Genomic DNA, 55946 nt, shown 5'->3' on the forward strand with positions numbered 1-55946 from the left:
GCCATGGCCTGCTCGCCGAGGCAGCGGATCTTGGCGTGGGTGGTGTTGTGGCGGCGCTTCCATCTCTTGAGGCGGCGGCCCCGGAACGGGACCCGGACGGGTCCGCCGGCGCCTTGGTACGCCTTGTCCGCCCAGCACCTGAGTCCTGCTTCGGTGAGGGCTTCGATGATCCCGTGATGTCGCGCGGCGGTCAGGTCGTGGGTCGAGCCGGGCAGCGCCGGTGAGGCCCAGAGCAGCCGTCCGAACGGATCGGTGAGGACCTGCACGTTCATGCCGTGGCGCTTGTGCTTCCCGGAGTAGTACGGGGTGTCGGCGGCGATGCGGTCGATCGGCAGGAGGGTGCCGTCGAGGATGACGAACGCCTTCTCCCGGATCGTCCGCATCGCCTCGTCCAGGGACGGGGCAAGGCCGGCCAGGGCCTCGACGACTTCGCGTATGTAGCGGTAGACGGTCGCGATCCCGACGCCGAACCCGGCGGCAAGCTGGGCGTAGGTGTCACCGCATCGCAGGTGGGCCAGGGCGAGCAGGGCCTGTCGCGAGGCGGGAAGGCGTCGCCAACGCGTCCCGATCTCCCGCCGCCTGGCCTCCAGCCGTCCGGTCAGGAACCGCAGGGTGCGGCTGGACAGATCAATCGCCGACGGGTAGACAAGCACATGAAGCTCCTGGCAGACACGGGTGATCTTGGTCGAGAACCCGTCTACCAGGGGCTTCGTCGTTGTGCAGACCCGTCCAACTCGCGGTCATCGTCACCAGCTTGGAAAGAGCTCACTGCTCGACGTACATCTCCTTCGGGATGCGTGCGGGGTAGGGGTAGCCGAGGAGTTCGCGGACTTGTCGCTTTATCGGCTTTATCTTGTACTCGCCGGTGCACTGCCTACGGGTCATCCCGGCCTTGCCGTCCTGGTTGAGGATGTAGAGCGGCATGGAGGCGAACCGGTGATCGGGGTCGAGGGCGTCGTCGCGGATGTTGCCGGTGGACACGCGCAGGACGGGGATGCCGGCCGGAGCGGCGATCTCGCGCTCCAGTCGGTCGAGGTGCGCGTATACCGAGCGGGGTTCCCATCCGGTGTCGGCGAAGATCGCGTAATCGACCTTGGGGAGGATGCCCTCGGCGGACAGGGCGAGCAGGGTGCTGGACTGGACGCCCGCGCCCAGGGACAGGGCGCGGAACTGAGGCTGTTCGGTGATGGTCGGTCCTGAGGGGTGTGAGGGCTGGGGGCGCTTCACCGCACTGGCGGGACGGGCGTGGCGGATGGCCGGGGCTGTTCCCATTGCGGGGAGAGGAGCCCGTCGAGCAGGTCGGCGGCGGAGGTGACGAACTGCTGCGGTGTGGGGCGCAGGAGCACGGGCGGAGAGGTCGTGGCGTCGCGTCGGCGGCGCTCGTTCTCGATGGCGCGGGCCAGTGCCGCGGTCAGTTCCGCCCCGGCGTCCTGGGCGGCCTTGGCGGCGCGGGCCAGCTGGTCGAGGCGGAGCAGATGCGCCTGGTCGCGCGCTGGTTCCCGCTCCAGATCGGGGAAGAGCTGGAGTGCGGCGGTGGCGAGCGCCTGTGCCTCGACGACCCGAGTCGTCAGCACCTGGGTGCAGTCGATGGGGCTGCTGCGCAGGCGCTGTTGTAGCGCGTATGCGTCTGCCGCGATCTGATCGAGAGCCTCGTGGAGGTCGGCGGTGTCAGGCATCGTGGGCCGTGCCGATGGAGGGCTGGAGGGCCTGGGCGAACGCGGCGGTCACTGCGGCAGCGGGGGCCGGATCCGAGAGCAGGGCCTGGACGATGGGCGTGCCGATGACGACGGCATCGGCCAGGGGCGCCACGCGGGCCGCGAGGTCGGGGCTGGAGATACCCACCCCCGAGACCACGGGGAGCGCGCTCGCGGTGCGCAGCCGCCGGGTGAAGGCTTCGAGGGCCGTCAGGTCGAGGGGGCCTTGGAAGCCGGTGAGGCCGTCGCTCGCGGGTGCGTAGAGCCAGCCGGACGCACCCTCGATTGCGGAGGGAAGGTCGGCGTCCGTGGTGGCGCGCGGGATGAGATGCGGAGTGCTCAGGCCGGCGTCGTGGGCAGCGTGATGCCAGCGGAGCGCTTCGCTGCGGGGCAGGTCGACGACCATGATCCCCGCAGCGCCCGCGTCCGCGAGCAGGCGGGCCAGACGCTCGGGGCCGTGGCGGCGGACGGGGCCCCAGTACGTCATGACCACCGTCGGGCGCAGCGACGCGGCGTGTGCGACGGCGCGGGCGGTGCGGTCCAGAACGTTCCCCTTGACCAGTACGCGCTGGTAGGCGGATCGGATGAGGCGGCCATCGAGGGCGGGGTTCGCGCAGGGCAGGCCGATCTCGAACAGGTCGGCCCCGGCGTGGGCGAGGTGGTCGAGTTGGCGGCGCTGGACGTCCGGCTCATGGACGCCGGCGGGAATGAACACTCCGAGCGCGCAGGAGGGTTGGGCGAGGCGGGTGTGGAGGGGGTTGGCGGTGGCCAGGGCGTGTCCTTCGAGGTGGAGAGGGGCCGGTCAGCGGCGACGGATGGCCTGTGCGGTGGGCGGTGCGGCGACGGTGCTTCGCGCTGTCCGGGGAGCAGTGGGCTGCGGTGGCGATGCGAGGGCCGGCGGATCGTCGGCGAAGGCGGGATGGACGGCGTCGAGGCCATCGGCGAGGTCGCGCGTGTGGTCGGTGGCGTCGCGCAGCCATTCCCACGCGGAGTCGGGGAGCCGGCGCCAGTGGGCGTGGTTGCGGGCCCATTCGAGGATCTCGGCGGCGTTGCGCAATTGTTCGGCGAGCTGCTGCAGCACTGCGGCCTGCTGATCCGGATCATCGGTGGCGTGCGCGGCTTGCAGCAGCCCACCGAGGTCGGCGGGCAGCGGCTCGTCGCCCAGGGGCAGCCCATAGAGCTGGGCGTGCAGGGCCTGGGCATAGACGGTCACGGGGCCGCCGCGGGAGCGGTAGCCGTGCTGGGCCGCGGCCTGGCGCCGGACGGCGAAGTTGACGGTGACGTCGCGGGGAGCGGCGCCGGGGATCTGGTCGGCGAGCGCACGAGCGAAGTCGTGCACGGTGGGGATATCGGAGGACGTGAGGCTCTCCTGGTTCAGCGGGCGCGGGTCGTGGAGGCGGTGGGCCGGTGAGAGGCGGGGCGCGTGGTGGCCAGGGCGGGGGGCCGGGGGTGTGCGAAGGAGGCTGCGAGATCGCGGCGCCCGGCCGGGCTCAGGTGCACACGCTCGTCCACCAGCCACAGCTGGCAGTCCTCGCGCGTGATCAGCCCCCGGGTTTCCAGGGCGCGGATGGTGCTGATGCTGAAGCGGACGCCCTCGCGGCGGTGGTATGGCCGGCCGTCGCTGATGGTCACGTCCCCGCGGGCGACGGCGTGCAGCGTGCTGCTCTGGGTGCGCGACAGCGCGGGCGGCTGGTGCTCGGGGAGGTAGCCGTAGTGACGGCGTTCGGCAACGTACTGTTCGGCGGTCGCCACGGCGTCAAAGGCGCCGAGAGCGGTGAGCTCGGCAACGAGGGTGAAGCGGTGGCCGATCTCCTGGCGGGCGTCCTGCTCGCTGGGGACGGCCAGGAAGCCGTCGCCCAGCTCCATGGGCAGTCCCGCTTGGGCGTGGATGAGGATGTCGTCGGCGTCGATGAGGTGGTCGGCTGCGTCCGTGGCCAGGTGAGCGAGTTGGCGGATCCGGGCGTACACGGCGCGGATGACGGGGCTGTGGTACATCGACTCCGTGTTGAGCGTGGTGACGATGTCCAGGGCCGAGTTGGCCAGGGCTTGGGCGCCGGCCGTCTGGGTGGCCAGGATGTCGGCGGGCCGGTTCCCGTTGACCGCATGTCGCAGATGCAGGTCGTGGAAGCGGGTGAAGTCGGCAGCCAGGGCGAGGAGTTGTTCGGCCGGTTCAAGGGAGGCGATCTTTTCGGGCAGGGGTGGCTCCGGGGCATGGGGCGGTCAGCGGCGGCGAGGGCGGGAGAGCTGCGCGAGAGCGTGATCGACATGGGGGTTGATCGCGGCTCCGCGAACCGGGGTGATCAGGTTGCTGTGCTCGTGCCGTGTGCTGAGGGGCACGTCGGCGAAAGCCCGCTCCACCGCTGCGTCAGTGGCCAGGTGGGTGAAGAAGTTCCGCACGAGTGCCTCGGGGGCGTCGCTGGTGAAGGTGGCCAGCGGCTGCTTCTCGAAGAAGGCGTGCCAGGCCCGCCAAGCGATGTCCTCGTCGGGCGTGTGGATGAGCTGGCAGTACCAGTCGGGTGAGGTGAGGGATCTGTCCTCGACGGACCAGTCGTTGAGTGCGGCGATCTGGTCCAAAGGCATCTGCGTGATCGGGATGCGCTCGGCGTGCCGGGTGTCGCCGAGCAGCTGGGGCAGAGCCTGGGTGACGGCGGCGACGGCCTCCAGGGGCGTCTGCCTGCTGAACTGCGCTTCCCAGTAAGGCTCGTGGTGTGTGATCGTCCACCACTGTCCGAGGGGGTGGATGGGGTCGAAGTCGACGAACACGCTGCCGTCGGGGCTGTCGATTTTGACGTGTCCGGTGGCGGCGTCATGTTGCGGAGTCCAGCCGAAGAGGTGGATCAGCGGGCCGATCGTGTCGGCGAGCCGGTTGCCGGATCCGGCCATGTACCGCGGGGAGACCATGACCCGGTCGTCGGGTCCGTACGCGGTCACCGACGGGCTCCCTGCGCGACCACGGTCTTGGGTCCGGCGGCCACTTGAGTCGCAAGCCGAGCGGCCGGGCGCGGCTGGGCCAGGGCTTGCTGCCCCTGCTCGGTGACGGAGATCTTCTGCCCTCCCGCCCACAGGGAAGTGCTGGTGTCGTGGGTGACGAGTCCGCGCTTTGCCAGAGCCCGATAGGTGGCGATGGAGACGCGGGTGCCGTCGTTGGTGGTGACGCGGGTTACGCCCAGTCCGCGCGTGGTGCTCTCGTACAGGTAGCCCCCGCCGTTCAGGGCGGTGAGGGCGTCGTGCTGGGTGGGAGTCAGCGTGGGGCCTGCCGTCTGCTGTGCGACCGCAGTCTTGTGTTCCTGCGCGGCGGTCAGGTCCTCGGTGATGCCGTGGGCGAGGTAGTGGCAGCCGGTGGCGCACAGGTCGAGCTGGTGGACGGCATCGTCGAGGTGGCTGTTCATCTGCGGGATGGCCTCGGCATGGCGGACGGTGCGCACCGCCTCGTTGTCGGCCGGGTATCCGGCGAACTGCGTGCCCTCGTAGGGGTTGGCGAGCACCACGTGGGCCAGGTCGGTGCCGGCGAGCGAAGACGAGGACACGACCGAGGCCATCAGCTCCAGGCTGGCCCGGCTGCCGGCGATGTTCGTGTACGTGCTGTTGTCGAGGGCGGTCAGGCGCACCAGGGCGGTGGCCGTGAGGTCCTGTGCCTGCAGGAGCAGGGGGCTGATGTGGCGCAGTGCGTCGGTGCCGGGGGTGTAGGAGATGTCGCGCACGCGCGCCTTGAGGGCTTCGAAGTCGGACGCCAACTGTCTGATCTGTCCGACCTGTTCGTGGAGGTCGAGTGGGGGCGTGTGGATGGGATGGCTCCTGTGCTGTTTCAGCGGCTTCGGGTGGTGGCCTGCGTGGCGGTGGGCAAGGGGCGGGGTGTGGTGCCGGGTGCGGTGCGCGGCCCGGCGGGAGGCGCGTCGATGACCGAGGCGAGGGCGGTTATGCCGGCCGAGGTGAGGTGTACGCGGTCCAGGGGTGGGCCGCCGACGTAGGCGGCGGGCGCCGTGTGGGCGGTTCGTTCGGCCAGGCCCTTGGTCTCCAGGGCGCGCAGGGTGCTCATCAGTACCTTGGGCTCGCGGGAGCGGGTGAACTCGCGGCCCAGTGAGCTGCTGGCCACGACGTGCCCGCCGGCGATCTCGGCCAGGGCCGTGCGGTGCAGGGAGGTCAGCCGGTCGTCGGGGGCCGGTGCGCTCGCCCCGCGGCGCCGCCGGGTCTCGCCGGCGAGCGTCACGGCGCAGCCGACAGCAGCTTCCGGGGCCAGTGCGGTCAGCTCGCGCGCGGCGCTGACGTGGAGGTCCACGCAGGCACCGGCCAGGAAGGCGAGCTGCCTCAGACGCATGACGGTCTCGTTCAACTCGACGCTCTCATAGAGCTTTTCGCCGTGGATCGCCTTGATGGCCGACTGGGTGTCGGTGGCCAGACGCTGCGCGGAGGCGGCGTGCGCATCGGCAGGCGGAGCGGCGCCGCGCAGAACAAGGTCGAGCGCGTCGTTGTGCTGGGTGTACTGGTCGGCCAGGTGAAGGAGCCGTTCGACGGGCGTGGGCGGTGGCGCCATGTCGAAGAGCAGGGAATCGGCAGGCGGCTCGGTCACACGCGCCGCCACGAGGTCGGGTGGGGGTGGATGGAACGTGCTCCCGTCAGGTGAGGTACGGCTGTCGGTCTCGGAGGTGCTCAGGCGGCCGGGCCGAAGTCGCTCTGCTTCGGGGCGGCCTTGGCGATGGCGCGGGCGGTGATGCCCTTGGAGGCGAGGGCGGAGGCGGCGGAGAGCGCGTCGGCGCCGGGCTCGAGATACCAGGGGCGCAGGTCGAGCATGGCCGCGCGCATGCCGGTGGCGAACGCGAGCGCGGTGCCCTTGGGCAGCGCGCGGATGGCGTCGGCGGCCAGGATGCGTTCCTGCCGCATGGACACCGAGGTGGACTTGCCGGACTCCGAGGTCGAGGTGGAGGTCGTCTCGACATCGTGGTCGCCGATCAGCCTGCTCAGCTTGTCGGCGAAGTCCGGGTCGTCGATACCGCTGCCGATGACCTTGATGGTGGAGGCTGACCACATGGCGTCCATGCCCGCGTCGCCCCACACTTTCTGGCCCTGCCGGTAGGACTGCAGGATGGTGATCGGGATGATGCCGCGCGAGCCCAAGTGGGAGTACAGGTCGGGAAGGTCTGAGATTTTGCAGACGTTGGCGGCCTCGTCGAGGATCGCGAGCATCGGCGGGTCCAGGCGTCCGCCGGCACGCTCGGCCTGCGCGGTCGCGGCCCGCATCACCGAGTCGGCGCACGCGGCGATGAGCGCAGAGGCTCCGCCGCCGCCGTCCTTGGACAACAGGTAGAGGGTGTCCGTCGAGGTGACGAACGTCCTCGGCGTGAACTCCGGGACGTCCTTCTGCGGGGTCACCCAGGCGGCGATCTCGGTGTTGAGGAGAGCGGCGGCGTACTGGCGGGCCGTCTCGTAGATGCCGTCCCTGGTTTCCGGCGGGCCTTCGACGGTGCCCTTGAGCTGGGATGCGACCGCGGCGAACTTGTGGTCGCGCAGGATGTCGAGCGGGGTGCGGTCGGCGGGGAAGGCGAGCCAGGCCATCACATCGGTGATCGGCCGCTCGTCGAGGGCCGCGGCCAGGAACAGCTGCGAGAGGATGTTGCTGCCGGCCTTGGACCAGAAGTCGCCCTGCTGGGACGCGTCCACGCTCGCGGCGAGGAAGTGCCCGGCCAGCCGCCCTGCGCCGTCGAGGGTCTTGGCATCGGCCAAGGGGTTCCACCACATGGCCCGCTCCGCGTGGGCGATCTGCTGCGGGTCCATCGACCAGGTCCGGCCGACGGCCGCCCGCGCATCCAAGGTCGCGGTGTAGGCATCGCCTGCGGCCTTGTTCGAGGTGAGCAGGACCGGGCCGGGCGCGTTGAGGATCGAGGGGATCGCCAGGCTGGTCGTCTTGCCGGATCGGGGTGCCATGATCGCGACGGCGACGTCCTCATACCCCATGCGCACCTCGTGCTTGGTGCCCTGGAGGTTGCCGAGGAGGATGCCGGTGTCGGCTGCGTCGAGCTGCTTGGCGTCCTTCAAACTCGGCCGAAGGGAACGTGCCTTGGCGGTGATCGCCTTGGACAGCAGTGGCTCGATGTCCTTCTGCTTGGCCATGCCGGCGACGCGCTTCTTACGGCCGTTGCCGCCGCCCCGGTGCCGCTTGTAGAGCACGGCAGCGGTGATGCCGAGGGCAATGAGCACCGCGCCCGGCAGGATCCGCGCGCCGAGGAGAAGGGACGTTTCTCCCAGGTCAGGCCATAGCTGATCGGGATGCAGCAGGGCTTGCACCGGCTGGTACGGGGCGCCGGGCCCTGCATGCGTGGCCCAGGAGGTGAGATTGCCTCCGAGCCAGGCGAGGTTGGCCAAGGGCACCGCGACGGCGAGGATGACGCCCAGGGCGCGGAAGGCAAGGTCGTAGCCGTCGGTAGACGTGGAGTTGGGCTGAGGCAAGGGCTGTTCCAGGTACGAGGTAGGAAGAGGGCCGGCCGCGACGGGCCGGTCAGCGGATGCGGCCTGGCGCCGGTCCGGGCGGCGCGGGGGCAACGCCGGTCACGCGGTGGTGCCGCTCGGCGAGGGCGCTGATGCGTCGCTCCAGAGCGAAGGCGACGTCCGTCGCGGGGACGTGGCGGGTGTCCACGGTCATGCGGTCGCGGGCCCAGCCCGGGATGCGGCGCGGGTCGCGCCTGATGGGCGCGGGTTCTGCGAGCGCCTGCGTCACGGCGGCGATCAGGTGTAGGGGCGTGGTGCCGGTGAACACGGCTCGCCAGATCGTGGGCTCCACGACGAATGGCGTGGTCTCGATCAGCCACAGGTCGCTGCCGGGAGTTCCGACCCGCTCGACGCGGGCGATGCCGTCGGGGGCCGCGAGCCCGCCGAAGTGCCGGGGCGTTTCCCACCCCGCGTCCTGCAACGCAGTGAAGGGGTCGGGCGGAGCCGTGGGCGGCCCGGACGGGTCGATCACCGCGTCGGTGAACGCGGCGATGATCTCGACGGGGGTGCGGCTCTGGAAGGTGGCCGCCCAGGCGGGCTGATCCGCGCTACGCGCATGGCGGACGGTCCACCAGTCCGGATCATCCGGATCTCCGGGCGCCAGACGCAGTTGCGTGAGCTGGTCCGGGCTGGTGAGCAGAACGCGCGGTATCAGCGGGTCGTGGCCGTAGCTCCAGCCCGTAACCCGGTGCAGAGGCTGGGTGATCCAGCCCGGATCGCCGATGCCCGCGAGGTAGCGCGGGGCGATGAACGCCTGCTCGACGGTCTCGCTCATCTCCGTCACCGCCGGACCCTGGACGGAGCGGCGGCGCCCTGGTGCGCGGGCGCGGTCGAGGGCAGGGCCGGCGCGGATGCGTTTGACTGCCGCTGTGCGAGGGCGTTGACGGCGAACAGGGCCTGCCCGTGGATGGCCCACTGGTCGAGGTAGGACCAGGCTTCCGCGTAGCTCTCGGCGAGCGGTTCCTCGTACGCCTTCGTACCGGGGCGTGCGCTGTCGGGAAGCGCGGCGCGTACGGCGAGCCAGTCGTCGTAGACCGCATAGAGGCGCTGTGTGGCATCCCGCAGTTCTCGGATCTGCCAGGCGTAGCGCCGGGTCCGCGCGGAGGGCGACAGCGCGGCGAGCTGCCGTTCGGCGACATCCACGAGTTCGTCCGCGTGGTAGTACACCCGGCCGAACGCGGACAGGGTGTCGGCGTCTCGTTTCTGCTGGCGACGGCCGTAGGCGTCCTCGTCGTGGGGCTGGGACGTCTCGGGGTCGGAGTGCCGGTCGGAGTAGTGGTCCCAGGCGGCGAGGATCTGCCGGCTGTGCCGAAGGTAGACGGCGAGCTGACTCAGATAGAGCCGGTGGGCCGGGCTGGGCGGTTCGAGTGAGATGGTCAAAGAGGGCCTTTGGGCGTGCAGTTGTGCGGGTTGGCGGGGTGCGGAGCGGCCGGAGCCGCTCCGCACGGTCAGCGGCTGCGCGAGGTGGACGTGGCCGCCTCGATGGCGGGGCCAGTCGACGGCTGGGTGGTGGGTGGGGCGCTGCGGCGGGCCTTGCGGGCGGCGGCCCGGCTGGTCTTCAGCCGCGCTTCGTGGGCGGCGGCGAGCTGCTCGCCCTGGGCGCCGCGTTCCACCTGCGTGACCAGATGGGCGTGGGGGACGTCGTAGCGGCCCCGGGAAACGGGAGCCGGATCGACCAGGGCGGCGGCGAAACCGGCGAGCAGGTGGCGAGGGGTGCGGTCGTCGAAGTGCGCCTGCCACAGCCGTTCGTGGCCGCCGAGCCCGGTGGGCAGCGCGACTTCGGCAGTCCAGGCGAAGTGATCGCTGGTCAGGTTGGCGCGCCGCTCCAGGGTGGTGATGCCGTCCGGATGGCGTGCTTGCTCGTTGCCTCGTTCGTCGCGCTCATAGGTCCAGTCGGCTGTTCGCAGCGTTGACCAGATGTCCGGTTCGTCCTCGGGCGGCGTGCGCACGAGCGCGTCAGTGAACCCGGCGATGATCTCGACGGGTGTGTTGCCGCCGAAGGACGCGTGCCATCCACCCCACGGTGTCGAGGCGATACGCCACCAGGGGCCGAAGGCGTTGGGTGTGGGTTCCAGGACGAACGAGTGCTGGTAGTCAGGGCTGACCAGGACGACATGGGGGAAGTCGGGGTCGTCGAAGTTCTTCCACCCGGCGGCCCGCAGAGCCTGGGTGATGTGGCGCGGGTCGCCGGGGCCGGCGAGGTGGCGGGGTGTGGTGTCGCACCACATGCGGGACCAGGGGTCGTGGGCCTGGCTGGGTATGTACGGGCGGGTCACGGCTCGCCTGCCGAAGCGCGGATGTCGGAGGGGAGAATCGAGTCGAACGGCAGCCCGCCCAGGCGGTGGATGTCCCAGTGAAGGTCGTGGCAGTCAGTCACTTCGGGGGCGGCTGCCCGCAGTCTGGCGATGATGTGCCGGACCTCGACGGGCCACGGGCCCAGTGCGTGCATCTCGATGAGATGGGCGGTGTTGCGCAGGAGGGCACCGAGGATCATGGGGACGCCCCACTCCTCGTTCAGTACCTTCGCCAGCAACGGCTGGGCGTCGGTGACGAGTATCGGTTTGCGCAGATACCAGGCGAGCCGGTCCAGAACGTCCAGGGCGTGGTCGATGTCGTCGGCGGTGGGCGGCACCGGGCGGGGGCTAGCGGGCGAGGACAGGTGGGGCTCCTGTGGCTGGTTCATTGGGTGGCCGACGCCTCGGTGGCCGGGGAGAAGTGAGCGTTCAGGCGCTGTACGTCCCAGTGCAGGACGTGCCAGTCGGTAGCCTCCTGGGCGGCTTCCCGAAGCCCGTCAACGATCAGCCGGACCTCGTCGTTGTCGGGCTTCGCCTCCTGGGCGACGAGGCGTGCGGCATTACGAAGGATGTCGCCGAGCAGGATGGGTACGCCGGTGTCCGCGTCGAGGAGGACGGAGAGCAGCGGCAGCACGTCGGCCACAGGCGGATCGGTGTGCAGGTAGTTCTGGACCTTCGCCAGGGCGGCTGTCGCCTGCGCGATGTCGTCGGCGCTGGGAGTGGAGGGATGGGGCATCAATGTCCTTGGGCGAGGGAGAGGGGAGGCCGTACTGGCGCCGGTCAGCGGTGTCGCTTGTGGCGCGCCGGGCCGGGTGGTGGTGCTGGCGTGCCCGTGCGCTGCACGGCCTCGAGGCGCCGCAGATGCTGCAGGCGGTGCTGCTCCGGTGTGATGGGGCTGCGGCGTGAGTCGAGGAAGCCAAAGGTGTGCTGAGGTGTCTGCCCTTCCGAGCGCAGCAGCGGGGCGGGGTCGGTGAGCGCGTCGATGAACCCGGTGAGGGCTGCCGACGGGGCGGCTTCGTCGATGGAGGCGTTCCAGATCCACCGCTGCCGTCCTTCGCCGAGCGGTACGGAGACCTGAACTGACCAGCGCGATATGGGGTTCTCGGCGAGTGAGGATTCGCGGAACAGGGAGGCGGTCTTGTCCGGGGACAGGGCGGCACGCTGTCTGCCGGCCAGTTGCATGGTCCATCCGCGGCTGGCCGCGAGGCGCCACAGCTCGGTCTCTTCGGGCCGTGGCCCCGTGCTGTGCAGCGCGCCGGTGAACCCCGCGATCATCTCCACCGGGGTGTGGATGCCGAACTGGGCCGACCACGCGTGCCCCTGGGCCGGGTGGACGCGCCAGGAGGACAGGAACTCGTCCGCTTCGGGTTCCAGCGTGAGGTGCAACCGTCGGTCTCGGCTCTCCAGCAGAACATGCGGATAGCCCGGAACCGAGTGGTTGCTCCAGCCGGACGCGAGCAGATGTTCCGTCACATGCCGTGGGTCGCCCCCGCCGGCCAGGTGGCGCGGCGCCACCTCGTCCAGCCAGCGGACGGCGTTCACGCGGTGCAGGGTGGGTCCGTTGACCCGGGAGTAGAAGCGCTCGTGGCTCACCGCATCCGCCCGGCCTTGGCGTACGGCCGGGCCCCGGGACCCTGAGGACGTGCCCGGTTGCTGGCGAAGGTGTTGCTGGCCCAGGTGGCGGCGCGGGCGGCGGTGATCCGGGCCTGCTGCCATGCGCTGAGCTGTGAGGGCAGCACGGACACCGAGGTCGTGCGGATTCGCTGGGAGGGCGGGACGTGGCCGAGGGGCCGCATCACCGGCTGCGGGTCGGCGAGTGCGGTGCTGAATGCCTGCACCAGGTGCATGGGCGTGGTCGGCGTGAACGTCGCCTCCCATACCGTCCCGTGCTCGTTGCGGGCGCCGGCCCACCAGTGGGCCTGTCCGGGGGCGGACTGGTGGAAGCGGACGACGGCGTCGCCGTCCGGACTGCGGGCGGTGAAGTGCTGTCCGCGCTCGGTTTCCCAGCCTTGTGCCTCCAGCGGCGCCCACACGTTGGGGGCGTGTGCGGAGCGCGGCCGGGTCAGTGCGTCGGTCATTCCGGCCACGATCTCGACGGGGACCTGCCGGCCGAGTGTGGCGTGCCACGCCCCTTCCGTCCGGCTCTGCTTCCCGCTGATCGTCCAGCCGCCGGGCTGGGTGTACGGGTCGTACCCGATGCGCACGGACTTGTCGGGGCTGTCGAAGACGACGGGCCCGCCGGTCTTGGACTTGTCCTTCCAGCCCGAGGCGCGCAGGTACTCGGTGACGAAGCGCAGGTCGCCGCCTCCGGCGAGGTGGCGGGGTTCGACGAGGTAGTGCTGCTGGGCCTGCTGACCGGTGGGGCCCCAGCCGGCCCACTGCTTGTTCTTCTTCACCGGCGCCGCCGGAGGACCATCGCCGAGGCGACCGGCACCGTGGCCGGTCTGCTGGACGGCGGGGTGGGCGCGGCGACCTGCTTGATGGTGCCGGTGTGCTCGTTGAGGTCGGCGCCCACGTCGTTGAGTTCGTTGGCGGCGCGGCCCAGGGCGAGCCAGACCTCGGGCGGCAGGACACCGCGCTCGGAATGGTCCCTCGCGAAGCGCGAGCCGGTTTCGACGAGGTGGGTGACCTCGCCGAGGAGCCCGGTGTCGTAGTCCAGGACGGTGGCGAGGATCTGGGCGGCTTCGTGCGACGGCGCCTGGGCGAGGTGGCGATGGAGCTGTCCCAGCTGGGCGGTGATGGCGCCCGCGAGCCGTATGGAGGGGAGGTTGGAGTCGGTCATGGGCCTCCTGAACAGGCCGGTTCGAGGTTCTAGTCGTGGTGGCGGATGCGGTGGCTGTCGATGAGGAGGAACATGTCGCGGCGGCGGGCTTCGTCGAGGGCAGCCTCGGGGCGCCCGCCGGCCAGCGGGATGGGGCGCTCCCGGCTGCCGACGGTCACGGCGCGCAAGTAGCGACGGAACAGGGCAGTGACCAGGCGGGGTTTGCGCCCGGTGGTGATGGGCGGGGGTGTGCGGTCGTGCTCGTGAGTGACGGCGGGCTCCTGGGGAGGGTGGGCCCGGCCCCGGTGGGGCCGGGCGGTCAGCGCGTACGGCGTACGTGCGCGGCGGGTGGCGGTGGCGGTCGGAGTGCTGCCTGATCGGCGAGCGCGGCGCGGTAGGCGGTGCCGCCGAAGAGGCCCGCGTCGATGTCGACCCGGTATCCGGCACGGGCCAGCAGAGGCACAGCCCGGTCGGCCATGGTCTTCATGACGACCTCGTCCGTCTCGTCCGGGATCTGGTGCCAGACGTCGTCCTCGACCTGGTGCCGGTCGAGGCCGAGGCCGTCAAGCAGGGCCAGGAGAGGCTCGGGGGCCGCGGCGCGAGTGTCGACGTAGATCGTTCCGTCGCTGTGGTACACGGTGACGTCGACGTCGCGCTCGTCAGCGAGGGTCATCGAACCGAGCCGCACAAGGCGGCTGCGGTGCGCAGGCGGGGCGGGGGCGCCGTGGTCGCGCAGGGCCATGGCCGCGTCCGTGTAGGCGGCGGCGTCCCACACGTCATCGTCGATACGGACCACATATCCGGCCTTGTGCAGCCAAGGCACCGCGTGGGTAGCGAGCTGATTCTTCGCGTCCTCGCCGAGGTGGGCGGGTGCTTCGTGCCAGACGTATGCGGGCCCGGGGGTGGGCAGGGTCCGGCGCTCGAACCCGAGGTCGTCGAGGAGGGTGAGCAGGCGCTCGGGCGCGCCGGTTCGGGTGTCGGCGTGCACGGTGTCGGTGAGGGCCTTGAAGTAGATCGTGACGTCGGTGCCTTCGTCGTCGGCACGGTTTCCCCCGGGCGGATACTCCTGTGCGGGTCGGGGCTATCGCCGTCGCGCGGACGGCACGGACGAGGTGCCTGGGGGTATGGCGGTCGGGCCTGGTCGCGGATGAGCGCGGTCCGTCGTGCGTGGTTGGACAGGCTGCTCGTCATCGCGGGGCGTCATCGGCCCCGGTACGGGGATACGACAGACGGGCTCGGCGGTGCGACGGGGGTGGTGCCCAAAGCGGGCCGCGTCTGCGGATGACGCAGCACCGTGTCGATGCCCAGAGCGGACAGCCGCTCACCGGTGGCTCGTACGGAGGCGGCCTGGCGGGCGGTGTCGTCGCCGGGCAGGACCAGGACGGATCGCGCCGTGTCGTGGACGAAGCCGTGGTCGGTCAGTACCCGGGTGATGTCGGCGCGGTCGGGTTCATCGACCACGAGTGCACCGTCCGACCAGGTCATGACCAGGCGTTCTTCAGTGGGTGCTTCCCGCGTGAGGTGCTCGGTGTTCTTGAAGACCTGGTGGGCCGCGACGTAGTAGCGGGGAAGGAGGTCGAAGGTGAGGTGTTCGGCCGCGCTGAACGGGTCGGCGTCGATTGCGATTCCGTCGGGCTCGCGTACGCCACGGAATGCCTCGGCCGGTGCGTCGGCGGGGGCCAGCGCGGCGATGAGGTAGCCCTCGGCGTGGCCGGGCTGTTCCGCGACGAACAGGCGTGTTCCGTCGCTCCGTTGCAGTACGGCGCAGTGGTCCACCGGATGCTTGGCCAGTGCTTCGGCGACCTCGTTCATGTCCCAGACCGCATCGGTGACGACGTCGAGGCCGCTTCGGTCGGGGTGGTACGTGCTGGTCCAGGTGCCCGGCAGTTCGCCGGCGAGGACGGTGGCGAACGAGCCGAGGCTGGTGTCGGGGGTGGGGTCGTGCATGGGCTCCTCGGAGGGGAAGGGGGCGTTCAGTGCCGCGGGTGTGCCGGTGCGGGCGGGACCGGCGCGGCGGCGGGGGTGGTGGTCAGGCGCGGCGGATGCGGCGGGCAGCCGCAGACGGCGGAGGCTTCGTACTCGTCCGGTCCGACCTCGGCGGCGCACACACGGCGCTGGGGATGGTCCTGGTGCCGGTCGGCGAGGTCGTTGCGGATGTGCGCGAGGTCGGACCACAGGACGGCGAGCCGGTGCTCGGCGAGGTAGTGCAGCCGCTCCGCGGTGTGCGGATCAGGCGGCTGGCCGAGGTCTTGATAGAAGGCGGCGGTGGCCGCGAGCACCTCGCCGAGGGCGATGAGCACGCCGTCGTGGGAGGCCGTGAGTTCGGTCAGGGCGTCGGCGACCTCGTCGCTGGTGGTGGCTTCGCGGATCCGCTCGGCGAGGTGTGCGACGGACGAGCCGAGCGGAAGGTAGTGCGCCTCGCGCGTCTCGGTGTCGAAGTCGTCGTCGGTGTCGACGCCGTACTTCACGGCACGCAGACGGGCGACGGCGCGGGTGGCGAGACGTTTCTCCTCGGCTGCGTCGAGGCCGACAGGCAGCCGGTGATAGGTCTCGTGGAGACGGACGACGGGGACGAAGCCGGATCGCTGGAGGATGCTGTGGGCTTCGGGATCGCCGCCGCGGGCGAGTACCTCTCCGGAGTGCACGTCGCGCCCCAGAGTCAGATAGCGGTCGGCAAGGGCCAAGAAGGTGTTCCTTCGGATGGTCAGCGGGCCAGCCGAGGGCTGGTCGGGATTGCCGGTGTGGCCGACTGAGCTGGCCATGCCGGGCTCGGTCGCGCGGCGACCGGCAGGGCGGCGGCCATGGACTCGAGACTCTGTTGGATGCCGTACAGGCGGCGAGCGACCATCTCCAGCTGGTGTGCACTGTCCGGGCCGTAGGCGTCCGGCAGGTCCTCAAGGCGGTGGGCCGCGTGTTCGACGAGGCCGCGGACGGTGGCCAGCGGGCCGGTGCGTTCGTCGGCGAGCTGTCGCAGCAGACCGGCGAGTTGAGATGTGGTGTCGGCGGTGTCGGCCTGTCGGGTGCGTCCCGCGAACCGGGCCTGCTGGACTGCTTGCTGCGGATCGGGGCCGCTCCGGGGCGAGATGAGGCCCAGCTCGGCTTCGATGCGCCGGCTCTCGGCGGCCAGAAGTGCGGGCAGCCGGTGCGGCTGCGTGGTCCAGGTGTCGTCGGGTCGGATGAGGTTGGCGATCAGATCGAGGCGGCCGGGCTGCGCCTGCACGGCGATCCAGCGGCAGCCGCAGTCGTCGCCGGGACGTTGGATGCCGGAGATGCGGGCGATTCGGTGAGCGATCTCGGTCCACTCGGGGCCGGTCAGTTCACGGTCGGCCGGGTGCAGGCGCACATCCGCATGCCAGATGGCGCGGTGGTCGCCATGCGGACTGACGGTGTCGGGGTGGCGCCAGTTGGGGTCGTCCAGGTGCCGGGCGAACTCGGCGGTCGTCCAGATCTGTCCCTCGTCGAAGGAGGCGTACACCTCCAGGTTGTTCGAGTGGGCGACCACCGTGTGGTCGGTCAGGCCCTCTTGGTCGCTGACCGGACGGCCGAGGGCTTCGGTAAGCGGCCCGACGGCGTTGATGTCGTGCGGCCCGATACGGATGATCACGGGGTGGGTTCCGGGCGGTGGGGGATGAGGAGCGCCAGATCGTGCGCCGTGGTGATCAGCGCCCGTTCGCGTACCAGGTCGGCGTGGACTGCCAGTTCGCCGGGCGGCAGCAGTTCCAGGGCGTGGTCGATGGCGGTGAGGGCCTCGGGATAGTGGCCCAGAGCTCGCCGTGCCGAGGCCATGCGGAACAGCGCGATCGGATCGTCGAGCCCGCCTTTGGGGAGCAGCCCCACCAGCATCAGCAGCAGGGGTGCTCGGCCGGGAAGAAAGGTGCCCAGCCACACGCCGTGCAGCAGGACGTGCAGGGTCTTGGGGTGGTCGGGTGCGGCCACGAGGACCCGGTGCAGTACGGCGAGGCCGTCGGAGCGAGACTGCCCCAACCGCGAGAAGGCGTACAGGGCTTCGCTGTAAGGGTCCTCGTTCAGCACGCTCACCGGCACCTTGTTCATAAGTGATTCGATGTCGCGGCAGCGGAAGTCATAGCGCAGACCGGTCAGGTACAGGTGCCGGTATGTCCGCCAGATCACGGGGTCGGGACTGGCGGCGGTGACGTGCTCGGGGGTGAGCGCGACCAGTGCGCTGTTGCCGGCGGCGCGGGCCTGCCAGGCGATGTCGGCGCATACCTCGGCCGACTCCTGCCACGTCGCCTCGATCTCGCGCAGAGCCTCGGCGAGCAGCGTCGGCCACTGGTTCCTGGTGATCGCCTCGATGGCCGCCGAGGCCGCACCGTTCAGGGCCGCGGCGCGCTCCGAGCTGAGTATCTGGGTCACCGGCCGCTCCGGGCGTCGGCGACGTGCACCACCTGGTTGAGGTGGGTGAGCGAGTACCAGCCGCAGTCGACGTCCTCGTCGGCGCCGGCCAGGCGCGGGACCAGGTAACTGCGCAGCGCCTGCTGGTAGATGAGGCAGTCCGGGCAGCGGCTGGAGAGGTGGACCAGGTAGCGCGGGTGCGCGGTGATGTAGGTGCGTTCGCCGCCGGCGGGGTCGTACAGGCGCCAGCCGTCCTCGTCGGTCGGGGTGTGCCACGAGGGGGTGACGACCTTGTAGGCGTCGCCCCACAGTTCGCTGCCGGAGGTGCCCTTGAGGATGACGACCTGGTCACCGGGCCGGAAGTGGGCGTGGGTGATGTCCCGGTCGGGGGTGACGATGTCACCGGGGGCATGCGGATGGCGGGATGGGGGCACAGCGGGTTCCTTCCACGAGGTGCGCGGGGAGGCGGTGGGAGGAACAAGGATCCGGACGATCCCCGGTTTCGGTAACCGGGGATCGTCGGGTATACAGCCCTGCGTCCTACCGGAACGGGTTCTCTGTTCCGATGTCGTTGGAGGCGGCGGCGTCCAGGAGTTCGGGCAGGTCAGAGCCCTCAGCGTCCCTCTGGTCGATCCACCATCCGGCGCGGGCGATGGTGCGGATCTTGTCTTCGAGGACGGCCCAGTCGGCCTCGTCCCAGGTGCCCTCGCTCACCAGTGCGCTGTACGCGGCGGTGACGAGCTGGTGGCGGGAGCGCTCTCCCCAGGCGAGGGCCTTCTCGGGTCCTTCGAGCGGCGGCATGTCGAACTGCTCGGCCCACTCGCGGGCGGCCTGCTGTTCCTCGGCGCGCTTGGCGGCGAGCCAGGCTTCCTTGGATTCCGTGTCGGAGTCGCGGGCAGCCTTCCAGCAGTCGGTGCAGTCGCGGCCTTCGAGCCAGCGGGCGTATCCGGCGCGCCGGTCGGCCGGTCGGTTGGACAGGTTGTGCGTCACTTCGTGTCCACAGCTGTGGATGATCTTGTAGGACGTGCGTACTGCCACGTTGTTGTTCCTGCTTTCTGTCTTCTGCGTTGTCTCAGCGTGTCCGGCGGATGGCGTCTGTGGCCGCCTTGGCGATGGCGACGGGGGCGCTGGAGGGCCGGGGCAGGTGCAGCAAAGTGGTCCCCGGCAAATGTTGAGACCTGGCGGTGAGGGTGAGTTGGAGTACGGCGCAGCCGGCGTTCGTGAGCTGCTTGACGCGGGTGACGGCTTGAGCGGTTTCGTCGCTGCTGTACTGGGCGTCGGTGACGATCACGAGGAGGCGGCCGGCGCCGGGGCGGCTGAGTTCGAGGCCGTGGTCGAGTGCGTTGATTGCGTCGCCGAGGTTGTGGGCGCCGCCGTTGGCGGCGAACGTCGTCACGCGTTCTGGTGCTCGGTGACCGGGGCGGGTCAGCGCGGTGAGGTGGTGGTCGTAGGCGATGGTGGCGGTACGGGAGTCGGGGTCGGTCAGGGCTGCTGCGCGTGCCACGATCCAGGCGGCGGAGGCGACGGGGGCGCAGGCGGCACGCATGGAGCCGGAGACGTCGACGGCGATCCCCACGCGCAGCGGTGGGGTGGGTGAGGTGCGGCGGCGGGTCTGGGTGAACGGCTCTGCTGTCGGTATCGATCCGGCGGCGCGCTGGGCGTCGCGGGCGAGGGCACGGCCCATGTTGAGGCGGCCGGGCGGGGTGGGGCTGGTGGTCTGTTCCTCGGTCCGTTCGCGGTAGGCGGCGGCACGCAGGGCGCGGCTCAGGCGCGCGGCGGCGCTCTTCTCGGCGGCGGTGGGCTTGCGGGTGCCGGTGACTGGGTTGCTGCGGGGCGCCGGTGTGCCGTCGGGGTTGACGGTGGTGCCACGGGTGTTGAAGACGCTCTTGGCGGTGGCGGCGGCTTTGCGTCGCTGGTTGGCCCGCTGGGCGCGGTCCTGAGCTTGCGCCTTGGACTGCGCGTCCACGGCGTTGGTCGCTGCTGCCTGTGCGGCGAGGTCGGCGGCGTCGGCGGCTGCCGCGCTGTCCATGACCACTCGCACGGCGCCGGACAGTAGGTCGGTGAGGTTCTCCGGCACGGACCGGGCGGGGGCCGCCGCGTCCAGAGCGTCACACCATTGTTGACCGTGCGCGAGCATGGTGGTGGAGTCGTGGTCGGCGCACTGGTGGGCTGCGGTCCAGATGCGGGTGAGGGTGGCCAGCAGGGGTGCACCCAGCACCTTCTCGCACAGATCGGAGACGGCCCGGGTCTCGCCGGCGTCCAGGATGCCGACGTCTCGGCGGCCGAGGATCAGGGCCGCCGCGCCGGCGGCCTGCTCGATGCCCTGGATGGTGGGGTGGGCGATGTCGGGCATGACCAGGGTGCGGGCACTGGTGCGCAGGTACGTGCGGTCCGTGGGCCGCGTGATCAGGTGTGCGCCTTCGACACGGCTCTCCTCCAGCAGGAGCGCGGCCTCGACGACACGGGGGTCCGCACCGTCCGGCTGTGTCCAGACGGAGTGGGCTGCGTGGGCGGCCTCGTGGACGAACACGCCCCAGGCGGCGGGGTAGCGGTCCTCGTCGCCCTCGATCCGCGGATGGATCTCGTGGTGCTGGAGTGGGGCGAACAGGTTGGCGTCGAATTCGACTTCGCCCAGGGTGGGGAAGTAGGCGGCGGGTGCGCCGCTGCGCGTGCCGGGGCGGCAGGTGACGAGGAGGTCCTGGCGGCCGGAGAGGGTGACCAGACGGTCGCCGAGTTCGGCTCCCACGCGCAGCCATGCGTCCGGGGAGGAACGGGGTTGCGCGGGCGGTGCGCCGTCGTCGTCCCAGCGCGCGAGGTCGGCGTCGTCGTCCCGGGTGGCGGCTGGGGACTGGACGTGGTGGTGGGCGCTCATCGCGAGCGGCCCCGGTGTGCGGAGCTGGTGCTCGGGGGCTGCCGGGCGGCTGAGGCGGGGAGCTGCTTGCCGAGGGTGAGGGGTGCGATCTTCTTGACGCCGACAGCCTTGATGACGGCATCGGCGACGGCGTCGCGATCCTCCGCAGGAGCGATGCCGACCAGGTTCGCGAGCGCGGCTTTGGTGCCCAGGACGGCCTCGGTCTTCTGGTAGGAGAGCAGCTCACGCAGCTGAGGGGCCCAGCCCAGTTCGCCGAGTTCGACCTGGCGGGCGAGGTGCTGGGCGACCCTGACTACCCGGGCATCGATCCGCAGCGCCTTGGCGAGGTCGTAGTCCGTGCCGATCTGGATCTGCACGCTGAACCGGGACGACAGCGCCTCGGTCAGGATCGCGCCGTGCACGCCCGGATTGTGGCCCGCCACCACGTAGAAGCCCGGCTCGGCCTTGATGGTCTCGCCCTTGTGGGCCTTGACCTGGATCTGCCGGCGCCCGTCCATCGCGGGATACAGCGCCGCCAACACTTTCGGGGAGATCAGGGTGGCGTCGTCGAGGAGCAGGGCGCGGCCCTCGGTCATCGCGGTGACCAGCGGACCGTACTGGAAGACGTAGCCCCCGCCATCGGCCTGCGTCCACTCGCCGATCAGGTCTCCGACCGTGGTGTCGCCGTCCCCGGCGACGGTGAGCAGGTCCGGGAACGCAGCCTCCACCAGCGATGTCTTGCCGGTGCCCGGAGGGCCGTAGAGCAGTACGGGCACGTCGGCGTCGCGCAGACGGTTCAGCGCCTCGACGTCCGGCAGATCGGCCAGCTCCCGGGGGTGGTAGAGCTGTCCCCCCGCGCGGCGGATCGGGCCAGTCTGCTTCGGCGCGGTGGCGGCGGTGATGGTCGGGCGGGCCGTGGTCGGCTGGGCGCGGGGAGAGTGGGTGCCTGGCGGGCTGATCACGGCAGACTGCGCGGCTGCGGCGGTTTTCGCGTTCGCTCGGAACGACGGTTGCCCGCTCCCGCTTTGGTCGGCCTCGCCGCGTGTGACCAGGGTGTGAGCTGCGTTGCGGACGGCGCCGTGGGAGTGGCCCAGCTGCCTGGCCATGTCCCCGATGGTGAGCGCGTCCGCCGGCCGGTCGGCCAGCAGCCGGGCAACCTTGGCTCGTAGTTCGCCGCCCTTGGTACGCGCTGGACTGGCAGGCGGTGCGGGTGTGGTCACAACGTAAGTCCTTCAACAGGTGCGGATGCGGGCGGGGTTGGAGATCTTCTGCAGAGGGTGGTTGCTCTCGGAGCGGTTCACGCACTGAATCGACATCGGCGACCGGGTCAACCGTGGTCTGCTGCCGGCGCTCGCCGGCCGACCGAGGGCTCGGTCCAGGGGCAGGGGGTGGCCGGCGACGTGCAGCTCTCGTGCTGCCGAGCAGGTCCGTGCGTGTGCTCCGTGCCGGGATTCGTCGCTCGGCAGGTGCAGACGGACGTCTCTTCGAAGCCGTCCTGGAGCAGGATCCGTCGGGCGGCGGCGTTGTAGCCGGTGGTGGTGATCTCACCAGTGGTGCTGTGCCGGATCGGTAGGAACGGCTCTGCTGGTGCTCCTTCGGGCAAGGTGGATCTCCTATCGGTGGGGAAGGGAAAGCGGTGGGGCTCAGCGACGCGCGGCGTGGGACGGCATGCGGCGGTGCCGGCCCCGGCGGTGTGCGGCGACAGATTCGGTGAGGCGGCGGCGGGCGCCGAGCAGCACCACCAGGCACGCCAGGGCGCCGACGGCCGGGAGCGCGGCGGATGAGGGGTGCGTGGAGAGGACGCCGGCCAGGGCGGTGCCCGCGGCCTGTCCGGTGCCGACCGCGGCGATCAGCCAGGCGTATGCCTCGGTGCGGGTGCCGGTCGGGGCGAGGGCATCCGCAGTGAGGAACGCGCTGGTGATCAGTACGGTGAGAAAGAGGCCCGGCAGTGCCGTGAGCGCGGTCGCGGCGACCGGGCCCGGGTGGGCGACGAGTGGAAGCCACGCGAGGGCGAACAGCGCTGCTGCGAGGCGGAGTTGGGTGCCCAGTCGGGCGGGTCGGCGAAGTCGGCCGTACAGGACGCCGCCGACGAGGCTGCCGAGGGACAGAGCGGCAGGGATTACGCCGGACAGCAGGGTCATGCCGTGTTGGTCGGCCATGGAGACCGCCCACACGTTCATCGAGCCCAAGGCGAAGCCGACCCCGCTGATGGCGAGGAACAGCAGCCGAAGCCCGCTGTGTTGCAGGGGTCCGAGGAACCCGCTCGTGCGGGTGCCTTCGGGATGCCACTGCCTGGACGGTGCGGCGCTGAGCACCGCGCTGGCTCCGAGCAGTCCGAGTACCGCGGTGAGCGTCATGGCGGTGCCGGGGCCCTGGAGGGCGGACAGCGCGGCGACCAGCGGTGGTCCGGCGACGTAGATCAGGCCCTGGGCGCCGGTGTCGAGCGCGAGCGCGGCGCGGCGCCGCTCCGGGTCCGGCAGCACGGCGCCCCACAGGGCTCGCAGGTTTGCCTCCAGCGGCGGCGTGCTCAGCCCCGCCAGGACGACCAGACCTGCCGCGAGCGCCGGCTGAGCGACGGCGTCGGTGTACGGCAGTAGCAGGAGGCAGGCCGTGGTGAGCAGGACGGCGGCCGTGGTGACCCGCGTTTGGCCGCGCCGGTCGACCATCCGCCCCAGCACCGGCTGACCGACGGCGCTGGCCAGGCCGTACAGCGCGCACAGCAGCCCGCCGGTCGCGAGCGATCCGCCCTGCGCGGCGATCAACAGGAGGATCGCGACGGGCGCCATGCCGTTGGGCAGTCGCCCGATCAGGGTGCCCAGCAACAGCCGGGCGACATGCCGCTCGGTGAGCAGTGGCCGGGAGATGGTGCGGTCCGGCGGGCAACCGGTGTCGGAGTTCAAACGCGGGGTGCTTTCCGTGGGCTTCTGGGGCGGATGGGAGGGGCTAGCGGGTGCGTCCTGTGGCGACCGCTGCCGGTGGCTTCGGCGGCGTGGTGGCGGTGATGGCCGGGCGGGCGGTCTCCTCGACGGGGCTGACGGTGGCGGTGCGGATCACGTCGAGCAGGTCCTCGCCGGCTTCGAGCCACAGCGCCAGGGCTTCGTCCAAGCCGTCCGCCTCGGATCCGCTTCGGGTGCTGGCACCGGCGGGGGCTCGTGCGAGGAGGGTCTCGAAGCGGGTGAGGACGGCCGTCTCGCCGGCGGCCAGCGGTTTGGTGCCGCTCCGGCGGGTGGCCGCCAGCAGGTAGGGCGCGTGGGTGAGGAACCGGTCCAGTGCCGCGTCCATCTCCACGGCGTCCACGGTGCCGGGCTCGGCACTCTGCACCCAGTCGAGGTCCTGCTGGACTTCGCGGAGCCGGGACAGATGCACCAGCTCCTCGAACTCGGGCAGCAGACGCGAGCGCACGTCGGCAGCTGCCTCGCGGGCGGTGGCAGCGACCACGGTGCGTGGCCCGGCCCCGATCACATTCAGGTGGTCCGGTGACGGGAGCAGGGTGCCGACCACATACCGGCCGTCCCAGGGGCGTTCGGCCAGCAGAAGTTCGGTGCCGGCACCGTCGCGGAGGATCGCCGCTCCGGGGACGCGGTACGTGCCCAGCGTGGACAACACGGGACTGGCCTCCCACACCCAGTCCAGAAGGTGAGAGGGGACGGCGCGGTCCGGGTAGTGCTCGATGCTCACGTCCCACTCGCCGGGCAGGGCCGCGGCGACGGCGTGTGCAGTGTCGCCGAAGTAGGGCCGCTCACTGGTGATGACCTTGGCCTGGCAGTCCTGAGCGGTCTGGTGCAGCCGGGTGAGGGCCTCGCGTGCGCTGGCATGGTCAGCGAGGGACAGCCGATGGGCATCGCCCTCGTGCGCCCGGGTGAAGCCGGCCAACTCCAGCGCGGTCGTGGCCCACTGGTGCCGCTCCCCGCTGGGGAGCGCGACGATCGTGTTGCCGGAGCTGAGGTGGAGGGAGACGGCGGCGGAGGAAGTCAGGGCAAAGGGCCTTTGGGTCGGATCGGCGGGTCAGCGCTGTCGCCGCCGCGGGGTGCCGGCGGGCGCGGACTGTGCGGTCATGGCGGTCTTGGTGCGGCGTGGCGCTACCGGGGCGGATGCGGCGGGCGGGACGGCACGCAGGCCGGGGTCGAGGTCGACGCTGTAGCGGGCAGCGGCGAGCATTTCGGCGGCCCAGGTGGCGTGTTCGTTCTCCCAGGTGCGGCCCAGGTCGAACGGCAGCCGGATCCAGACGCCGCGCAAGGTGGGGTAGGTGTCAAACCCGGCTCGCTGAAGGACGCTCGCGGCGAAGCCGTCGACCGGGCCCTCGACGTCGACTTCGCCGCCCTGGCCGCGGGTGATGCGGATCGGCTCGTCGCTCATCGACTCCGTCCCTTCCCGACCGTCTGGGTCTGACCGCCCACCGGCACGGAGCCGGGCTGGGGCAGGAACTCAGGGAGGGCGGTGGTCGGGGCGCCGCGCTGCTGCGGGGATCGGGTGGCGGCTGCCTGCGCGATGCGGTTGCGGCGCTCCATCAGCCCGTTGCGCACGGCCGGCTGGGGCGGCGGGGCGCTGCGGCCGGGGTCGAGGCTGTAGTCGGCGTGGACTTCATAGCCGTGGCGCCGAAGATCGTGAACGGCCTGGCGGGTGCGGCGGATCCCGTCCTGCTCGGGGTTGGTGAGCCGGTACAGGCCCGGTGTGTCAGGTACGGGCTCGAACTGCTCGCGTACGAGGAACCAGTCGGCGAGGTGGGCGGGGATGTTCGCTGTGGCGGCGGCCACGAATCCGTGGTCGGGGTGAGCGCCGAAGCGGAAGTGGTCAGACAGGGGCGGATTCCTTCTGTGAGCGGTCAGCGTCGTGACGCTGGAGCTGGGGAGGCCGGTGGGAGCGCCGGAAGCGGATTTACCGTGGGCGGGGTGGCTGCGGACAGCGTGTGCGTCCCGGCCGGCTGTGCCGCCCGGACCTGCCGCTCGAATACCGCGGAGTCGGCGAGCCATGTCTGGATGGCCGGCAGTGCGGACATGCCGTACTCGGCGCGGACGTGGTGGTACTCGTGAGAGCGCAGTAGCCGCGGTATCGCGTGCAGATGGCTGCTCAGGGTGGTCTCTTCCTGCCGTACTGCTGCGTTGTCGGAGAGGGCGGCGCGCAGTCGTGTTAGTGCTGCTGCGTCGTCGGGCCATTCCGTGGTGGCTGGACGGCACTGGGCGAGCAGCTGTGGCCCGTGTTCGAGCACGGTGCGGAAGGCGATCCAGGCGTGGTCGGCGAAGGCGCGTTCCATGCTGCCGATGAGGCGGCTGCTGAGCGGCACGCCGTCGGTGTAGCGGCCGGTCGCCTTGATGGTCTGGAGCGTGTTGTGCTCCTTGCGGATCCGGTCCAGGGCGAAGAGGACGGTGTTCAGGTCCCGGTGGTGCAGGGCGTGGCGCAAGGACGGCAGGAATGAGCTGGTGATGGTGGTCGCTGCGCGGTCCGGCTCAGCGGGAAGGACCATGGTCTTCGGCGTGGTGGGGTCATCGAGGACGTCTTCCTTCTCGTCGTCGGTGAGCGCGCCGATGAGGTAGCCGGCCGAGTGGTTGGGCCGTTCGATCAGCAGCAGCTCCGTGCCTTTTCCGTCCTTGAGTACGGACGCGAAGGGGATGCGGTGGTCCTGGAGGGCGCGATGGATTTCGCCGGCCTCCCAGAGCTGGTACCAGAGGTCGTCCTGCCACAGCGGGTAGCTGTAGAGCTCCAGCTGGGCGGTCCAGGTGCCGGGCAGCCGGGCGGCGATCTCGGTGCCGATGTCGCCGAGGTAGGGGCGGGTGCTGGTGACGAGGGCGACGCCGTGTTCGGTGGCGTGGGCCGCCAAGGCGCTGGCGGTGCGGCGGGCCGCCTGAGTATCGGCGAGCGAGACGGCGTACGCGCCACCGGTCTGGCGGCTGAACCCGGCAGCTTCGAGAACCTGGTTGGCCTGCTTGTAGTTCTCGCCGGCTGCCATGGCGACGAGGCCGAGCGTGCGGCTGGTGCTGAGGGTGATCTCGGTGGAGGGGGTGGGCATCAAGGTCCTGGAGGGTCGAGCCCGCGGGCGACGTCGTCGAGGAGGACGGGGCTCAGCGGGTCTTCGGGGTGCGCTTGGGCTCGAGGCTGCGGGCGGGTTCGGCGGGTGATGGCCGCGCTGCGGGAGGCCGAGGCGACGGGACGTGCTGGATGTTCACCAGCGGCACGACGGCTTTGGGAAACGGGAACGCCGTGGAGCGCAGGATGGGCCGCGGATCGAGGGTCTTGGCGACGACGGCATGCATGAGGAAGTCGGGCGCCTGCTGGGTGAACGAGATGTCCCACAGGTGACCGAGGTCGTCCGGGGAGGCGGCCACATGCCAGGCGATGGCAGCGTCGCCGTGGATAGGCGGTGCCGGGGAGTCCTGCGGTCGGCCGATCACTGCTGCCTGTCCGTCGCGTGAGATGAATCCGGAGAGTCCAGAGGCGTCGAAGGGACTCCAGGCGTCGATGTCGACCAGCAGCTCGAACGGGCCGGGCTCGGTGCCGATTCCGTAGACGACGTGATCCGGATCGGCTTCCAGCTCGGCTGCCAGGGTGCCCAGGAGCGTGGCGACGAACTCGACCGGCACGGCGCCGCTGACACTGGTGCGCCATCGCTCGGCTGCGTCCTCGTCGCTACGGGCCGAGATCACCAGGTGGGGGCGTAGCCCCGCGGCCGTCTCGTCGTGGCGGATGGTGACGCGCCGGCAGGGACTGGTAACGGTCAACGACGAGTTGTCCGTCGCCGCACTCCACCCCGTCTCCTCGGCGAAGATGTCCAGGAAGTGGTGGTGAGTGGTGGGGAGGCTGGCGGCCAGGTAGCGGGGAGAGATGAGGACCTTCTCCGGCGAGCGGTCTTGAGCGGGGGTGTCGGGCATAGGTGCCTTTGGTGGGTAGGAGCGGGGCGGGTCGAGGGGCTCACCTACACGGAGGGGGAAGCGGCATCGCGTAGTGATGAGGACGCGTCGCGCAGGCTGATGCCAAATCGGTGTGCGAAGGCCCGCGCCCTTGCCTCCAGCTGGTCGTATGAGTCCTGCGCTGTCATCTGCCCGGGATGCTTGCGGTAGCGGTAGACCGGCACGGGCAGCACGATGCCCGGGGCGAGGCAAGTGACGGCGAGAGTGCAGTAGTCCTCTCCCTGGACGAGCCCGCCCATCGGAGCCGCGCGCACCAGGTCGGTGCGGGCCAGGAGGGTGGTCGGGCCGAGCGGGATGGTGTCGGCCGGGTCGTTCCAGTACCGCCACACGTCCCCGGCCTCGTGCCGACCCGGCGGCGTCGGGGGCCGCCACAGGGTCGTGGCCCCGTCGGGGTGGAGGTCTTGGCTGTACCCGGCGCACCAGCCCACCCCGGTCGCCTCCAGGGCGCGCAGTCGCAGCGCCATGGCGTCGTCGCAGAACTCATCGTCATCATCGGCCCAGTTCAGATACTCGGTCCGCACTTCCGTGAGCGCGAAGTTCCTGGCGCAGGCCGCGCCGACCGGGCGCGGCAGGGTGAGGGTGCGCACGCGCGGGTCGGCGGTGAGAGCGGCGGGAAGGCGGGCAGGGTCGGCGCCATCGAGGGCGACGATGGCCTCCCACGGCGCGCTCTGGCGGCACAGGCTGGCGTGCATGGCGGTGAAGAACGCGAGGCGATCCGAGCGGAGTTGGGTGGCGATGACCACGGTGATCTTCGGGTGCGAGTGCGGGGACAGCATGTTCTCCGGGCGGTGCGGCGGGCGGGGACGGAGCGGGATGGGCCGGGGCTAGCGGCGGGTGGTCTTGCGGGGTGCTGGTGCTGGTACGGCGGTGGCCAGGCGTGGGGCCGTTCGCGGCGCAACGATCGGAGCGGGCGTGTCCGGGTGCCACGCACTCGGATTCGTCGTGACTCGGCTGCGTGGGTCGGTGTCCCACGCGACGACGGGACCGCGGTCGTACGCCTGCAGGGCGATCACCTCGATGCCGTGTGGGTGCAGGACATACGCCCACTCCTCGGCGCCGATGCCGTCCTGCGTGACCAGAGTTCGCTCGTCCGGCGGGCCGCCCACGCAGATCACGTTGGTCATGTCTATCTGCCGGCTGGGGAAGTCCTCGCCCCCGGTCAGGGACCGGCGCAGTGCGGCGGGGGCGCCGTCGAGGAGATCGGTGCCCAGCTCGTCCCAACCATGAGGCACGTCGTCGATCAGGTGGCGGGCCATGGCCTCCACGTCACCGGCGAACCGGTACTGGCAGGCGGCCAGGAGGAGCGGCAGCTTGTTGTCAGGGGTGCCGTCGAAGTGGACGTGCACCCCGGTGAATCCGTCGGGAGTGGGGCGGGCGATGGCCGCGTTGGTGGACAGATCGGTCTCCTAAGAAGCCGAGGCGGGGTCAGTGCGTGCGAGGGCGCGTTGTGGGGCGTTCGGCGGGCTGGGCCGGGGACGAGGTGCGTGGGGCGACTTGGGGTGGTGTCGTGGCCGGGATGGGAAGGCCGGACTTCCACAGGCAGGCGGTGTCGCGGAACCGCGCGCGGGGATCAGCGCTCCATGCGACGATCGGGCCGCGTTCTACGCCGGGCGTGCTGATCACTTCGATGCCTTGAGGGTGGAGGACGTAGCCCCAGTTCAATCGGGACGACGTCCGCTCCGTGTAGACCGGCGGCGGGTGGATCGGATGCGGCGGGTATGGACGGCCGGGGTCGTCGCGGCCAGCACTCAGGTGCTGGCGCAGGGCATCGGGAGCGCCGTCCAGGAGTTCGGTGCCGATGTAGGACCAGCCGTCAGGAGCGCTGTCGACGAGGTAGGCGGTCAGGGCCTCGGTGTTGCCGGCGAACCGGTACTGGTGTGCGGCGAGGAGCAGGGGCAGGTGATAGCTGGGCTCGCCGTTCCAGTGGACGTACGTGCCGGCGTAGCCGGTGGAGGTGGGGCGGGCGATGACAGAGCGATTGGACAGAGGAGCCTTCCGGTGGTGAGCGGGTCAGCGGGCGGCTCGGCGGACAGCGGTTGGGGCAGGAACCCTCGCGACGGTGGGCGGGGGCTGCGCGGGTGCCGACCGGTTCGTGCGCCGGTAGGTGCTGGCCAGGTGGTCCTCGCCGAGGTAGACGAGTTGATCACCGAGTGCGGACAGCTCCTCGGCGTGCTGGCGGTAGCGTGCCGCGATGCTCGGTTCCTGGTTGTGCTCGCACCATTCGGCTGCGGTCTCCAGGAATGTGTGCAGCTCGCTCAGGCCACTGCGTCCGTCGCCGAGGACGGCCTGTGCAACGGTGTTCAACTCGGCTGCTGTGCGGACCCGGTAGAGATGGCGGGTCCAGTCGCTGATGCTCTGACCAGGCTCGCCGTCGGGGAGCGCGGTGCTGAACTTCCGTGCGTCGTGGGCCGCCCAGCGATGCAGGTCGTCGGCGGTCGGCCGGTCGTCCCGATGGGCCGTGATCTGCTCGGTGGTGCGGCCGACGTTGTCGTACAGCTCGAAGTCGGGGTGCGGCAGGGACACGGTTCGCCTCCTCCCGGTTACGCGCGGTCCGTGGCTGCGGAGCCGACGGGCGGGCCGGAGGCGTCGGTGCGGGCACACGTGTAGCCGATCAGGCGAGACGGGGCGGCCTTCGCGGGCACGGTGGCGGCATCGGCGCAGACGAACGTGTACGTCACCGAGGTGCGCGGGATGCCGTGGAGCCAGGCGTTGTCGTCCTTGTCCGGGTTGATCTGCAGCCCGGAGTGCGCGACGGCATCGGTTTGCGTGTGGGTGTGGGCGAACAGGACCAGTGCACTGCCGTCGCTGGTCTTCAGCGCGTAGGCGTCCTTGAAACGGTTGGTACCGCCGGCGAAGACGGTGGTGCCCAACTTCCCGTACTTGCGGGTGGTTTTGTCGTGGACCTTGATCTGCTGCTTGCTGGCCTTGGTCGGGTCGAAGACCTTGGTGCCGGTGTTCGTCCCGCCGGTCGAGAAGTTGTCGATCACCGCAGTGCGCAGCACGTTGGCGTCGGCGGCGAGCTGCTTGTTGCCGGTGGCGGCGACCGCGGTGGCGTAGCCGTCCTTGTCGAGGGCAATGTGTGGCAGCGTCGTGCTGTCGAGGTCGACGACGGAGACCAGCTCCCACCGCTTGTCCTTCGGCTGCTCGGCGAAAAGGGCGATGCGGCTGGGGTCCTTGTCCTTGTCCTTGTCGCTGGAGAGCGCGGCGGCGAACCAGCGGCCCTGGCCGGCTGTGAAGCGCGGAATGTACAGCTTGGCGCTGGCGGTGTCGTACGACCAGGGCTTGTACGGCTTGCGGTCGGCCTTGGGCAGGCCCTCGGTCTCGGTGTAGTCGGAGACGGACATCGCGTACGTCGGCCCGTCCTCGACGGTGTCGAGCAGGGCGCGGTCGCGCTGTGCGTTGGCCTTGTTATTGATCTTCGAGTAGTTGCTGATAACGGCGTGAGCCTGGTTCGCGCTGAGCGCGGGCACCGGCTTCGGCGCGGCGGTTGGGGTGGCGTTCTTCTTCGCGGACGGTGCCTCGTCGCTGCTGCACGCGGTGACGGCCCCGGTGAGTAGGGCGGCACAGACGAGCAGGGGAAGGGCACGGCGGGCGGTGTGGATGGGTGTGCTCCAGGGACTTGGTCGGGAAAGGATCAGCGGCTGCGGGCGGTGGCTGGGCGGGGCGGGGTGACAGGGATGGTGCTGGTCGTACTGGGGCTGCGGTTCGGTGCCGGCGCTGCGGCGAGCCGATCGGCCTGCTGATGGAGTCGACCGCCGGCCTGGTTCAGCCGGTGGCGGGTGCTGTCGATCCGGGCGCACAGCCGGGAGCGGGCAGAGGCGATGGCCGTGGCGCGCTGCGCGGAGCGGGGAAGGGAGCCGAGCTGGTGGAGGGCGCCGGCGTGGGCCACGGCTTCCCCGAGGTCGGCCAGGGCGTACCCCAGGGCGCCCACCGTGAGCGTGAGCTGGGCGACCGTGCGGCGGGTGATGTCGGCTTCAGGGCCGCGACCACGTCGGACGGTGCGCGCTGCGAAAGCTGCCGCGGTCGTGAGGTGGGTGATCAGTCCGGCGACGTCGCGGACGCGGTCGTCGAGGTCGTCGAGGTTGTCGACGCCGGAGTGCACCGAGTCGGTGAGCGGCAGCTCGTCGGCCGCGTTGTGGATGCGTTCGGCCAGCGAATGCAGCTGACTGACCTGGTCGTACGGGAAGGACAGATGGACTCCTGGAATGGTTCGGCGGAAATACTTGGTCAGCGAGTTCGGGGGCCTGGACGGCCGGGCGCCGGTACGCCAGGAGCAGGTGTCCCTGGAGGCTGAGGCAACTGTGCTCTCGCGGCAGACGTTCCATGCGGTGGTGCGCGGCGGCAGGGAGCCTCGCGCGGGGGTGAGGTTCTCGGTCCAGCGTTGGGAGCGCTGGGGTGGGTGCCGCCGAGGAGGGAGGGGGTGCCGTCGAGTTCGTCGAGCCACTTGAGGAGCTTCGGCAGGTTCTTGTCGGGCCCGTACGCGAGGTAGGTGCCGTCGGCGCTGTCGCAGCCGAACCACTCGGCGATCCCAAGACGAGCCCGGGAATTGACGCGGCCCATGTGCACGCTCTTGCCGCGGGCCTTCGCCTCGCGGGCCAGCCGTTCGGCGACGGGGCCGAGTTTCCATTCGGTCGATCCGGCCAGGAACAGGACGTCGATGCTGTCCCAGGGCAGCAACTCGGGTTGATCGCAGCCGTCCTGTGCTGCGTAGGCCGCGGGGACGCCCAGTTCACGAATGCGGGCCAGCCACGGCAGCGACTCGGTGAGGGTGCCGGCGGCGTCGAACGGCTGGTCCGGGGCGAGCGCCCACAGGCAGCGATCCGGCCCGTACCTCTCGACGGTCCGCGACAGCCAGGCGAACCATGCCTCGGTGCCGGGCCAGTAGCGGCCCTTGCCGTCGCTGCCGAACTTGGAGTTGTCGCAGGCGTACAGGGCGCCTTCGGGGATGCGGCTGCCTTGCGCCGGGGTGGTCATACAGCCGAGGCGTCCCGCGCTCATCGCGGCCCGAATGTCAGGCCCCGAGGGGGTGCCGAGGTAGCGCAGGGTGCACCTCCCCGGAGCCGCCGCAGATCGTCATCTGGGCGTCGGGGTGGTCAGCGGTGATGGCTGCGGACGGCCGTGGGGAGCGTGGGCGGCAGCACGGGGGGCATGTCCGGTGCGGAGTGGCGCAGGTTTACCCCGATGCCTTGCGCGGCGAGCCGGTGGGCGACTGCCTGAATCCGTAGAGCGCGGCCGTCCTCGCCGTACGCAGCGGGCAGCAGGAAGGCCGCCTGGTGCGGGTGGTACTGGAATCCGTGCGCGTACAGCGTCATCCGTGCCTGCTCCGGGACGCTCCCATACGGCGCCCCGAGTGCCCCGTCGTCGTACCAGGTCAGCGTCACCACCTGGGCAACCTGCGGTGGAGCCGGGCGGTGCGGGGGCTCGGGCTGCTCGGCGGCGTTGCGGCGTACGGTCTGCAGCGCGCGCTCGTACTGGGGAAGGAGCCGACGTGCGATGCGGGTGGAGGCGCGTACGGGGTCGTTGGGGACGGCGATGCCGTTCGGTTCGTCGACGCCGACGAAGTGGTGGGGCTTGAGATGGGCGTCGTCCGGCTCGAGCGGGGCGACGACGAACTGGTGCGGGTGCAGAGGGCGGTCGGTGATGTAGAGGCGTCGGCCGTCGGGTCCGTGCAGGACGGCGTCGTGGGTGAGGACGAACTCGCTGACCACCCAGTTGACATGACCGTGGTCCCAGACCTGGTTGGCGAGGGGGAACTGGTCTTTGTAGGCGGCGTGGTGGTGGTACTCGCTGTTCCAGATACCCGGCAGGCGGAAGGCCAGGTCGGTGGCGAAGGCGTTCAGGTCGGTGCGGGCTGGGGGCATGGGTTCCCGGTGGTGGTGGCTGAAACATCGCAGGTGGCAGCCGATGTGGTCGGAAATCTTGAAGTCAGTGCATGCGGGCGTCGGTGTCGAAGAGTGCCAACTCGTGCGGGTGCAGGAGGTGTTGCACGATGAAGCTGCGCCCCGCGACCTTCCAGAGCCCGCGTCCGCGGTTGAGGTGGGAGATCGCGTCGGCTTCCACGGACGTGAGTCCCAGCAGGGCTGCGGCAGCGTGGAGCTGGTCGGTCTCCTGGCGGTAGATGATGCGGGTGGAGCAGTCGGCGAGCAGGCCCTCGGCGAGTGCCCGGCCGCGGGAGCCGGCGTCTCCCGCGGTGAGCAGGTCGCTGAGCCGGTGGATGACCATGAGGTTGGCGATGCCCAGGCCGCGGCTGAGCTTCCACTGGGACTGCATGCGCGCGAGGAGGCCGGGGTGGCGCATCAGGCGCCATGCCTCGTCGTAGACGATCCAGCGCCGACCGCCGTTCGGGTCGGAGAGCGCGGATTCCATCCACGCGGAGGCGCAGGTCATGGCGAGCACCAGAGCGGTGTCGTCGCCCGATCCGCCCAGGCGTGACAGGTCGATGGTCAGCATGGGCGAGTTGGGGTCGAAGGCCACGGTGCTGGGGGCGTCGAACATGCCGGCCAGGTCGCCGTGCACCAAGCGGCGCATGGCGTGGGCCAGGTCGCGCGAGGCGTCGCCGAGGCGGCCGGACATGACGCCGCCGACCCGGTCGAGTTCGTCGGGGTTGTTGAGGGTGGCGGCGATGTCGCCGAGCAACGGTGTGCGTCCGCTCGCGGTGGCGCGGGCGACGACGGCGTCCAGGGCGACATCGAGGCCGGTGTGCTCCATCGGCAGCAGGTCCCGCCCGAGGACGGTGCGGGCCAGCGAGCCGAGCAGCAGCAGACGGCGCTTGCGGATTTCGCCAGCCCAGTCGGCTTCGGAGACGCTGTTGGGGCGCGGTGCGGCGTCCAGCGGATTGAGCTTGCCGGGCAGCCCGGGGCCGAGGGCGATGGAGGTACCGCCCAACGCCTGTGCCACGGGCGTCCACTCGCCCTTCGGATCACACGGGACATAGACGCGGTAGCCGAAAGCGATCGACCGCAGCGCGAAGCTCTTGGCCAGCGCTGACTTGCCCTGCCCGATCACCCCGGCCAACAGCACGTTCGGGTTGGTGAAGCCTTCGATCTTGCCGTACAGCGCGAACGGATCGAAGCAGAAGGACGCTTCGGCGTGCACGTCGCGGCCGATGTAGATGCCCTCGGCGCCCAGCCCGCCCTCGGCGAGGAACGGGTACGCGCCGCTCGCGGTGGCGGTGGTCATGCGGTGGGCAGGCAGCTTGATCTTGTTGTTGCGGGAGGACGCGGGGCCGGGGCGTCCGGCCGGCGAGAAGAGCGGCGCCGGCATCTGGTTCTCGGCTGCGCCGGAGCCGCTGGCATGGGCGGCAGCTTCGGTGCGGGCCTTCGCGGCGGCCTCGGCGAGTTGGCGGCGGGCGGCCTTGCGCGAGGCGCGGTCGGTGCCGTGCGGGGTGAACAGCGGAGAGGCGGAGGCGCGGCGGGCACGACGCGAGGGCCGATGGCTCATGGTGGGGTGGCTTTCACGTGACGGAGGTCAGGACGCACGGGGCAGATCAGACGCGCGGGGAGGCGCTGAATAGGAGCGGCTTGTGGTAGCCCGCGCCGTCGCCGGACCAGTCCAGCTCGATGTAGCCGTCCGCGAGGTACTGGTACTGGCCGCTGGCCTTGGTCTTCAGCGTTCCGGTCTCGTAGCTCCCGTTGCCGTTGCCGCTGCTGTGTTCGAGGGCGTGCTCCAGGTACGTGTAGTTCGCGTACTTCACGACCGGGTCCTTGCCCGCGGTGGACCGCTTGGTCTGCAGGTGGAAGCGCGCCTTGTTGAAGGTGAGGCTGCTGTGCTGGTTGGCCGCGTACGGGCCGTCCCAGGTGACCTTGGCCGTGGTGTAGATGTAGCCGCCGCTCCGCTTGGCGCAGAGCTGGACGTCGAAGTCCCAGTTGTCGGAATCGGGGCCGGTGTACGACGGGTCGTCGACGGTGTAGCTGCTGGTCTTGCAGTGGTAGCTGGCGGCGGAGGCCGGCGCGGCAGTGGCCAGGGCGGCGGTACCGGCGAGCGTGGCGACGAGGACGGCGGTGGAGGTGGAGCGCTTGAGCTTGCGCATGCAGGGCCTTTCGGTGATGGGTTACTGGGCGCAGGTCGTGGTGCGACCGGGTGCGGGGGCGCTGAGATCGGCCGGGGTGGTCTTGCGGCGCACGACGTGGCTGGCGGCGAGGTGGCGTTGGCAGATGGTCAGGACGGGCGGCCCCTCGGGGAGGCGCTCGGGGTGGCATTCGGTGCCGGGCTCGTTCGCCACGGGCAGGAGGTGGAAGGCGTCGTGAACGGCGGCGGTGGCTTGCCACAGGCGGGTGTGAGCGGTGGCGAGCTGTCGCCCGGCAGCGGGGTGCGGGGGCCGGGTGGTCTCGGTGAGCTGGTCGAGCAGCTGGTGCAGCGAGGTCAGGTGGGAGTGCAGCACGTCGAGGTGCGCGCGGTCGGCGGCCGTGGCCGAGTGATCTGGGCGCGGGGTGAGGGTTCGGGAGTGGTGGCGGATGCCGGCGCTGGCGGCCCGCAGGTACGGGTACGCGTCTCCGACGGGAATGGCAGAGGTCAAAGGGGGAATGGTTCCTTCCTGCCGAGCGGCAGGACGTCGGCGGTCGGCCGGAGTGCGGGGTTTACAGGGCCGTGCGGGCGAGGGGCAGGGCGCCGAGCGTGAACGCGTCGGGCTGCTGGAAGTTGAGCCTGCGCAGGTCGACCTGGGCGGTGACCGCGGCGGTCTCGATCTGCGCGCAGGCGGCATCGAGGAGCGCGTCCGTCTCGGCGGACACGGTGAGCAGTCCGGTCAGGGCGACGTCGGCGTGCCCGGCGATCAGCTGACGCTCGCGGGTTTTGACGTCCGCGTACTCGACACTGTCGGCTTCGGAGTCGACCTGTCCGCGCCGCGACCTTTCGTTGGCGTCGGCGATGATCGCAGCCTTCTTGCGCTGCACATCGCGCATCGCGGACTCGAGCCCCTGCGGCACGTATATAAGGGAGAGGGTGCGCCGGACCCCTGCGGTGAACATGAGCCCGTGCAGGAAGCCGGGGCTCGTCTCGGTGCGCGGCCAGTCCTCGACCCAGTAGGTGGCGTGCCGGGCGGAGTCCGTGGCGAGCCGGTCATACTCCTCGACCTGCACCACCGGGCCGGCCGCAGCGGGGTCCGCCTCGGCCCGCCCGGACTCCGACCACTGCTGCAGCGCGGAGAGCGCCTTGGGGTCGTAGGCGGTACGGATGACGGCGGCGATCTCGCGCGCCGAGAGCCATCCGGTCACCATCAGTCCGGCACTGCGCGCGGCCTGCGCGATCGAGGATGTCGTCTGCTCCATCACGGTGAAGGCGCCAGGCAGCCCGCCACCGGCCTGGCTGATCAGGCGCTTGGCGGCCTTCAGGTCGAGGGAGATCGCGAGGTACGCCTCGTGCGGGGCGGCGGCCGGTCCGGCGGAGGCGACCAGTTCGCTGTAGACCTGCCCGGCGACCGGGGTCTCGGGATGGCCCTGCTGGCTCCAGTGCCGGGCGAGGGTGTCGCCGCTGTCGGGGACGGTGCGCTCCAGGACCTGCACAGTGGCCACGTGTCCGGTACGGGCGATGCCGGCCAGGGCCCGCCCCCATCCGCCGACGTTGTGGTTCTGTGTGGCGGGGTCCAGCAGGGCGAAGGCGCGGCTGGAGACGCGGGCGATGGCCGTCAAGGTCTGCTGGTGCGGATCGTGGACGGCGGCGGCGCCGTTGGCGGAGTCGCCGGGGGTGACGACCCGCAGCGAGGCGGCGGTGCCGGGCAGGTGCAGGACGCCGTCCTGGCGGGGGCGGGTGACGGGTCGGGCGAGCCACAGGGTCTGTCCGGTGCGGCGCCGCCGTGTGAAGCGCAGGACGATCGGCGCCCAGTCGATCAGCGAGCGGCCGTGCCGGCGGATGGCGACAAGGGCGGCGACGACGGCCCACAGCGGGGTCAGGGCGATGGCGCCGAGCAGCCCGGTGGACACCACCGTGCCCAGCAGGAGCGCCAACGCGCAGGACACGAGTACGAGTTGCGGCAGCGAAAGGCCGAGCAGGATGCCGCGCCGGGAGCGGTGGGGGAATTTGACGGTGAGCGGTTGGACGGTGAGATCAGACAAGGGCCGTTCCGAGGGTGCGCGGGCGGTGGCCGGGGCGGCACGCGGCGAAGTGACGCGGCGCGTGCCACCCCGGAGTCGGGCAGGGGCTACAGGCCGGTGGGCGGGGGCGGCGGAGCGCCGGTCCCGCTGGTGTCGGCCGAGTTCGGTGCCGGCGGGGCGCCCTGCGGCGGGGGCGTGGAGGCGCCGGCGCCGGGCTGTGACAGGAAGCCGCTGCCACCGGTGGGCGCTGATGCGGAACCGTCGCCGCCCCCGGGTGCGCCGCCGACCTGGCCGCTGGTGTCGTCGCTGGGACTGGTCGGGGGTGGCTGGACGGCCTTCTCCAGACCGTTCTTGAGGCCGTCGCCTCCGGAACCCGGGGAGCTTTGGCTCTCCTGCCCACCGCTTCCCCCGGTGGGGTTGGCGGCGATGTCGCCGGGGAATCCGCCGCCGGCGGCCTCCGGTCCTGCGGCGCCCGCTCCGGCTGCTGCTCCGCCGGTTCCTGCGGTGGCAGCTGCGGCGGCGGCCTTGCGGCCCGCCTTCTCGGCGTGCTGCCGGGCGAGCTGAGCACCTGCGCCACCGGCGCGGTGGATCGATTCTCCGTCCGTGCCCTCGGCCGCCCAGTGGACAAATTTGAAGGTGGCGTACGGGCAGAGCAGCACCAGAACCATGACCACGATGCCTGCCATGACGTCGGCGAGGGCGCCCAGGCCGTCCTTGGCCTCGGTCTTGCCCATGGCGGCGATACCGAGGACGAAGATCACGGTCATCAGGAGCTTGCTGACGACGAGGGTGGCGGTGGCTTCGATCCAGCCGCGCCGCCAGCGGCGGGCGACCTCCCAGCCTCCGCCGGCCCCGGCGAAGATCGCGAGCGTGACCATGACGAGGATGCCGACCTTGCGGACCATCATCACGCACCAGTACATGAACGCGCCGATTGCGGCGCCGAGCCCGGCGAACACGGCGACGAGCCAGCCCAGACCGGCCAGTGAGGGGATCTGGGAGACCTTCACGATGCGGCGCACGGCTGTTTCGATGGACAGGTGTGATGCTTTGAACAGACCGGCCGACAACGCGTCGACCACCTCGATGGCGACGGTGGTCAGGGCGATGGCGGCGAACGCGAAGATCACGCCGCTGGCGGTGCCGGTGAACGCCTGGCTGAGAGCCTGCCCGTCACGTTTGACGGCGGCCCGGATGAGCTGCGCACAGAATGTGCCGACGAGGATGACCAGGCCGATCGGCAGCAGCATCTCGTAGTTGTCGCGGAACCATCCGGCATTCAGGTCGACTTTGGTGGTGGCGTCGACTGCCTTGGCGGCCAGGTCGGCTGCGGCGGCGGCGAGTTCGCCGGCGCTCTTGGCCATCCAGTCGCCGATGGCCTTGCCGGGGTCGGAGGCGAAGTCGACGGCCTCGCCGACGGCGCAGAGTTTGTCCGCTACGGGAAAGTCGCAGAAACCCAAGGGGAGTTGACCTCCTTATCGGTCGGTGAGGTGGGTCACTGCGTGACGCTGGGAGCGATGGCGGCCAGGGTGCAGTCGTGGTTGGGTCGGCACTGCACGGCGAGGGTCACGGCGCGGTCCTCGGCTCCGCCGCCGCCCTTCTTCCACTCGATCTGCTGCTTGCCGTTGACGGTGACGACGTAGATGTACGCCTCGGTGATCGCGGACGGGTCCTCGGCGAGGGCTTGCTTGAACGCGCCGGGGTAGTGGCCTTCGGTGACCGTGGCGCTGGCGTGCTGGTCCTGGTCGGTCATGCGCGACCACAGCAGCGGGTCGGGGACCTGGCCGGATACGGAGGCCCAGTCGGTGTACTTGGTTTCCTTGGTCATCCACGCGCGCATGCCGGCGAGCTGCTGGTCGCGGCTGGTGTCGCGGGTGTCGTAGGACCAGAGCATCGCGGCTGCGGCCTTGGCGAAGGCGACGGGTTCGGCGATCTGCGGAGGTTTGGGAACCGACCCCGACCCGGCCGCGGGCTTCGGTGCGGCCTCGGAGGGTGAAGAGCTGCTGTTCTGTGAAGGTGGGTCGGCGCTCTGGTGGTCTTCGCCGCGGCCGGTGAACCAGGCGGCGGTCGCGGCGAGAGCGAGGAGCGCGGTGATGACCAGGGCGACGATCGCGACGCGCTTGTTGGCCGACCAGGTCACGCCGTACTCGGACAGGGAGGGGAATCGTTTCGGCATCAGTGGACCTGCGACCCCAGGCCGGAGAAGAACGCCACGATGCCGTTGGCGGCGCCGAGGCCGAGCGCGGCGCCGGCCGCGACGACCGCGCCCTTCTTTCCGTTGGCCTCGGCCTGGTGGCCACCGGTGTGGTGACCCCAGGCCCACACGCCGAGGGACACGGCGAGGGCGCCGACGACGGCGATGATCCCGAACATGTTGATGCTGTTGACGACGTTCCTCAGCACGGACAGGCCGGGGAGGCCGCCGCCCTTGGGGGAGATGCCTGGGTCGTAGGCGAGGAGGACGGCGGCGCGATCTGCGAGAGGTATGGGCATAGGTGTGGCGGGGCTCCTTGCGTGCGCGGGCCGTGCAGGGGCCGGCGAAAAGGGAAAGAGAGAGGGGAGGGGGCGCTCGCGACGCGAGAAGGGAGGCGTCGGGCGCGGCCGGGGAGGAGTCCGGGAGGCGCGCAGCGTCAGAGGACGCGGCGGACGGCCAGAATGTCCCAGTCCTTGATCGGCGTGATCCGGACCGGTTTCGATGTGCGCGGCGCCTCGATGACGAGGCCCTCGCCCATGTACATGCCGACGTGTTCGGGCCGGGCCGCGGTGCCGCGGCTGAAGATCAGGTCACCGGGCTTGAGGTTCTTCGCCGAGACGGCCTTGCCCTCGCCCACCTGCGTGTACGTGGTGCGGGTGAGTTTGACGTCGGCGTGCGCGTACGCCTGCTGCATGAGCGAGCTGCAGTCGCAGCGGCCCATCGGGTCGGGGCCGTGGGAGTCGGTGCACGAGCCGCCCCACTGGTACTGGGTGCCGAGCTGGTGCATGGCCCACTCGATGGCCTTGCGGGCCTTAGGGTCGGCATCCTTGGGGATCTTGTAGCCCTTCGGGACGCTGCCCTCGGGGATCCGCCCGAAGGACGTGCCGTCCTTGTCGGGTGCGCACCCTCCGGTAGTGGCCTCGGTGTCCTTGTCCTTGGTCGAGTCCTTGGCGGGTTCGTCCTTGTCGGCGTTCGGGAACGTCTTGGCGATGGCGGTCTGCAGCGCGGTGGCGAGGTCCTCCCACTGCGCGTAGGCGTCGGGGTAGCCGGACTTCTGGACGGCCTGTGCGGCTTGGGTGACCTTCATCTGCTGCCAGCCGTCGACCTTCAGCAGGCGCTTGTAGAACTGCTCGCTCGCATAGACGGGATCGCGGATCTGCTGCGCGGTTCCCCACCCCTGGCTGGGGCGCTGCTGGAACAAGCCCAGGGAGTCGCGGTCGCCCGAGTTGAGGTTGCGCAGCCGTGACTCCTGCATCGCGGTGGCAATCGCGATGACCTGGCCCTTCTTGGGTACGTCCAGGCTGATGCCGGTGGCCACGATGGTCTGCGCGTTGGGGATCTGCTCGGCCGGAAGGTCCAGGCCCTGGATGTGGACGTCCTTGCCGTCAGCGCCGTCGAGGAGCTTGGTGACCTCCTTGGTCACTTCGCCGGTGTCGATGTCGGTCAGGCATCCGCTGAAGGAGGCGGTGGTGGAGGCTTCGCTGGAGGACGCCATCATCATGGCGGTGCCGGCGAGCAGGAGCGGGGAGAGGACGACGACGCCGATGCCGGCGGCTATGCCCTTCAATCCGGTCCGCCTCCCGGAAGGCGGTCACGGGCCGGCGGACGGATCGCGGGCAGGGGAGGGTAGAGCGATGTCACAGCGTGGTCCTTGGTGAAGTCCCGGCGGCGCGTGCGTCGTTGAGGAAAGGGCGCGACGTCCGGGTGGTGGGTAATTCGGGTGGAGCCGGTGCTGGTGCGAGTTGCCGCTCGCACCAGCACGGGGCGTCGGGTCAGGTGTGCCAGGGCATGGGGGAATACCTCCACGAACACAGGGGCTGGGATGTGCCATCGGCGGTGTCCGCCGGGCAGTTCCAAAACAGTAAGGGCGGATCCCCGGTTGCCGAAATCGTTCGTGATCAAGGCTCTATTTCGGGGTTTTCGGCGGCGATAGGGCTCAACCGGGGATCGTGCCCTACAGTTTTGGCTCCTCCCCTCGCCCCCTCACGTCGCAGACCGCGGAGCCGTCCGCCCGCATTCGGTCCTGTGGGGTCGTCCAAGCGAGCTGGAGCGTCTCTCCCTCATCTCACCTGACCCGAATTGGGGTATCTCTTTGCCTTTTTCCCTGCACCAGGGCGACGCGCTCGGCGTCCTCGCCGAGCTGCCCGACAACTGTGTCGACTCCGTCATCACCGACCCGCCGTACAACAGCGGCGGGCGGACGGCGAAGGAGCGCACCTCCCGGTCCGCGAAGCAGAAGTACACCTCGGCCGACGCCGGCCACGAGCTGCCGGACTTCACCGGCGAGAACATGGATCAGCGCAGCTACGGCTTCTGGCTGACGCAGATCATGACCGAGGCGCACCGGCTCACCAAGGTCGGCGGCACCGCGTTGATCTTCACGGACTGGCGGCAGCTGCCGATCACCACGGACGCCATCCAGGCCGCCGGCTGGCTGTGGCGCGGCGTCCTCGCCTGGCACAAGCCGCAGGCGCGGCCCCAAAAGGGGCGTTTTACCCAGAATTGTGAATTCATCGTCTGGGCGTCCAACGGTCCGATCGACGCGGCCCGTAACCCGGTCTACCTGCCGGGTCTCTACAGCGCTTCGCAGCCCAGCGGCAAGGCGCGCCAGCACATCACGCAGAAGCCGGTCTCGGTCATGCGGGAGCTGGTACAGATCGCCCCGCCCGGCGGCACGGTGCTGGACTTCACCTGCGGATCCGGCTCGACCGGTGTCGCGGCGCTGCTGGAGGGCCGCGACTTCATCGGTGTCGAGAAGACCAAGCAGTACGCCGAGATTGCTGCCGACCGCCTCACCGAGACGATGCAACAGACCCTTACTCAGAATGACTTGACGCTGGTCGTCTGAGACGGATTCTGCCGTGCGGCGCGGGGTTCAGCATGTCCCGAGCGTGTTCGCGTCGCGCCGCACGGAGCGTTATAGCAGCGAATCCCCGGTTACGGAAACCGGGGATTCTCTGGATGGTTGGAGCCGCAATCGACGCTCTATGGCTGCGGCCCAAGGAGGCCCCTTTTCGTGTCTGAATCCATAAATCCCCCGGAAGATGCGGAGACGGACCCGGTCCGGATACCCGAAAGCCCTCGCCTATCGGATAGCGAAGAGATGGAGCCGGTCCGGGTCCCGGAGTCCCATCTGGCAAGCATGCAGGCGGACATGGCGAAGCTGATGGATCTGGCCGCGCAGCACGATCGGCAGATCGACGACCTCTCGGCCGCGCCACCGGCACCGGACTCGCCGTTCGCCGCCTACGGGCTGCCCAGCTTCGCGGGCCTGCCGCCCGCTTCGGCGCCACCCGAGCCGCGTCCGATTCTCGAGCTGGAGGACGAGGAGTACGAAGACGAACTCGACGCCCTGTCCGACTGGGTTGATGACTTCCTCATGCGCGTCTACGGGGCGGAGGTCACCACCGCCGCCCCGTGGTGCGAGCAATGGCAGGAGCACGACGACGTCGTCGCCTGGCTGCACGCGCTGTGGCTGGCCTACCAGCAGCACAAGGACGCCGAAGCCGGACTGTCCGGCTTGTTCGTGTGGCACCGCGACTTCCTCACCCACGCCATGGCCACCGTCCGCGCCGCTGGTGGACCACTGTCCGCGTGCATGACCGACCCGGACCGGCCCGCACACCGTCTGCTCCCCGGCCCTCGCCCCTCGAACCGGACCACCTCCGCGATCGAGGAGCCCGACGAGCCCGAGGACCGCGTGGACCATGAGGAGACCGGCGAGCCGGGTCAGGCAAGCGGATGACCGACCGAGAGGACCGGCCGGCATACGGCCTGTCCTTCGACCCCCGCGCCCTGACCGATCTCCTGCAAGCCCCCGTCGACATCCGCGACCTGGCACTCGCCCAGCTCCAGGACATCGTCAACGCCCGTCTCCACGGTGCCAAACTCACCCGCGATCTCGCCGGATGCCGCAAGGTCTACTTCGACCACCGGGCGCAGTGGCGCATCGTCTACGCCCAGCGGCCGGCGCCCGCGAACTCCACACACACCACTGAGATCCACGTCGTGGCCATCCGCCCGCGCGAAGCGCACGACGTGTACGACACCGCCCGCGCCCGCCTCGGTATTAGCCGACGCCCGCTGGGCGAGCGCACCCACGCGGCCCGCACCCGCTCGCCGCAGCTGGGCACCCGCCCGCCCGTCCCCAAGCCGGGACCACCGCGCTCCGCGATGCCCGGCCTTCCCCAACCCGCACAGCCCCCGACCCTGAAGGGCCCCGTTCGTTGACGCAGTTCCCCACCCTGATCGACCAGGTAGCCGCAGCCGTACTGGCGCCGGCCCAGGCCATTGAGAACCCGCACCACCGCGCCATCCTCGACACCTTCGTCGAGATCCAGGAACTCGACCGACAGCTCGCCGAGCTCGCGGAAGCCGAGCTTCCCGCCATCAGCCCCACTGAGCAGCTGAACACCCTGACCGACCTGCTGGTTGAACGGATGGCTGCCGGCGCCGCCCTGAGCGCACTGTTGTCCACTTCTTGCTGCTGCGCAGCCGCGTACTCGCCCGAGTACGAACCGCTGGACGACGAAGAGCCTCACTTCGACCCGGAATTCGAGGAGTTGTACGACTTCGAGGATCCGAACGGTCTCGACGACTTCCACGACGGTGCGTGCGAGGAGTTCCTGTCCTGCCCCAGTCGCCCGCAGACGATCGTCCACGCCTGCCTCGCTGTCTTCGACGACGAGGGCGCCCCGGAGTACGTGAGTACCGCGGAGCTGGTCGAGCGCCTGCGTGATCTGCCCGGCCAGGCCGAGGAGCGCTGGAGCTACGCCGACCTCACCCCGCTGCGGCTGGGCCTGCTGCTGCGCGGCTACGGAGTTCAGCCCTGCAAGCCGCGCGCGGCCGACGGCAGCCGCTACCGTGCCTACCGGCGCGCCGACCTGCTGGCCGCCCGCCCGAACTGCTCCTGCTGAGGCATCCCGCCCTCGCGCACACCCGGCGGGTGACGGAGGCGGACTGGGACCTGGTCGCGGCCCTGCACGCGCAGTGCTCCGAGCAGAACCTGCTGCGCCGCTGGGGCCGCACCCACCTGGCACCCCGCGACCTGTCCCGGCTCCTTGCCCAGGCGCAGTGCTGGATCGGGCTCGGCGCAGACGAGCGGCCGGTGGCCCTGGTCTGCGCCGGGCCCGTCACCCGGGAGCCGGGGGTCTTCGACCTCGGACTGCAGGTCGTCGACCACCACCAGCGCCAGGGCATCGGCATGGCATTGGCCCGGCAAGCCGCCTTCCTAGCCCGCGCGCACGGAGCCCACACCCTCTCCGCGTTCACCCAGGCATCCAATGCGCCCATGCTCCGGCTCCTCGACCGGCTCGGCCCGACGTCGCACACCCGCGACGGCCCGTACGTCGAGGTCCGCGTCGCCCTGGACGCGCTCGCCCCGGACCCAGAAACCGCTCCGTCATGACGCGACCCCCGCCCGACGGGTTGGTGCCCACCGCCCTCGACCAGCGCATCGAGGCCGCCGTCGGATACGGCATCGAGGAGCTGCACCGGCACCGCCACAGCGGACTCCTCGACGTACCGCACGCCACCCTGGCCGACGCGCACCGTGAACTGGCTGCGGCCGAGCGGGACGTCACCTTCCACCGCGCCCGTCTCGCCCGCCTCGCCGCCGGCGAACTCCCCGTTGACCAGGCGCTGTTCGCCTCGATTGACCGTGCCCTCGGCCAGCTCGCACAGGCCGCCGACGTACGCAATGCGAAGCAGGCCACCGCCGCCCAGGCGCTGTGGCCGATCGAGACCGCCGCTCCCCGGAAGGCGCCACCGCACCTCGCGACGAAGGATGTCGCGGCCCTGCTCGCCATCGCCCAGGGCGCCAAGTTGCACGAGCACCTCGTCACCCACCGCCTCGCCGTGGCGACCTCCACGCGCACCCGGATCTCCTACCCCCAGCTCCAGCGCCTGGAGGCCATGGGACTGGTGGTCCGCGACACCACGCACCCGGTGCAGGCAGGTCAGCCCGTCGCGCTCACCGATATCGGCCGCGCTGCGCTGACCGCACCCCGCCGCTCCGGCCCGCCCGGCACCACGCCCGCGCTCCACCCGCCGGCCTTTCCCGCCGTCTCCCGAACACGCCGCTGAACAGCGCATCCGTCCCACGCGCATGAAGTCGCAGGCGTCACGACCGAAAGCACCGATGCCCAACTACGAACCCGATTTCCGCCTCGACGGATACGAAGCCGTCAACGACCGTGTCGCCGACCAGTTCTGGATGCACATCGGCATCGAGCAGTCCGACATGACCCTCCTCGCCGAACATCACAGCGACGACGCCGAGCACAGCTTCTACGTGATGCACAACCGCGCCGTCACCTGGGGAATCCCCGGTGAACCGCAGCTGGTCGCCCTGCACCTCAAACGCGACCCGGCCGCCCGCACCTTCCAGTTCGACCACGCACAGCTGCCGCTGCCGTCCATGGCGCAGTCCTGGCTGATCGCCCGCGGGTGTCCGGAAGAGCGCATTCTCCTGCCCGAGGGCATGGGAACCGCTCCCGCGAACGACGCCACCCGCGCCTTGGAGAAGCGGCTGCGCAGCGACGGCGATCACTTCGCCCTGCTCACCAGCTACACCTACGACGACGAGCCGATGCAGACGACCGTGATGCTGCGTGCCATCGACGAGAAGGCGGCGCTGCCCTTCCGCGTGCTCCTCGAAGAGGTCGACACGACCGCATGGACGCACACCCTGCGCGAGGGCGGCTTTCCGACCTTCGACGCCGTCACCCAGTGGTGGGAAGCGCACTGGAGGGGCGACAAGCCGCAGCTGCCGACGGCCTCGCCGGCGACCCGGGCCGCCGCCGTCCCCGGCCTGCCGGCGCTCCCCGCTCCGCCCCGCGGGCCGAGCCGCTGAACTTCCGCTGCACTGGAGGGATTTCGCCTTCGCTCTGCGGCGAATTGACGTCAGTCGCGTGCGAGACGGTGCGGAACATAGCACGCAATCCCCGGTTACCGAAACCGGGGATTCTCCGGATTCTTGTTCTCAGCCCGCACGGCATTCGCCCGGGGCTACTTCCGCATTCCCTCATTCCTGCCATGGAGGCAACTTCCGTATGCGCACTGCCCGTTTCACCGTGACCGCCGCGATTCTCGGCGCCCTGGCGCTTCCTGTCCTGTCCGCTCCGAGCGCGGTGGCCGCGCCCGCCGAAGCGCCTGCCTCGGCCCCGACCAGCCGTCCGTGTGACCGGCTCGGCCCGTGGGTGATCGGCGCGAAGGCCGTCACGATCCGGTCCAAGGCCACCAGCAAGTCCACTGCCCGCGGCGTCCTCTACCGAGGCCACAAGTTCACCGTCCACAAGACCCAAGGCAATTGGCACTACATCACCGACAAGACAACCGGCGTAAAGGGCTGGGTGTCCGGCTCGTACGTCTACCGCGACGTCTACTTCTGCCTCGACTAGTCGACGCCGCCTTGCTTCGCATTCCCACGCCCGTATTTCCGAACTGAAGGGAGCTTCTTCGTGCTCGACGCCAGCGAAGACGTGATGGGCGTCATTACTGAGCGCATCGAGGACCGATTCCAGATGCCGCTCGCCGACCTGCGCCGGGCGGTGCAGGCGGCACCGCAGGCCAACCCGGAGGCCACCACCGTCGTGCACTGGTACGGCCTGCTCGACGAAACACAGCGGGCCCTCGACACGGCCGAGGACGCGCTCGTCGAGGCGCTGGGCACGCAGCCGGGCGACGTACTCGACGATCCGGTCATGGAGTTGGCCCACCAGGTCAACGCCGCGGTCGCCTCCCGCGACGGCCGCGCCATGGTCGTGAAGTACCTCCTCGACCCCAACGCTCCTGGCAAGCGGGGACCCGGGGTATGGCGCGGCGCAGCCCCGGCCGCCCGTCGCGCTCCAGCGCTGCCCACTTCCCCGCCCACGCTGCCCAGCGCGCAGAACACCGCGGTGCGCGGGGTGACGCGGTGAGCGTCATCGGCAAGCCCAGCAGCCGCGATGCGGCGCTGCAGGAAGCATTCGGCTCTGCGGTGGCCGAGCTGTACGCACAGGTCGCCCAAGGCGAGGCCAACGCCGCACTCCAGCGTGCGCTGGAACTGCGCAGCTTCCTCGCCATCGCCGAGGAGCAGGTGGCCCGCGTCCGTGACCGCGTCCATGCCATGACGGGACCCGACGGGGACATGAGCGACCTGTCCGCCGAGGACCTGCGGTGGGACGCGGACTGGCTGGATGCGGCGCTGGCCGCCCGCGACGGCTACACCGCCGCCCTCGACGAGCTGCTGCGCACCATGCCGGCGCCGAACCAAGCAGGCGCGGCACGCCCGGGGTTGAGCCCCAAGATCACCACCGCTGCTCCGCCCGCCCCGACAGCACCCCGCGCCGGGGCGGTGCGGACCCGACATCCCTGAAAGCCACCGATTGCCCCGACCCGACACCCCGTCCCACACCGAATCCGAACGCGTCGCCCAGCGCATCGAGGCGCTGTACGGACAGCCGCTCGCTGAACTCGAAGCCCTCGCCGACGCGACCCCCGAGACCACGCTGCTCGCCGCCCTGACCGGCACCCACAGCGACTTGGCCCTCGCCGAACGCAACATCGTCTTCCAGCTTCAGCGGTTGCGCGAACTCACCGCCCCTGACCGGGAGATCGGCCGGTTCGCCGCCGGTCACATCCTCGACTGCGCCCGCCGCATCGCCGAGTCCGTCGCCAGCCGCGACGCCTACGCCAAGAGCACCAGCGCGGTCCTGGGCGGCCTGCGCCGGGTGTCCGCCCCGGACACCCACCCGCCGGCTCCACCCCTACCTGCCGCCCCGACGGCTACCACCTCCCGCACCCGCTGATCCACCTGTACCGCTTGAGGAGCCCCCTTCTTGGCCACCAACGCGCCGTCGCCCGCCACACCGAACGATCTCTTGGGCGTCACCAAGACCCTGGACCTGCTCGCTCCGCGCTGGAGCGTGTGGGTGCTGATGACCGTCTCCTCCCAGCCGCTGCGCTACGCCGAGTTCAAGCCGAGGCTGCCCTGGCTGGCGGACGGCCAGCTCCACCCCCGGCTGCGGCACCTCACCAACGCCGGCGTCATCGAGCGCACGGAGTACGCCCCGCGCCACGTCACCTATGGCCTGACCAACCGCGGAGCCGCGCTGCTGCCCGTCCTGGCGGTGATCGCGTCCTGGGGCGACACGTATCTGGAGAAGGAGCTGGTCGCCAACAAGGACACCGGGGAGCTGGAACCCGAACGGATCGCGCCGGCCCAGAACATCGACGATGCCGTGGCACTGATCGTGCCCCGCCATGCCACCCCGATCCTGTTCTCCCTGCAGAGCCGGGGCACCGCGACCGCCAAGACGCTGGCGGCCGAGGCCATGCCCGGCTACGGGCTGACCGCCGTCTACAAGCCCCTGGAACGCCTGGTCGCCGACGGCCTCGTCACCGCCAGCGGCACCGGCGGCTACCAGCTGACCGGGAGCGGCCAGGCGCTCGCCCCCGTCTTCGAGGCGGTCTCCGCCTGGGCCACCGCGCCTGCCCCCGAGTCCGATGCCCGTCGGCCCCGGGGGCAGGGCGCCGCCCCGTCACAAACCCGTTCCGGCCCGTGGGCGACGACCCCGACCCGTCTTCCCGCACCGGCAGTGCCAGCCGCGCCGACAGCTCGTCCCGCCCTCACCACCACGCCCCCGGACGGCCCGGCCTGGAAGTCGGGCGACCTCTTCTCCCACCAGATACCCGCCCGCCCGATCTCCCCGGCAGGAGGCCCGCGCCGATGAACCACTCCCTGCCCCGGACACTTCTGCACGAGCGCCGCGCGATCAGGACCCTGACCCTTCCTGCCTTGATTCGCCTGGTCACCGAGATCGACGACAACGGCCCCATCAGCCACCAAAAGGGCAGCCTGCAGAGTGCCTTCGGCGACCTCACTCCCGGGCAACTGCGCCATGCCATCGACGTCGCCCGCGACCTCCGTCTCGTCGACGCCGACGAGCAGGCCCGCGACCGCTACCGGCTCACTGCCAGCGGTGAGGCCCTGGCTGAGGTGTACGACACCGCGGCCCGCTGGGCGCGCGAGCGTCAGTTCCCCGATGCCAGCAGCGACTTCGTCACCCGCGTTCAGCACACCCTCCAGCTGTCGAGCAGCCCGCAGACGACCGGCTTGAGCCTGGAGTCCTCGGCACCGCACCACGTCTTGGCCGAGTTTCTGCAGGCGTACCCCCGTGTCCGGCAGCACTCCGACGTCCGCTGCGCGCTTCCGCCGGCGGAAGCGGGGCGCGCTGCGTGAGATCCCGTGTCGGACCGCGGCATGCCCGCCGCCCGGTCCCCACCGTGCTGCGCGGCATCTACTTGCCGCGCGGCACGGACGCCGGAGCATTCGCCATGACCACCTACGGCATCCCGCTGCTGGTGTTGGCCACCACCAACTCCGCAGCCCTGACCGGTCTGGCGTTCGCGCTGGAGTGGATTCCGCGACTGGGTGCGTTCGCGTTCGCCGGGGCCCTGGTCGACCGCCATGGCACCACTGCGGTGCTCCGCTACGCATCCGTGGCCCGCGCGCTGGTCGTCCTGGCCGCCGCAGTCCTCCTGCCCCGGCAGGAGACGGGACTCGGGGCAACCGTCACGGTCATGGTGCTCGCCGCGTCCACCGGAATCCTCACCGAGTGCTCGTACATCGCGGCCGAGACCGCAGGCGGCGTGGCCAGCCGCGAGGCAGGCGCCGGCGCCCACCGGGTGCAGTCCGTGCTCCTCGGCATCGACCAGGTCGCCACCCTGGCTGGCCCCGCGCTGGCCGGCCTGCTGCTCCAGTGGACCGGCGCCACCGGCATGCTGATCGTGATCGCCGTCTTCTCGCTGCTCACCAGTGCCCTCGCCCCGCGCCAATACCGACAGTCCAAGCCCGCCGCGGCGCATCCGGTCGGCAAGGGACTGCGCACCGGCTGGTCGACCCTGCGCTCCCTGCCGGCCCTCGGCTGGCTGGTGGCAGGACTGACCGTGTCCAACCTGGCCGTCGGCCTGCTGCAGGCCGCCGCTCCGGTGATCATCGTCAAGCGCCTCGGCCACTCCACGGCCGACGTCGGATTCATCTGGTCGGTGGCCGCGGTCGGCACGCTCGGCGCGGTCGCCCTTTGCCGCCGGGCGATTGACCGTCTCGGCCTGTGGCCGGTCGGAGTCGTCTCCGCCACGATCGCCGCCACGGCCTGCCTGGCCGTCTCCTTCGCCGACTCCTACCACGCCTATCTCGCCCTGATCACCGTCCTCATGGCTGGCGAAGGCGGGATGACCGTCGTGCTGCGCACCCTGCGCTCCCGCCTCATCCCCGCGAACGTGTTCGGCGCCACCCTCTCCCTGACGATCTTGCTGTTGCTGTTGCCCTTCCCACTGGCCGGCGTCCTCGTCGCCGTCGTACCGCCCGCCCAGCTCGGCCACGTCATCACGCTCTGCGCCGTACTCCAGGCCACGGGCCTGTTCACCGCCTTCACCCGGCTGCGCACCGCCCCCGCCCTGCGCCCCTCCTCCGCCTGACCACCGGTCGCTTCCCTGCACCTAACGGAGCCCCGCCATGCCCACGTCCCCCGCCCCGGCCGACCAGATACTCCTGCCGGTACCCCGCCCGTCGCTTCGCGCGGGATCGCGGCCCACCCTGATGGATCGCTTCCTGGCCTTCGACGCCGAGCACCCGTACGTCTACCGCGCGCTGGAACGCCTGACCGCCGACCGGCTCGCCACCGGCGCCACCCGCGTCGGGCTGAAGGCCCTGTTCGAGGACCTGCGCTGGCAGTTGCCCGCAGGCGTGCGCGGGCTCAACAACAACTTCACCGCCCTGTACGCGCGAAAGCTGATCGAGGACCACCCCCACTGGGCGTCCGCCTTCGAGCTGCGCCGTCGCCGCACCCCCTAACGCCCGCCGCCTACATCAACTCCTATTGCCCTGCCACTGTTTGGAGCCTTGTTGTCCTCTCGCCCCGTCGTCCTGGTCGTCGCAGCCGCCGACATGGAGGCGCACGCGTATCGGGCCTATTGCCTTGAAAACGTCCGTGCCCACTACGACGTCGTCCTGATCTCCGGCGCCGAGCCGACCTGGGAGAAAGAGTTCGTCGTCGACTACACCGTCGCCGACCCCACCGACCAGGCGGCCCTGGCCGCGGCCGGGCACGCGCTCGCCGAGCGGCACGAGCTGGCCGGTGTGATGACGTGGACCGAGTGGTACCTCGTGCCCGTCGCCCGTCTCGCCCGCCAGCTCGGCCTGCCCACGACGACTCCAGAAGCCCTCCAAGGCTGCCGCAACAAGCACACCTCCCGCACGCTATTCGCCCGCCACGGGGTGCCCTCCGCCATCTCCGTGAGCGTGCGCACCGAGCAGGAGGCGGCCGACGCCGCCGCACTGATCGGCTACCCGGTCGTCCTCAAGCCTGCCGCCCACGCCGCGAGCATGGGCGTCATCCGCGTCGACAACGCCAGCGAACTGCCCGCCGCGTACGTCTTCGCCGCGCAGACCGCAGGCCACGGAGTGGAGAGCACCCAGGTCCTGGTCGAGGAGTACCTCGACGGGGAGGAGGTGAGTGTCGAGTGCGTCACCTTCCAGGGGCAGACCACCGTGGTCGCAGTCACCCGCAAGACCGTCGGGATGCCGCCCTTTTTCGAGGAGATGGCGCACGTAGTCGACGCGAGCGACCCGCTGCTCGCGACCGTGGCGCCGGTCGCCGTCGCGGCCCTCGACGCCGTCGGCGTCACCGACGGCGTCAGCCACGTCGAGATCCGCATCGTCGACGGCCGCCCGCGCCTGATCGAGGTCAACGCCCGCATCGCCGGCGACATGATCGGCCACCTCATCCATCTGGCCACCGGTGTCGACCTGGCCCGCGCCGCCGCCGACATCGCCTGCGGCGTGCTGCCCGACCTCACCCCAACACGCAGCCAGGCAGCGGCGATCCGGCTGATCTATCCCGCCTACTCCGGCACCCTCACCGAGCGCCGCCTGGACGCCGAGTTCACCGACCACGCCGACTGGCTCGAGCGCGTCACCTTCCACCGCGACGCCGGCGACCGGCTCGTGCTGCCGCCGGACGGCGACATGTTCAGCGCCCGCATCGGCTACCTCATCACCACCGGACCCAGCGCCAAGGTTGCGCAGGCCCGCTCCACCGAGGCGTACCGGCACCTGGCCGTCCAGGTCACCCCCGCTGAGATCGCCTGACGCGCCCACGCGCCTGACCTGTATCCGGATGCCTACTTGAACGATCCCGACGCCGACATAGACGGCGACGTCTACGTCTTCCCCCGCTATCTCGCCGGCAGCACCTACACCGGCGACCCCGCCCTTGAGCCCCTGCTGGTACTCGGCTGGGAACTGACCGACGACGATCTCGGAAACGTCTACGTCACGGCTCCCGACCGCAAGATCCGTCTCGGCTACCTGCCCGAGGGCGACGATGACGGTCTGTGGCGGGTCAATGCCTACGAGGACCGCTTCGGTCCGCCCACCTGGGGCGTCAGCTTCAACGACATGTGCCCCACTGAGTTCGTCACTGCGTTCACCACGGCCCTGGCGGCTGCGTACCAGGCCGGCCCCGAGCACTACCTCGCCCGCCCCGACCCCGCCGCCCCCGAACTCGACGCCTTCAATGCGATCGTCCCGCTGATCAACCGCGGCTGGAAGATCCAGCACCCGCGGTGGGGTGTCATGGAACTGCAGACCACCGACGGCATGGCCGGACTCGAATTCGCCACCGGACGCCTCGATCCGGAGAAGGAACTCACCACACTTCAGGCCCGCTGGTATCTGCAGGGAGGCCCGCCCAGCGGATACGCCCGGTGGTACGCCACCGCGTCCACGAACACGCCGATCCCACTGGTCACGGCCATCACCGAGAGCGTGTCCGACCCCAGGCCCCTGCCCCGCTGGAAGGAGCAGATGCTGCGTGGCCTGCGCGAGACCGCCCAGCTCGTACCCGTCACCCCTGCGCCGCCCCCGGTTCCCACACCGCTCGACGTCCGCCGTACCGCTCCTCGTCGGGCCCCCGCGCTGACCACGCGCAGCGTTCCGCGCTGGAGCACCACAACCACCCCGTCCGCAGCCCTGCCCGCCCGCCGGTCCGGCCTGCGCCGCTGACTGACCAGATGCCCTTCGTCCGAGAGAAGCTCTTTGGCCCTGCACGCCCAGCAGTTCTTCGATGACGTCCTCGAACTGCCCTTCCACCAGTACGCCGTCGTCGGCGACGCCCTGTACGCAGCCCCGCAGCCGAACTCGCCGCTGCGGCTGCGGATCGACTTCGCCCCGACCATCCGCCACGGCGAGTACGACGGACTGCGCCTGCGCGTCGTCCACCCCGAGCAGGGCGTCCTCGACACCGCGATCCTCCGCTTCGCCGACCACGGCACCTTCGCCCGCCGCGATGGGGCCCGCGACCTGGCGGCCGGCCGCGACGGCCACGCCGTCATCCGCGACTGGCACGCCCACAGCAGCCAGCCGCCGTGGCACGGCGCGGACGGCGCCGGCCTGCGCACCGCGATCGAGCAGTATGCCCATCTCTGGATCCCGGCACCTGCCGCGCCCCGTCCGGCAGCCCGCCCTGTTGCCCAGCCCACAGCCACCACCGGGTCCTCACTCCGCAGCCGCTGACCGCCCACCTCGTCACGGAGTTCCCCATTTCCCCACCTCTCTGGTTCCCCTCCCACCATCGGCCACAGCCACCGACGACCACGGTCCCCGACCCACCTCCGCCGCCGGGCCCGAACGGGTTCTGGATCACCGACCCGGACTTCCGCGACCGGCTGCACAGCGCGACGCTGACCCTCCTCGACATCGTTGAGAACTGCCTCAACGATGACGTCCCGCTCACCGAGATTCTCGACGGCGCCCGCGACCACGCCGAGCACCTGCTCGGAGTCCCCAGCACCTACGGCGTCCTCGTCGAAGCCGAAGCCGCCGCGCAGATCGTCCAGGCCGCCGGCCTGGACGCCGGATCGCCCTTCGGCCTGGCCGTCGCCCAGGGCCTGGCCGGCATCGCCCAGCTGCCCTTCGAGCAGCAACAGCAACTCGTCCGTGCCGCCGCCCGCCGCTACGCGATCACCGCACCCTCCCGGCCGACAACTGGACTGCCCGCTGCACCCCCGCGCCCGGCGTCGGGCCGCACCCGCTGAACAACGACCCGCTTGCCCGCCTTGCCCATTCCCCCTGTATCCCTTGGAGAGTTCCTTCTTGCGCATCCGTTCCGCTCGCATCCTCCCGGTCGCCGTTGCTGTCGCTGCCACGGTGACCGGTTCCCTGTCCTGGGCGCCGACCGCCTCGGCCCAGAGCCCCGGCCCCACGCCGTCCGCATCCACGTCCTCGACTCCGCGTAACGCGGCCGAGCCGGAGACCGGCGGCGTGGCCATCCTGAAGAAGGATCCCGGCGGCGACGTGCTCGCCGGCGCGGCCTTCGCCCTCTTCGACTCCGCGGGCAGGGAAGCCGCCAACGGCAAGACCGACGCCCAGGGCAAGCTCGCCTTCCAGGACCTCGCACCGGGCGTCTACCGGCTCAAGGAGGTGTCCAGCGGAAGCAATCTGCACGACACGGTCGACGACCAGGACGTCATCGTCGCCCCCGGCACGGACACCCCGCTCACGATCGTCGACCCGTTCAAGGACGCCTCGGTCCTGCTGAAGGCCAAGGATGACAAGACCGGCAAGCTCCTGGCCGGATCCACCGTCAACATCGGCAGCGGCGACAAGGCCCTCCTCACCCTGACCACCGGCTCCGACGGCACGGCCACCGGCAAGCTGCCCGTCAACTCCCGGACCGGCACGGACTTTTGGGTCAAGCAGGTGAAGGCACCCGAGGGCTACGACCTCTACAAGCCCTCGAAGACGTTCAAGGCCAAGCCGGGCGATCCGGTGACGGTGACCACGACCAACGCCAAGACCGCCACCACCCCCACGGAGAAGCCGACCGGAAAGCCCACCGACAAGCCGAGCCACAAGCCCACCCCGGATAAGCCCGGCAAGGACGAGCACACAGCGACACCGTCCGCCTCGCAGACGTCGGTCGCCGACGAGACGTCGAGCACCACCGCACCCGCCCCCGAGGGCGCGCTCGCGCACACCGGTGCTGACGCCACCCCGTGGCTGATCGGCGGCGCCGGAATCTTGATCGCTGCTGGCGGAGGCGCCCTCTTCGCCGTCCGACGGCGTCGCACGGACGATCCGACCGACGAGAGCTAGCTCCTCCCGCAACTCTGCCGAAGGCCCCCGGAATCCTGACTCCGGGGGCCTTCGCGTGCGATCGGGGAAAGGGCGGATCAGTAATGCCCAGTGCTTCACTCGGGCGCGCTGCCTCGACTCAGAAGTCGGCCGTGCAGCTAGCGCGCCCGAAGGAGTAGTGCCAGGAGCCGTTCAGCACGCTCCCTGACCGGCGGCTCCGGGTGCGCCAGAGCTACGGCGAACAGCACCGTCAAGAGCGCCAGGAACGAACT

At 70.7% G+C, this 55946-nt stretch carries 69 protein-coding genes and 1 pseudogene (1 of these 70 running past the window's edge); 19 read left to right on the forward strand and 51 right to left on the reverse strand.

Annotation, left to right across the window (positions count from 1 at the left end; genetic code table 11):
* The 50 genes and pseudogenes from G3I41_RS20370 to G3I41_RS20610 form a co-directional block, all read right to left on the reverse strand.
* Positions 1-653: transposase family protein (locus G3I41_RS20370; protein WP_164400706.1), on the reverse strand; the 653-nt coding region annotated here is incomplete at its 3' end.
* 115 nt (positions 654-768) lie between these two features.
* Positions 769-1128, reverse strand: a pseudogene (locus tag G3I41_RS20375) (hypothetical protein); the annotation flags it as partial.
* 95 nt (positions 1129-1223) lie between these two features.
* Positions 1224-1676 (reverse strand): hypothetical protein, encoded by a 453-nt coding sequence (locus G3I41_RS20380; RefSeq protein WP_164401822.1) that lies wholly within the window; start codon positions 1674-1676, stop codon positions 1224-1226.
* Positions 1669-2466, reverse strand: coding sequence for a tryptophan synthase subunit alpha (gene trpA / locus G3I41_RS20385; RefSeq protein ID WP_239081749.1), 798 nt, complete (start codon positions 2464-2466; stop codon positions 1669-1671). Before trpA ends, G3I41_RS20380 begins: the two co-directional genes overlap by 8 nt.
* 30 nt (positions 2467-2496) lie before the next feature.
* The gene (locus G3I41_RS20390; RefSeq protein ID WP_164401826.1) at positions 2497-3033 is read right to left on the reverse strand and encodes a hypothetical protein; all 537 of its coding nucleotides are present in this window, start codon (positions 3031-3033) and stop codon (positions 2497-2499) included.
* A gap of 35 nt (positions 3034-3068) precedes the next feature.
* A complete protein-coding gene (locus tag G3I41_RS20395) occupies positions 3069-3689 on the reverse strand; it encodes a hypothetical protein (protein ID WP_164401828.1) in 621 nt (206 codons plus the stop codon).
* Positions 3690-3914: 225 nt separating this feature from the next.
* A complete protein-coding gene (locus G3I41_RS20400) occupies positions 3915-4625 on the reverse strand; it encodes a DUF317 domain-containing protein (RefSeq protein ID WP_343242186.1) in 711 nt (236 codons plus the stop codon).
* Positions 4622-5428: a hypothetical protein gene (locus G3I41_RS20405; RefSeq protein WP_239081742.1), complete on the reverse strand. Its 807-nt coding sequence runs from the start codon at positions 5426-5428 to the stop codon at positions 4622-4624. The genes G3I41_RS20400 and G3I41_RS20405 overlap by 4 nt, the downstream gene beginning before the upstream one ends.
* A gap of 71 nt (positions 5429-5499) precedes the next feature.
* The gene (locus tag G3I41_RS20410) at positions 5500-6261 is read right to left on the reverse strand and encodes a hypothetical protein (protein ID WP_164401829.1); all 762 of its coding nucleotides are present in this window, start codon (positions 6259-6261) and stop codon (positions 5500-5502) included.
* An 80-nt stretch (positions 6262-6341) separates the two neighbouring features.
* Positions 6342-8135, reverse strand: a complete 1794-nt coding sequence (locus G3I41_RS20415) for a type IV secretory system conjugative DNA transfer family protein (RefSeq protein WP_164401830.1) — start codon at positions 8133-8135, stop codon at positions 6342-6344.
* A gap of 49 nt (positions 8136-8184) precedes the next feature.
* A complete protein-coding gene (locus G3I41_RS20420; RefSeq protein WP_203601396.1) occupies positions 8185-8949 on the reverse strand; it encodes a DUF317 domain-containing protein in 765 nt (254 codons plus the stop codon).
* Between the two features lie 5 nt (positions 8950-8954).
* Positions 8955-9554 (reverse strand): hypothetical protein, encoded by a 600-nt coding sequence (locus G3I41_RS20425; RefSeq protein WP_164401832.1) that lies wholly within the window; start codon positions 9552-9554, stop codon positions 8955-8957.
* A 68-nt stretch (positions 9555-9622) separates the two neighbouring features.
* Positions 9623-10450: a DUF317 domain-containing protein gene (locus tag G3I41_RS20430; protein ID WP_343242187.1), complete on the reverse strand. Its 828-nt coding sequence runs from the start codon at positions 10448-10450 to the stop codon at positions 9623-9625.
* Entirely contained in the window at positions 10447-10857 is a 411-nt protein-coding gene (locus G3I41_RS20435; protein ID WP_164401833.1) for a hypothetical protein, read from the reverse strand. Before G3I41_RS20435 ends, G3I41_RS20430 begins: the two co-directional genes overlap by 4 nt.
* Positions 10854-11204, reverse strand: a complete 351-nt coding sequence (locus tag G3I41_RS20440; RefSeq protein ID WP_164401834.1) for a hypothetical protein — start codon at positions 11202-11204, stop codon at positions 10854-10856. Before G3I41_RS20440 ends, G3I41_RS20435 begins: the two co-directional genes overlap by 4 nt.
* Before the next feature lie 44 nt (positions 11205-11248).
* On the reverse strand, positions 11249-12061 hold the full coding sequence (locus G3I41_RS20445; protein WP_164401835.1) for a DUF317 domain-containing protein: 813 nt from the start codon (positions 12059-12061) through the stop codon (positions 11249-11251).
* A complete protein-coding gene (locus G3I41_RS20450; protein ID WP_164401836.1) occupies positions 12058-12864 on the reverse strand; it encodes a DUF317 domain-containing protein in 807 nt (268 codons plus the stop codon). The genes G3I41_RS20445 and G3I41_RS20450 overlap by 4 nt, the downstream gene beginning before the upstream one ends.
* Entirely contained in the window at positions 12861-13250 is a 390-nt protein-coding gene (locus G3I41_RS20455) for a hypothetical protein (RefSeq protein ID WP_164401837.1), read from the reverse strand. The genes G3I41_RS20450 and G3I41_RS20455 overlap by 4 nt, the downstream gene beginning before the upstream one ends.
* 29 nt (positions 13251-13279) lie before the next feature.
* The gene (locus G3I41_RS37475) at positions 13280-13408 is read right to left on the reverse strand and encodes a hypothetical protein (protein ID WP_257786915.1); all 129 of its coding nucleotides are present in this window, start codon (positions 13406-13408) and stop codon (positions 13280-13282) included.
* Positions 13409-13548: 140 nt separating this feature from the next.
* A complete protein-coding gene (locus G3I41_RS36960; protein WP_239081743.1) occupies positions 13549-14217 on the reverse strand; it encodes a hypothetical protein in 669 nt (222 codons plus the stop codon).
* A 212-nt stretch (positions 14218-14429) separates the two neighbouring features.
* Positions 14430-15176, reverse strand: coding sequence for a hypothetical protein (locus G3I41_RS20470; protein ID WP_164401838.1), 747 nt, complete (start codon positions 15174-15176; stop codon positions 14430-14432).
* Between the two features lie 26 nt (positions 15177-15202).
* Entirely contained in the window at positions 15203-15913 is a 711-nt protein-coding gene (locus tag G3I41_RS20475) for a hypothetical protein (protein ID WP_164401839.1), read from the reverse strand.
* Between the two features lie 20 nt (positions 15914-15933).
* Positions 15934-16833: a hypothetical protein gene (locus G3I41_RS20480; protein WP_164401840.1), complete on the reverse strand. Its 900-nt coding sequence runs from the start codon at positions 16831-16833 to the stop codon at positions 15934-15936.
* Positions 16830-17603, reverse strand: a complete 774-nt coding sequence (locus tag G3I41_RS20485; RefSeq protein WP_343242188.1) for a hypothetical protein — start codon at positions 17601-17603, stop codon at positions 16830-16832. Before G3I41_RS20485 ends, G3I41_RS20480 begins: the two co-directional genes overlap by 4 nt.
* Positions 17600-18016 carry a hypothetical protein gene (locus G3I41_RS20490; RefSeq protein WP_164401841.1) on the reverse strand — a complete coding sequence of 139 codons (417 nt, stop codon included), beginning with the start codon at positions 18014-18016 and terminating at the stop codon, positions 17600-17602. Before G3I41_RS20490 ends, G3I41_RS20485 begins: the two co-directional genes overlap by 4 nt.
* Positions 18017-18122: 106 nt before the next feature.
* The gene (locus G3I41_RS20495) at positions 18123-18572 is read right to left on the reverse strand and encodes a hypothetical protein (RefSeq protein WP_164401891.1); all 450 of its coding nucleotides are present in this window, start codon (positions 18570-18572) and stop codon (positions 18123-18125) included.
* Between the two features lie 82 nt (positions 18573-18654).
* Positions 18655-20454 carry a hypothetical protein gene (locus tag G3I41_RS20500; RefSeq protein ID WP_164401842.1) on the reverse strand — a complete coding sequence of 600 codons (1800 nt, stop codon included), beginning with the start codon at positions 20452-20454 and terminating at the stop codon, positions 18655-18657.
* Complete coding sequence (locus G3I41_RS20505) at positions 20451-21539, reverse strand: AAA family ATPase (protein ID WP_203601400.1); 1089 nt, start codon at positions 21537-21539, stop codon at positions 20451-20453. Before G3I41_RS20505 ends, G3I41_RS20500 begins: the two co-directional genes overlap by 4 nt.
* 221 nt (positions 21540-21760) lie before the next feature.
* The gene (locus tag G3I41_RS36965; protein ID WP_239081744.1) at positions 21761-22036 is read right to left on the reverse strand and encodes a hypothetical protein; all 276 of its coding nucleotides are present in this window, start codon (positions 22034-22036) and stop codon (positions 21761-21763) included.
* Between the two features lie 40 nt (positions 22037-22076).
* Positions 22077-23333 (reverse strand): MFS transporter, encoded by a 1257-nt coding sequence (locus G3I41_RS20510; RefSeq protein WP_164401844.1) that lies wholly within the window; start codon positions 23331-23333, stop codon positions 22077-22079.
* Positions 23334-23376: 43 nt separating this feature from the next.
* A complete protein-coding gene (locus G3I41_RS20515) occupies positions 23377-24306 on the reverse strand; it encodes a hypothetical protein (RefSeq protein WP_164401845.1) in 930 nt (309 codons plus the stop codon).
* A gap of 132 nt (positions 24307-24438) precedes the next feature.
* Positions 24439-24789, reverse strand: coding sequence for a hypothetical protein (locus tag G3I41_RS20520; RefSeq protein WP_164401846.1), 351 nt, complete (start codon positions 24787-24789; stop codon positions 24439-24441).
* Positions 24786-25187, reverse strand: a complete 402-nt coding sequence (locus tag G3I41_RS20525) for a hypothetical protein (protein ID WP_164401847.1) — start codon at positions 25185-25187, stop codon at positions 24786-24788. Before G3I41_RS20525 ends, G3I41_RS20520 begins: the two co-directional genes overlap by 4 nt.
* 68 nt (positions 25188-25255) lie before the next feature.
* Positions 25256-26437: a hypothetical protein gene (locus G3I41_RS20530; RefSeq protein ID WP_203601388.1), complete on the reverse strand. Its 1182-nt coding sequence runs from the start codon at positions 26435-26437 to the stop codon at positions 25256-25258.
* A 52-nt stretch (positions 26438-26489) separates the two neighbouring features.
* Positions 26490-27296, reverse strand: coding sequence for a DUF317 domain-containing protein (locus G3I41_RS20535; protein ID WP_164401848.1), 807 nt, complete (start codon positions 27294-27296; stop codon positions 26490-26492).
* 44 nt (positions 27297-27340) lie between these two features.
* Complete coding sequence (locus G3I41_RS20540; RefSeq protein ID WP_343242189.1) at positions 27341-28111, reverse strand: glycosyltransferase; 771 nt, start codon at positions 28109-28111, stop codon at positions 27341-27343.
* Positions 28112-28159: 48 nt separating this feature from the next.
* Entirely contained in the window at positions 28160-28681 is a 522-nt protein-coding gene (locus tag G3I41_RS20545; RefSeq protein ID WP_164401849.1) for a hypothetical protein, read from the reverse strand.
* Positions 28682-29345: 664 nt separating this feature from the next.
* Entirely contained in the window at positions 29346-29858 is a 513-nt protein-coding gene (locus G3I41_RS20550) for a hypothetical protein (RefSeq protein ID WP_164401850.1), read from the reverse strand.
* A 17-nt stretch (positions 29859-29875) separates the two neighbouring features.
* On the reverse strand, positions 29876-30805 hold the full coding sequence (locus tag G3I41_RS20555) for a hypothetical protein (RefSeq protein ID WP_164401851.1): 930 nt from the start codon (positions 30803-30805) through the stop codon (positions 29876-29878).
* A gap of 164 nt (positions 30806-30969) precedes the next feature.
* Positions 30970-31437: a hypothetical protein gene (locus G3I41_RS20560; RefSeq protein ID WP_164401852.1), complete on the reverse strand. Its 468-nt coding sequence runs from the start codon at positions 31435-31437 to the stop codon at positions 30970-30972.
* Between the two features lie 125 nt (positions 31438-31562).
* Complete coding sequence (locus tag G3I41_RS20565; protein ID WP_164401853.1) at positions 31563-32309, reverse strand: hypothetical protein; 747 nt, start codon at positions 32307-32309, stop codon at positions 31563-31565.
* Positions 32310-32428: 119 nt separating this feature from the next.
* Positions 32429-33196 (reverse strand): hypothetical protein, encoded by a 768-nt coding sequence (locus tag G3I41_RS20570; protein WP_164401854.1) that lies wholly within the window; start codon positions 33194-33196, stop codon positions 32429-32431.
* A gap of 64 nt (positions 33197-33260) precedes the next feature.
* On the reverse strand, positions 33261-34775 hold the full coding sequence (locus G3I41_RS20575) for an ATP-binding protein (RefSeq protein WP_164401855.1): 1515 nt from the start codon (positions 34773-34775) through the stop codon (positions 33261-33263).
* Between the two features lie 46 nt (positions 34776-34821).
* Entirely contained in the window at positions 34822-35364 is a 543-nt protein-coding gene (locus G3I41_RS20580; RefSeq protein WP_164401856.1) for a hypothetical protein, read from the reverse strand.
* A gap of 21 nt (positions 35365-35385) precedes the next feature.
* Positions 35386-35850 (reverse strand): DUF6238 family protein, encoded by a 465-nt coding sequence (locus G3I41_RS20585; protein ID WP_164401857.1) that lies wholly within the window; start codon positions 35848-35850, stop codon positions 35386-35388.
* A 61-nt stretch (positions 35851-35911) separates the two neighbouring features.
* Positions 35912-37384: a PrgI family protein gene (locus tag G3I41_RS20590; RefSeq protein WP_164401858.1), complete on the reverse strand. Its 1473-nt coding sequence runs from the start codon at positions 37382-37384 to the stop codon at positions 35912-35914.
* Positions 37385-37470: 86 nt separating this feature from the next.
* Complete coding sequence (locus G3I41_RS20595; RefSeq protein ID WP_164401859.1) at positions 37471-38823, reverse strand: ATP-binding protein; 1353 nt, start codon at positions 38821-38823, stop codon at positions 37471-37473.
* Positions 38824-38858: 35 nt separating this feature from the next.
* Positions 38859-39539, reverse strand: a complete 681-nt coding sequence (locus G3I41_RS20600) for a hypothetical protein (RefSeq protein ID WP_164401860.1) — start codon at positions 39537-39539, stop codon at positions 38859-38861.
* Positions 39539-39856 carry a DUF6112 family protein gene (locus tag G3I41_RS20605; RefSeq protein ID WP_040247165.1) on the reverse strand — a complete coding sequence of 106 codons (318 nt, stop codon included), beginning with the start codon at positions 39854-39856 and terminating at the stop codon, positions 39539-39541. The genes G3I41_RS20600 and G3I41_RS20605 overlap by 1 nt, the downstream gene beginning before the upstream one ends.
* Before the next feature lie 137 nt (positions 39857-39993).
* Positions 39994-41124, reverse strand: a complete 1131-nt coding sequence (locus G3I41_RS20610) for a C40 family peptidase (protein ID WP_164401861.1) — start codon at positions 41122-41124, stop codon at positions 39994-39996.
* 525 nt (positions 41125-41649) lie between these two features.
* On the opposite strand from G3I41_RS20610, the gene G3I41_RS20615 reads away from it, so the two are divergent.
* The 19 genes from G3I41_RS20615 to G3I41_RS20705 all read left to right on the forward strand — a co-directional run bounded on the left by G3I41_RS20615 (position 41650) and on the right by G3I41_RS20705 (position 55695).
* The gene (locus G3I41_RS20615) at positions 41650-42405 is read left to right on the forward strand and encodes a site-specific DNA-methyltransferase (protein WP_164401862.1); all 756 of its coding nucleotides are present in this window, start codon (positions 41650-41652) and stop codon (positions 42403-42405) included.
* Positions 42406-42711: 306 nt separating this feature from the next.
* Positions 42712-43302, forward strand: a complete 591-nt coding sequence (locus G3I41_RS20620) for a DUF4913 domain-containing protein (RefSeq protein ID WP_239081745.1) — start codon at positions 42712-42714, stop codon at positions 43300-43302.
* Positions 43299-43787, forward strand: coding sequence for a hypothetical protein (locus G3I41_RS20625; RefSeq protein WP_164401863.1), 489 nt, complete (start codon positions 43299-43301; stop codon positions 43785-43787). Before G3I41_RS20620 ends, G3I41_RS20625 begins: the two co-directional genes overlap by 4 nt.
* Positions 43784-44473, forward strand: a complete 690-nt coding sequence (locus G3I41_RS20630; RefSeq protein WP_164401864.1) for a DUF3631 domain-containing protein — start codon at positions 43784-43786, stop codon at positions 44471-44473. The genes G3I41_RS20625 and G3I41_RS20630 overlap by 4 nt, the downstream gene beginning before the upstream one ends.
* 29 nt (positions 44474-44502) lie before the next feature.
* Complete coding sequence (locus G3I41_RS20635) at positions 44503-44964, forward strand: GNAT family N-acetyltransferase (protein WP_164401865.1); 462 nt, start codon at positions 44503-44505, stop codon at positions 44962-44964.
* Positions 44961-45641 carry a hypothetical protein gene (locus tag G3I41_RS20640; protein ID WP_203601391.1) on the forward strand — a complete coding sequence of 227 codons (681 nt, stop codon included), beginning with the start codon at positions 44961-44963 and terminating at the stop codon, positions 45639-45641. The genes G3I41_RS20635 and G3I41_RS20640 overlap by 4 nt, the downstream gene beginning before the upstream one ends.
* 55 nt (positions 45642-45696) lie before the next feature.
* Positions 45697-46410 (forward strand): hypothetical protein, encoded by a 714-nt coding sequence (locus G3I41_RS20645; RefSeq protein ID WP_239081746.1) that lies wholly within the window; start codon positions 45697-45699, stop codon positions 46408-46410.
* Positions 46411-46609: 199 nt separating this feature from the next.
* Positions 46610-46957 carry an SH3 domain-containing protein gene (locus G3I41_RS20650; protein WP_203601392.1) on the forward strand — a complete coding sequence of 116 codons (348 nt, stop codon included), beginning with the start codon at positions 46610-46612 and terminating at the stop codon, positions 46955-46957.
* 60 nt (positions 46958-47017) lie between these two features.
* Positions 47018-47476, forward strand: a complete 459-nt coding sequence (locus G3I41_RS20655) for a hypothetical protein (protein ID WP_164401866.1) — start codon at positions 47018-47020, stop codon at positions 47474-47476.
* Positions 47473-47913, forward strand: a complete 441-nt coding sequence (locus tag G3I41_RS20660; protein ID WP_164401867.1) for a hypothetical protein — start codon at positions 47473-47475, stop codon at positions 47911-47913. Before G3I41_RS20655 ends, G3I41_RS20660 begins: the two co-directional genes overlap by 4 nt.
* A 10-nt stretch (positions 47914-47923) precedes the next feature.
* Positions 47924-48346 carry a hypothetical protein gene (locus G3I41_RS20665; RefSeq protein ID WP_164401868.1) on the forward strand — a complete coding sequence of 141 codons (423 nt, stop codon included), beginning with the start codon at positions 47924-47926 and terminating at the stop codon, positions 48344-48346.
* Positions 48347-48376: 30 nt separating this feature from the next.
* Positions 48377-49270 (forward strand): winged helix-turn-helix transcriptional regulator, encoded by an 894-nt coding sequence (locus G3I41_RS20670; RefSeq protein WP_164401869.1) that lies wholly within the window; start codon positions 48377-48379, stop codon positions 49268-49270.
* On the forward strand, positions 49267-49779 hold the full coding sequence (locus G3I41_RS20675; RefSeq protein WP_164401870.1) for a hypothetical protein: 513 nt from the start codon (positions 49267-49269) through the stop codon (positions 49777-49779). The genes G3I41_RS20670 and G3I41_RS20675 overlap by 4 nt, the downstream gene beginning before the upstream one ends.
* Positions 49776-51017 (forward strand): MFS transporter, encoded by a 1242-nt coding sequence (locus G3I41_RS20680; protein WP_164401871.1) that lies wholly within the window; start codon positions 49776-49778, stop codon positions 51015-51017. The genes G3I41_RS20675 and G3I41_RS20680 overlap by 4 nt, the downstream gene beginning before the upstream one ends.
* A 37-nt stretch (positions 51018-51054) precedes the next feature.
* Positions 51055-51393, forward strand: coding sequence for a hypothetical protein (locus tag G3I41_RS20685; RefSeq protein WP_203601393.1), 339 nt, complete (start codon positions 51055-51057; stop codon positions 51391-51393).
* 93 nt (positions 51394-51486) lie between these two features.
* On the forward strand, positions 51487-52689 hold the full coding sequence (locus G3I41_RS20690; RefSeq protein ID WP_164401898.1) for an ATP-grasp domain-containing protein: 1203 nt from the start codon (positions 51487-51489) through the stop codon (positions 52687-52689).
* A 36-nt stretch (positions 52690-52725) separates the two neighbouring features.
* Positions 52726-53604: a DUF317 domain-containing protein gene (locus G3I41_RS20695; RefSeq protein ID WP_164401872.1), complete on the forward strand. Its 879-nt coding sequence runs from the start codon at positions 52726-52728 to the stop codon at positions 53602-53604.
* Between the two features lie 33 nt (positions 53605-53637).
* On the forward strand, positions 53638-54114 hold the full coding sequence (locus G3I41_RS20700) for a hypothetical protein (RefSeq protein ID WP_164401873.1): 477 nt from the start codon (positions 53638-53640) through the stop codon (positions 54112-54114).
* Positions 54115-54693: 579 nt separating this feature from the next.
* A complete protein-coding gene (locus G3I41_RS20705; RefSeq protein WP_164401874.1) occupies positions 54694-55695 on the forward strand; it encodes a SpaA isopeptide-forming pilin-related protein in 1002 nt (333 codons plus the stop codon).
* A gap of 137 nt (positions 55696-55832) precedes the next feature.
* Here the strand turns inward: G3I41_RS20705 and G3I41_RS20710 are convergent, their stop codons facing one another.
* Positions 55833-55946, reverse strand: the 3' portion of a protein-coding gene (locus tag G3I41_RS20710; protein ID WP_164401875.1) for a hypothetical protein. The gene runs 36 nt beyond the window's last position; 114 of the gene's 150 nt are visible here — the last part of the coding sequence; its start codon lies off the right edge, out of view; its stop codon occupies positions 55833-55835.

Source organism: Streptomyces sp. SID9727, from assembly GCF_010550605.1.
Taxonomy (GTDB): domain Bacteria; phylum Actinomycetota; class Actinomycetes; order Streptomycetales; family Streptomycetaceae; genus Streptomyces.

Coding starts and splice junctions, on each gene's coding strand:
- G3I41_RS20530 (WP_203601388.1), bottom strand. CDS start 26,437: ATGCCCACCCCCTCCACCGAGATCACCCTCAGCACCAGCCGCACGCTC.
- G3I41_RS20565 (WP_164401853.1), bottom strand. CDS start 32,309: ATGACCACCCCGGCGCAAGGCAGCCGCATCCCCGAAGGCGCCCTGTAC.
- G3I41_RS20435 (WP_164401833.1), bottom strand. CDS start 10,857: ATGAACCAGCCACAGGAGCCCCACCTGTCCTCGCCCGCTAGCCCCCGC.
- G3I41_RS20395 (WP_164401828.1), bottom strand. CDS start 3,689: ATGTACCACAGCCCCGTCATCCGCGCCGTGTACGCCCGGATCCGCCAA.
- G3I41_RS20645 (WP_239081746.1), top strand. CDS start 45,697: ATGCCCAACTACGAACCCGATTTCCGCCTCGACGGATACGAAGCCGTC.
- G3I41_RS20440 (WP_164401834.1), bottom strand. CDS start 11,204: ATGCCCCATCCCTCCACTCCCAGCGCCGACGACATCGCGCAGGCGACA.
- G3I41_RS20420 (WP_203601396.1), bottom strand. CDS start 8,949: ATGAGCGAGACCGTCGAGCAGGCGTTCATCGCCCCGCGCTACCTCGCG.
- G3I41_RS20455 (WP_164401837.1), bottom strand. CDS start 13,250: ATGACCGACTCCAACCTCCCCTCCATACGGCTCGCGGGCGCCATCACC.
- G3I41_RS20470 (WP_164401838.1), bottom strand. CDS start 15,176: ATGCACGACCCCACCCCCGACACCAGCCTCGGCTCGTTCGCCACCGTC.
- G3I41_RS20570 (WP_164401854.1), bottom strand. CDS start 33,196: ATGCCCCCAGCCCGCACCGACCTGAACGCCTTCGCCACCGACCTGGCC.
- G3I41_RS20575 (WP_164401855.1), bottom strand. CDS start 34,775: ATGAGCCATCGGCCCTCGCGTCGTGCCCGCCGCGCCTCCGCCTCTCCG.
- G3I41_RS20600 (WP_164401860.1), bottom strand. CDS start 39,539: ATGCCGAAACGATTCCCCTCCCTGTCCGAGTACGGCGTGACCTGGTCG.
- G3I41_RS20580 (WP_164401856.1), bottom strand. CDS start 35,364: ATGCGCAAGCTCAAGCGCTCCACCTCCACCGCCGTCCTCGTCGCCACG.
- G3I41_RS20605 (WP_040247165.1), bottom strand. CDS start 39,856: ATGCCCATACCTCTCGCAGATCGCGCCGCCGTCCTCCTCGCCTACGAC.
- G3I41_RS20540 (WP_343242189.1), bottom strand. CDS start 28,111: ATGCTGTCCCCGCACTCGCACCCGAAGATCACCGTGGTCATCGCCACC.
- G3I41_RS20625 (WP_164401863.1), top strand. CDS start 43,299: ATGACCGACCGAGAGGACCGGCCGGCATACGGCCTGTCCTTCGACCCC.
- G3I41_RS20675 (WP_164401870.1), top strand. CDS start 49,267: ATGAACCACTCCCTGCCCCGGACACTTCTGCACGAGCGCCGCGCGATC.
- G3I41_RS20685 (WP_203601393.1), top strand. CDS start 51,055: ATGCCCACGTCCCCCGCCCCGGCCGACCAGATACTCCTGCCGGTACCC.
- G3I41_RS20505 (WP_203601400.1), bottom strand. CDS start 21,539: ATGGCCAGGCAGCTGGGCCACTCCCACGGCGCCGTCCGCAACGCAGCT.
- G3I41_RS20650 (WP_203601392.1), top strand. CDS start 46,610: ATGCGCACTGCCCGTTTCACCGTGACCGCCGCGATTCTCGGCGCCCTG.
- G3I41_RS20620 (WP_239081745.1), top strand. CDS start 42,712: ATGGCGAAGCTGATGGATCTGGCCGCGCAGCACGATCGGCAGATCGAC.
- G3I41_RS20500 (WP_164401842.1), bottom strand. CDS start 20,454: ATGAGCGCCCACCACCACGTCCAGTCCCCAGCCGCCACCCGGGACGAC.
- G3I41_RS20380 (WP_164401822.1), bottom strand. CDS start 1,676: ATGCCTGACACCGCCGACCTCCACGAGGCTCTCGATCAGATCGCGGCA.
- G3I41_RS20520 (WP_164401846.1), bottom strand. CDS start 24,789: ATGAGCGACGAGCCGATCCGCATCACCCGCGGCCAGGGCGGCGAAGTC.
- G3I41_RS20640 (WP_203601391.1), top strand. CDS start 44,961: ATGACGCGACCCCCGCCCGACGGGTTGGTGCCCACCGCCCTCGACCAG.
- G3I41_RS20690 (WP_164401898.1), top strand. CDS start 51,487: ATGGAGGCGCACGCGTATCGGGCCTATTGCCTTGAAAACGTCCGTGCC.
- G3I41_RS20535 (WP_164401848.1), bottom strand. CDS start 27,296: ATGCCCGACACCCCCGCTCAAGACCGCTCGCCGGAGAAGGTCCTCATC.